This window comes from Prosthecomicrobium sp. N25 (assembly GCF_037203705.1).
Classification (GTDB): domain Bacteria; phylum Pseudomonadota; class Alphaproteobacteria; order Rhizobiales; family Ancalomicrobiaceae; genus Prosthecodimorpha.
In genome coordinates, this window is sequence record NZ_JBBCAT010000001.1 from 1 (window position 1) to 57,671 (window position 57,671).

Below are 57,671 nucleotides of genomic sequence, written 5' to 3' on the forward strand. Positions count from 1 at the left end.
GAGCCGGATCGACGAACTGCTGCCGTGGGCATTCGGCAGGACGGCCGCCGAGGCCGTGGCCTGAGAACAGCGCTTACGAAGCTGGCACCGGCGAGTTGGGCCGACTGCTCGAGGCCTATCGCGGCTTGGAGTCGGCCAATCTCGATGACAGTCTCAGCCCCCAAATGCGCCTGGCGGACCAGGTCTATCGGCTGGCCTCACGTCAATGCGTCGACGGATGCCGCGCCTGTCTGCACCTCGAAAGCGACCTAATGACCGAGTCGCTGCTGGCGAGTTCGGTCAGTCGGCGTCTACTGACACGCTTTATGACGGCGCCGGATGCCTAATCGAGAGGCTGGACGATGAACTGATCGAGCGCCGACTTATCCCCCAGCCAGTCGAGCACCTTCCTCGTGACAAGCGACAGCTTGACGTTACCCTTCGTAGCAAAGCCTGTAAGGAAGGCGTCAACCTCGGGGTCGCTCGCGAGACGGGTGAGGTCGCTCGTCAGCGCCAGACGCGCATCTTGAAGCGCCTTCAACTTCTCGGGTAAAGCCCGACCCGCGGTTGGCAGACTGGATGCTATCGTGCGCAACTGACCGATACTGTTCGCGTCCTGGTCGCGGCCGAGTCGCCGAAGTAGCCTTTCGAGCGCGCCGAGAGGCGCGACGTGATCCCGCGCATATGCGTCGGTCAGCATCTGTGCCGAGCGATGGAGCGTGTTTAGGGAAGCATCAAGCCGTTTAATGTCGCGTACGATCGCGTCGAGATCCTCGGGCTGTGTGGCGCTTTCCATCCGCTCACCAAGATCAAGAATCGTCTCGGTTGCGTCTTTGATATCGGCGCCGCGCAGTCCAAGGTAGTCGGGTAGCAGAGCATATGTATCGGCCAGAGATTTAAGCCGATCGAGCCGTTGCGGCACGTCGGCGCAGGCAGTGACCGCCGCGCTCAACGCCTTCCCAAGGTGCTGCTGGTTTACCGCACCCTTAAGGTGCGGCAGCGCGGCTTCCAGGCGCAGTAATGGATCCGTTGTCGCGCTCATCCCGCCCTCGATGCGCTAAGCAGGTCTATGATTTCCTTGGCACCCGCAATCAAGGCAGTACCTTGCGCTTGAATGGTCTCCAGCCCGGCGATCGGACCCGATTCCGCCACTGTCGCGGCCGCGTGGTCGCCGAGAAGCGAGACGGCCGTCTCACCGGCGGTAAACGCGGCCAGAACGCTCTCGAGTAGCGCCGCCGGTGCGCTGACCAGCGCCGCAAGCATTGCTCCCGGGGAATCTTCTTCCTCATCGCCTGGCTCGCTGAACGGGTCTTCCTCATCCCGCATACTGGCAAAATTCCGTAGCGTCGTCTGAAGCGCATTGGCGTTCTCGACAAGCGACGAGATCACTGCCGTATAGGCGTTCTTCCACTCGCGTACCTTGTCGGCGGCAATGCCGGGTAGCGCCTTGCTTCCCGCCCCCAGTGCGGTTTCGAGCCGCTCACCATGAGCGCGCAGCGATTGGCCCCTTAGAAGACCGAGCAATCGCGTGGAGCGTTCGGTGAGACGTCGCTGTTCCTCGCTCATCATTACCGGCACCACATCGCGCGCCTTGACCAGTTGCTCGGCTGCCGTTTCGATGATCTTGCGGGCTTCGGTCTGCGCCAGGATCTCCGCTGGCACATCGCTGAATTCCATTGTCCTGATCAAGGTCAAGATCGCCGCGACCCCGACTCCAGACGCCAGGCCGAAGTCCTTCGATTGGCCCTGGGGCAGGCTCAGACTCTCACGCAGCAAAGTGCGCAGAGCGGCATGCTGCTGATTTGTCCCAGTGAGGAGACTTCCCCACTTTGCCGTGCGTGCGGCGGGCGCGCTTTCAGCTGGGCCTTCATCCCGAAGTAGCACCAACCATTGTTCGACCGGCGCCGCGGTCGGTAACACCGCGCCGCGCAACCATGCGCGGACAAGGAGGATCTGGGCCGCCGCAACTGCGGGATTCCATCTCGATCCCTGCTCGGTCTCGCCGAGCGTTCGATCGATATAGTTTGAGATTTCGCGTTTAAGGTGTCGGAGCAGTCGGGCAAGCCGGCTCTGGCGATATTCGACAATGTCCGGGAGCGCTGCCGGATTGGCCTCCATCTCCGCAAAGGCCTCAAGACCCTCCTGAAGCCAGGTGACCGCCGGCAAAATCAGCAGATCCTTACGCGCGGTTGCGGTGCCCTCGATCTTAAGCGTCGAAGGCTGGATTAAGCGGTTCCAAATCCATCCGTCATAGCCAAGCGTGCGTGGATCAATCTGGCCGGCGATCAAATAAAGAGCCTCATTCCACTCATTGGGGTTTTGGAGCTTGCCGCCGTCTTTGCGCCATTTGGTAATATTCGTTGGATCGAGCCGAAGCTTGGACCGATGCGGCGGCTTTTGCGTCGGCGACTGCCTGGTCGAGGCAGGAGGCGTTGGCGTCAGCAGGGGTTTCGGAACCGTTGGCGCAGGCGGACTTATGAACTGTTCGCGCGGAGCGCCATTCTCGCGCCCTGATGTCGGTGACGGCGTCTGCAGTTCTGGAACTTCGAATGGTGCGGCGGCTGGAATGGCGATCGCATCGCCAGGCTCTCCTCCCAGCCAAGGCAAGCGAAACGCCTCGAATACGGCGCGAGGCACTCCGTGGAACGCGATCTGACCATTGCGTTCGATCGTCGTTTGCATTTCGCCGGAGGCGCCCCAAAAGGTAATGGTCCGCCTCAGGCGATCGCGTTCCGTTTGGTCCGCACTATGTGCCTGAAGCAATCGCTCAAGTGGAAGTGGCGCGTAGCGGGTGCGCGAGTCAAATGCTTTCACCTCGATGTTCGGACCTGGATAAGCGCCCTCGTCCAGCAATTCGGGCTGCCGCAAGCTGGGGCTGAGTATGGACTGGATCACGCCGCGCGGTGTCTTCCACGTGCGCCGCTGATCCTGCTCATTCAGCGCCTCGAAGAAACCGTCGAGCGCGCGCGCTGTAAATGGGAAAAATCCGATCCCGTCTATTTGACCAAACGCTGCATGACAGCCCTCTGCCATCGGACATTCTAGGCAAGGGTTGGGCGGCGGATAGTCCGATCCGCTCCTTTGCTCTTCGCGCCACGCGTTGAGCGCCAGTGGACCGGCGCGGGTCGCTGAGAGGTAGCGACTGACGAAACGCTGGCGATCGATGGGATCTCGCATCGTGGCGACGTCTTGGATGCCGTGTTCACCCTCGCCGAGGCTGATCTTATGGGTAATCCGGTCCTGATAGTTGGTCCGAAGAGTGGTGTCGTAGTAATCGGGGGTCAGCCCGACAACCGACACTAGGTCGCACTGGTCACGCTCCTCCTCGTCATCGCTTCGCGTGTCGGAGTTGGTGGTGAGGACGTCGATCAGGCTGTCGTCTAGCCCTTCCCAACTGGTAATGTCCTCGAGCAGAAGCACGAGGCGCGCACCGCGGGTCCGCAGCGCCCGCCGGACTTCTCTGAATAGCTTCTTGAGACTGTCGGAGGTGACCCCAACGACATGCTGGATTGCGTCATTCTTTCGACGATTGAGAGCGTCGGCAAACGCGATGTGCTGAGGAATTTTGGGCCCAAGTTCACGTACAACTCGATCCGTATCCCATCCCGCCTCCCGCGCCTCTTCAATCTCGACCGACTCCCCTATCAAAGCCGCACGCAGGTTCAGCGCCTTCGACGCCTTGACGTCGTCGCGGCTAACCAATTCGTGCAGATCAAAGACATCGAATACATTGAACCGCGCAGATTCTGAATTTCGATCTCCTTCTTTGCCCGAAATCAGCCGAAGGATCCGCCGCGGTGCATCCCACAACTCTTCGACAGCATCCGGTTTGAGCAGTTGCGAGGGCTGCCAGCGTTCGCACCAGTCATTATCCACCGGAGGCTTCTCGTAATGATCGCCCTTGAGCGCTTGCAGCAGATTGTTGTGAAAGGTGCGAGCACGCCCCGCTTCCGCGATTTTTTGCTTGTTCCCTAAGCCATCGAACAACTCCCTGAACTCGCTAGGAAGTTTCTCACGCAATTGGGCGAGCGCGCCCTCGAGGCTTCCGTCCGAGCGCTGAAGGAGCAGCGGGGTATCTTTCCCGTTTCTTGGCCAATTGACATAGAGCCAGCGGATCAGGTGCGACTTGCCCGAACCGGGCTCCCCTTCGATTACGCAAAAGGCGTGATGGACATGGGGGGGCGAAATCGCAGCCAGCACACCGCGTTCGTCGAAAGTCCTGATCTCGTCCGCACGGCCACCACTGACAGTGAAGCCGCGAATTGGTGAGTGGGTGGCAAGAAAGATCGCCTCATTGCCTTCGAGCGCTTCGACTCGAAACATCGCTTTTGCAGCGTCGGCGGTCCAACATGCCTTGTTCGGAACGGCGTCAATCATCGAGCGTGCTCCCGTTCAACGTGACAGCGTTGAACGCCTTTACTTCGGCGAGAGAATCAGCTGCCAACCTCGCAGCAACTTGCGCGTCACCGCGAGGAACAATCAGCCGGATCACTTCGTCTTCGTGTAAGTCGCGAAGCGCCGCGCTTAGCAGGCGCGACACTGCGTTGCCGGGCACATAGTTCATGCGTTTCGCGGCCGCGAGGAACAGCGTGCCCTTATCGAGATAGGGCAAAGTGGCGGCCACCCATCCAAGAAACGCTACCGGCGAGATCGCCTGTTCTCGCGGCAAGTTGCTTGCGCGAAGCGCACGCCGGAGTCTGCCAGTGACCGACAGCAGCGTCGTCCGCGAGGAGAGCGTCTCATTGAGGCCAATAAATTCTACCCAGCGCAGCCAGGCTGGATGCCGGGTGGAGTTGTAGCGCTGGGCACTGGTCTCAACCGCTCGAGGTGTCAGCGAGCGTGTCAGCAAATCGGCAATCTGCGCCGCCGTCCACTCGCTCAGCCACTGCCGACTTCCCTGCTTCTCCGTCTCCACGACCACACACGCATAGGCATCGAGAATATCGGCATCCGCGGATTGGTGGGCCTGCGCCAGCAGCAGGTCGTGAACCAGATCGGAAAAGCCGCCAATGTCGGAAGGGAGTGCGGTGGTTAGCAAGCGGACGCTGTCACGACTGCTTTCGATCAGCCCCAAACCAGACGCCGCCTGCAGAGCCTGACTAACCAGACCACGGTCATTCTCATCGTGCGCTGTATCAGAGACGCCATCCCAACGCGGCCGCAACCATTGCTGCAGTTCGCTCCTAGGCGCGCTCCCCCCACACGCGGCTATGACCCTTGCGATCGCCCAGAGACGCTCCGGGGTACCCTGAGTTGCCGAAAGCAAGGCCATTATTACCCTCTCTCCTCAAGTGCGTCGCGAGCAAAGGTGGCGAGCACGGCGAGATCATAAGCGCCCGCCGGCGACGCGATGTCCGCGAGTGGACGGCCATCAAATTGCAAATCGGGCGCACCGATTATCACCAATGTCTGTGTAGGATAGCGGCTCAAGAAGCGACGGCTACGCTGCCACAAGCCTACACCGACTTGATCGTCGCGCGACAGGAACAGCGCAGTAGGTAAATTAAGCGCGTCGAACGCTGCATAGCCAAACCACTCGCGGTGCTCGGTTACCAGCCCTAGTCCGGTACCGCCGCACAGCGATGCAGCACATGCGCTGCCGTAGCCGTCTGGCACAAAGAACTGCTCGATGCCGAGGCGTTGGAGAATTGAGATCGCGATATCAAAATCCGCCGCGATGTCGTCGCTTGCAACGAAGGTAGTGCCTGCGGGAAGCATAGGCGTCGTGCGCAACGCGCTTGGCCAAATATCCTGGCCGCCTGCGCAATGCATCTCATGCGGTGGTTGCCGACCTTTGCGCCGACAAGGCGGGCATCGCCCGCACTCGGGTGCCAAGCCCAGTGGGTCAACGAGACGATAGACACCTGCCAGCACACATTCAGTGCTGTTCGGGGCGCCCCGCATCACGCCGAGAAAAGACCGGAATTCCGCTAAGGCTTCGGCCTGTTCATCGTCGCGAAGCTTTTCGACACGTGCCCAAATCGCATCCTGTGAAGCTTCGTCCTCGAACAGTGCGTCATCGAGAATTTCAGCTTCCCAAAGCAGGGGCCCCGAGCCATTCGTTGCAACCTGTGTGACCCGGAGCAGGTCTGCGCGCTGCATCAGGTTGAGCAAGCTCATGTTCCAGCGCCGATTGTAATCGCTGCTCTCACCCTCGATTTCCTCATGGACCGCGTCAATGTCAAACCGCGCAAGTCGCCGATTGCCCGACCATTCAACCGCCAAGTCCCGCTCCGCGGAAATGCGCATCTTGCGCCAGCGCAACCGCGCCTTTTTCACCGACAACCATGAGCCCGCCGCCATAGCCGCGGCCTGGCTTTCGTCGTCCCGCGCTTTCTCCCCTTGTCGGAAGGGATCGGCACCCGGAGGCGGCTGGGTCCAGACGCTTAGAGCAATGCCTTGATGGCCATCGCGTCCCGAGCGCCCGATCTCCTGGTAATAGCGTGCGGGACTTTCCGGGATGCCTACATGAAGGATCGTTCGCACGTCGGCCTTGTCGATCCCCATCCCGAAGGCCGAGGTGGCGACAATCAAATCAAGCTTGTCCTCGGCCCAATCCGAAATAACCGACTGACGAAGCCCTGTATCGCTGAGCGCCCCCGTGAAGACGGCAAGCCGCGAATAGTGTCGCTTGCGCAGTGTCAGAGCCAACGCCTCCGCGTGCTCGACCTGGTTGGTGTAGACAATTGTCGGACGCGGCGCATGGTCGATCAGACGCAAGAGCATCTCATCGCGCTCCTCGAGTGAGGAAACATAGGTCGCGGCCAGATCAAACTCGAATCGCGGGACGCCGGCATGCACCTCGAGCCAGAGACCCCCTCGATAGGCCTGGCGCAGCACCGTCCGGGCGGCCGGACCCAGCGTCGCGGACAAGAGCATGGTGCGCAAAGCAGGATTACGTTCGCGCAATTGATCGACCAGCGCCGGCAAGCGCTGGAAGTCGGGGCGAAAGCTCCGTCCCCAGGATTCTATGATATGCGCCTCATCGACAACGAAACCGCTAAGATGTGCCTCGACCCCTGGAGCCTTTCTGCCCGGCGCCATCGCCGCATCGAGTAATGCCTCTCGCGCGGTGGAGAACGCGAGTTCTGGAGAAAGAATGAGTACCGGAATTTCGCCTCGCCGGAACGCGTCAAGTAAATCGCGGCGGGCGTCGCTATTCAATTGCCCCGTCAGCGCACGACTATTTTCTAGCCCTGCTATCCCTTTCAGCGTGCGTTCGTGATCGAGCGCAAGCGCAACGGTGGGGGTGATCAGCGCGATGCAGGAGCGACCTTCCGAGGGCCAGAGATACGGGGCAGTCTGAAAAAGGAGGCTTTTGCCCGTTCCGGTCGGCATCGACACCATCAGGGTTGCGCCTACGGGCATGGTCGCGACAGCGCGAAGCCCGGCCTTCTGGGTCTCGCATCTATAGAATCGATGCTGCGACAAGCGCAGCAGCACCGCGTCTGGCGGCGATGTTCGGTATGGGCGACGCGGCGCGCTATCGAGCAGCATCGCCTCGGCAAAATCCTGGGGAACTCCGGCGGGACGTCCATCCAGCCGCACAGTCGTACCGACAAGCGACAGTCCGAATCGTCCCAACATCGCCCGCTCATCGTCTTTCAGAACAATGTCGTGACCAGCCAGATTGAGCACATTGTCAGAAAGGCGCACCCAATCCCGAAGCAGTGCTAGCCGGTCACCGGCTGTCCGCGCAACTGCGAACGCTGTAGCCGCACGCTTAATGCTACGCGAGCGCCAGGCCTCTCTCACGTTATTCTCCGTGAGAACCCCTCCCATCAGGAGCACCTTCCACCCAGGTCGTAAGAACTTAAATCCGGGGTAGCCATTTCTTATCCTATTTCGACACGACTCGCCGAGAACAACCTAGAGCGCCGCCCTGCTTCCGTAGATCTATGAAGCGACTGTCTGGGCCTTCGTGCCCGTCGCAGAAACCACCAGCCCAATAACCAGCGCTGGGGAAAGCGTGATTTGGGTAGGGATGGAGGATATTCCTCACTTTTCTAACATTCTCATTACAACTTGCAAGTGCTGAATCATGCTAGTGTTCGTACCATCGCTGGACCGCCCGTGGACTGCGTCGAAATGCTTAGATTGTGCTCGACGAGAGCAGTGGGGGACTCTTGCGCTACGCCGAACGTCCCCGTGCGCGGCGAGCATCAGACCTAGCGGATCGACCTCAATCCCGTTTTGTGCACCTTTCGCATCTAGGAGTTGAGGTTGCAGAATATTTCTTCTCCGTTACCCCCTACCTGGGGAGATACCGACGAAGTTGGCGCGCCTCTTCAATCTCCGCCGTTGAGTCGCTCAACATGCCGCTCGCCAGTCGTTGTTGGGCAGTGACATGATATCCGGCTCCAGACGAGAATGGTGCTGGCCAACGGCCACGTTAGGGATTGGTTGCGGCTCTTGCCGAACGAGCCTGGTAGTCTGCCTCTTCCAGCCATTCCTCGCTTAAGATAGGTCCCTCTCGGCCGACCTTCTCGCAGTGTTCGACGCGAGCTTGCACCTCCCGCTGGCCCTTGACCGAGAGCTCCACCGTGGACCTTAAGTTCGGGCCCAATTCCTCCAGTTCCTCAGCACCCCAACCAACCCCGGAAAGCAGTCGCTCGTAAAGGCCCCGGTAACAGGACGCTAGGTATCGCGCCGCGCCCTCGATTGACGATGACGTGACCTCTTCCAAGAGTTCCTTGCACTCTATACAACAAGGGATCGGCACCAGAGCGGAAGCATCTACGTGCTCTGTGGATTTCTCTGGACTGCGAGGCAGGAAGTCGTACGGAACCCGGTAGGTCGATGTCGTGCGATCGCCACAATACAGGCAGGTCGCCATTTTGCTACTCCCAAGCAAATATTCAGCGGACGTGCCGCGGGAGGGTTGGATGCCCGTTAGCAGATCAGCCTTGGCTCGGACTGACAAGAGATTCCTGCCCGGGCGGCGCTAGCGCCAACGGAGGAGCGGGCTTCCAGTCTTCCTAACGATCGGCTATGCAAAGGCGGCAGACCGCGATGCCAATGCCGGGGGGTGAAGACCCTGCCCAAGCCTTATCGGATCGACGATCTGGCAGTTGCTGTACACGAAGCTGTGGTTGCGGGGGCCAGCAATACTTAAAGCGCACAACGAGGACGTGTGGCACAACGGCTGCATGCCGGGCCCAAGCTAGCAGTAGAAGAATCAAACCCAACCGAGGCTATTGGGGAAGGCACTCGTTAGTGGGACCATGCGCGCCGTTTGCAAAGTGAGGGCGGGGTGCGCGTGTCTGGTGGGACGGTCGGGTGGCCTCTGCTCTCCTGGGGCACAGCAGGGGGCCAAGGCCTTGCATCGGAGTGGGTCCACATAGCGAGACATGCCCCATAAGCCTCTCCCCCACCCCGGGGGAGGGCATACCACCTGCCTTATACGCGTGTATTCGTGGTAGAGCGGACGGCCGGCGCGCGCGCGTGGGATCTGGGAGGCCCGATACCACACATGTCGATCTCGTCTGCACCGACTTGTCTCGAAGCCGGGGACGGCCCGGCGCACTCGTCAGCGAAGGGTTCGCGCCCGGATTCACACCGGGCTGCAATGCGAGAGCCATCAGAGGCCGAAGACGCGCTCTGCCCCTGAGATCCCGCGCAGACTATGGACCCCGAGAGGATCGAGAGAGCCTTCGACGTTCCGGGCCATTGCATGGGAGAGCACGACCCGGTGGCCGAGTTTCTTGGCGAGGTCCTGCAGCCGAGTCGCGCGGTTGACGGCCGGCCTAACGACCGTGAAGTCCAGCCGTCGCGGCGCGCCGACATTGCCGAACGCAACGTAGCCGACGTGAAGCCCCAGGGCGAAATCGAAGCTACCTCCAGCCTCCAACCTGTTGACCAATGCTCCGAGGTCGCGGGCGGCGTGGATCGCACTGCGCAGGCACGCTCGGTCGGCCGCGTAGGTGTCACGGGAAAGATTGCCAGAACGGCGTCCCCGATGAACATCAGAACTTCGCCGTCATGGGCCGAAATGGCCGTTACGGTGAGTTAGAACTAACGGCCCAGCGCGTCGATGACTTTGTCGATCGGGCGCGCCTCGGCGAGAGCCGTAAAGCGGCGCAGGTCCGCGAACCAGATTGCAGCCGTGTTCGTCTCCACGCTGCCGCGTTCGATCCGGCCGCCGATGATGCGCACGCCGAGGTATGTGTCGAGCAGATCCGATGTCAGCCGCTGCCGAACGAAGCGCTCGATCCAGGGGGTTTACGGCCGTAATCAGGCTCTGTACTTGGTCGAGATCCGCGGTCGTAAAGCCTGCGGCGGCGCATCACGGCGGTGCGCGTCCGGTCCAGAAACGGCAGCGGCACCATGAAGTAGTCGGTCATCCCAACGCGCCGAAGGTCGTCGAGCAACGGCATGTCGGGAGTCGGCGCGTCGAGCCGACGTGAACGCGGCCCCGGTCTCGTCGACCACCCGCGTCGGGCTCAGGAGATATGCCGGGTTTCATCGCGGACCGTTTCGGAACGCTCGACGGGGGCGTGATCGGTCCAGACGAGCATCCGCCCGCTGATTTCGGGATGGAGGAACTCCGATCCCCAGGGACAGGCGCGACAGGCCTGCGTCCTCGGTGCGCAATTGCTCGCAAAGGCCGACAAAAAGCGCGTCGAGGGTCTCGAATCCGGCGGCATTCGTCGCCAGCCAAAGCGCCAGTTGGTCGGCTCGCATGGGGGCCCTCCGGGCACAGGGTGCACCGGACACAACTGGACCCGCAAGGCCGAGACGCCAAAGAGACGCCGCGCGCGACCGGGAGTGCGAGGCACACGACTACGTAGCAGCATTGGACCGGGTGCCCGCGTCGGCCGACCCGGTTACGGTTGCCGGATCAGTCAATCAGCGACTGCGCGAAGGGCAGCGTATGTGTTCGTATCTTCCACCAGCAGCGTTGGCGACCGTCGGACGGACCGAACGAACGTCAGGTTCGCCGACGGAGACCTGGGCCGTGCCGAGGTGCTCGCCTCCGATCTCTGGCGCCAAGCCGACGACCGGCTGAAGCGCGGCGAGATCGTCGGGTCTCCGCAATCCGCACCGACCTGGCGGCCAGCGCGGACACCGACGATCTCCGACTCGCGCCCTTCGTGGGGTGGGCTGCCTCCGGGGTGATCGAGCCCGACGGCTCCATCAACCGCGGGGCCCAGAAACTGCCCGGCAACTGGTCGAGCACCAGCCTTAACCTGTCTCACGAGATCGCCGCTTGCATCGGCCGCATTGTCGGCGCGGAGCCCGCGATCATGCTCCACAACGCCGCCGTCCTAAAGGCCCGGTCCGAGATCCCGGTTTTGAAGGATGTGGACTCGTGGGCCGTGCTGACCATCGGGACCGGTCTCGGCAACGCAAGCTTCAGGAATCGGCAGGACGACGCGCGGCCTAAACAAGCGGGCTGGGGCCCGAATTCTCAAGCCTAGGTGCCGGACGATGCCTCAGTCGCCTTCTCGCCCAAACGCGAGTTTTTGTGGAACACCCGGACTGGGCGGCTAACACGTTTACTGAAGACGCCCCCTGGAGCCTCTCCCGACCGGGGGGGGGGGGCTGGGACTGGACCCCTTAGTAAGACTAGGTAAGTAGACGGTTTTGTGGGCACACATCAAGCGAGCTCCAAATAGCCTTGTATACGCAGCCACGTGACCCCGGAACGGGGCGGACTGTTACTCCGCCCTACGGCTCCGAGGAGCCATGCTCAATGAGTTGCTGAGCCGATTGGAACGGGACAGCACTGGCCTGTTGCGCCGCCCTTAGGCGGTCCTGTGATTTTGCCGTTTCATTCGCCTTTTTCAGAGCCGTGAGGAAGGCCTCATGGATTGATGGCTGAGACACTTCAACTGAGGCGGACTGGTGTGGGCGCCCCAACGTACGATTGAGAATCTCAACAGCAGCAATCACCTGGAGTCGGGGATCGTTCCCGCACAACGCGGCCTCGAGCGCTTTGACCGCCTTCGGCGTGAGCGCCTGAAGCATCTCCTTGACTTCCTCAGGCGTTTTCGGCCGTCCACCTGGGTTGCCAGAACTGCCAGGTAAAAATCTGCCCGCTGAGTTCCGCAACGTAAAGAACCCCCTGCAACAAACCAGATCTCAGGCGGTATTTAGATACCACAAAGGCGACGCGACGCCAAGTAGTCGCAGAGCCTAGAATGCCTTGTACCGTCCTTTGGTCAGGATGGTCGCAAAACGTGTGGCGGGCGTGGCAGCGTGGCGTGGCAACCCTAAGGGTGGGGTTGCCACGCCACGCTGCCACGCACCCCCAGCAACACCTAGCGTGGCACCGCCACGCTCCGCCACGCCACGCCACGCCACGCGCCTACGAACAGTCCGGATCGGTAAAATCCACCGCTGGGTCGGACCGCTGCTCGGACACTTTCCAGATGTACTGCGCGCCATTGACCTTTCCCTGTCGCAAGCCGAGACGATGGAGTTGATCTCTCGCTTTACGCCATCCGTCTCGACGCGCGTTCCCGGCCTTTTCGGGGTCGCCATGATGAGAGCGAAAACACTCATCGAAATTCGATCGCACCACATCGAGGGGAGCCATTCTAACCCGATCGCCAGTTCCCGGAATTCGCTGGACCATGCCGTGGTCGGCCAACGCTGCGGTAACCGCCTCTTGGAAGGGGGCCTCCCACCTCGCCAACGTCCGTTGTTTCTCTGGAACAAGGATGGCCATGTCGGCCTCCGACACCGGCTGCACTACGCAAGAGGTGACCTGCTCGCCATCCGCGTCCAGGCCCAGGACCACCTTCTTGAGGGTGAAGCCAAACTCCCCTTCGGTATCGCCCTCCTTCAGCTTCGTCAGCCGAGCGACGCGGACACGGTCTTTCAGGGCGACTTCCATCTCGAAATCGGCCGCCCCGAGCAAGCTCGAGTGGCCGCGAGATCCGCGGGTGCTGTCTTTCCCGCTATGGTGCACAACAAGTACGAGACAGCCGAGCCGCCGCTCGATCTCCTGACAACCCGCGATGAAGTCGGTCATATCCACCGAGGAATTCTCGTCGCGGCCGGACATGGCCCTGGAGAGCGTGTCGATCACGACCAACTCGGCACCACCTTGCTCATTCCGTATAGCATCACAGAGGAGGCTGACATCCTTCTTCATGTTCTCATGTGAAATCTCGATTGAATCGGGGTACATGGCGAAGTTGTCTCCGATCAGACCGTGTTCCTCACGCCATGCGCAGACGCGGTTCTGGGCCATGATACCGCCCTCAGCGAAGACATATGCCACTCGGACCGTGTGAAGCTTTTTGCCCCGCCATGTAGTCCGTCCCGACGCGATATATAGGGCAAGATCAAGGGCAAAGAAGGACTTACCAGAACCAGGTGCCCCGTACAGAATGCCCAATCCGCGAGCTGGTAGGACCTCTTTGACGAGCCACGATCCATCGAGAACCGGCCGGGCTTGGTCGCCGAAGATGGCCTGAAACCGGCGGCGGCCGAAGGGTTCGTCGTGGAACACTTGACGAAGCCGAGCCTCAATTGACTTGGTATGTAGGCCCGCCTCAGTCATCTTGGCGACAGCGTCGTCGACCGCCTTGATGACTTGCCTTCCGCGGATCTCGACCAGCTCATCAGCAAGCCGGGAATCAAGCTTTCCGGATCCGATTGCTTCATCGGCGATCTGACCGGCGCGAGCCCGGTCGTAGAGGACGAAGTCTCGCGCCCACACGTCCGCAACCGTCAAGCCCACGGATCCTAGTGTCGATTTCACGTTGACGTCGGGCGCCCGAAATCGCAGGAGACGCTCAGCTGTACCAACCAGGCGTTCGTCTTGATGAAGAGCGATGTCAGTGAGCATGGCTGGCCCTCTCGAGACCGCGCCGAATCTGCTCGTCCGACAACTGGATCCTGTACAGCCGGCCACCGTGGGCGTGGCTGTAAATTGAAACTCCTGCCTCGCCGGCGCGAATGATGGCCTTGTTACGACCACCCCCGTATTCGGGTTCGAGGACGTCAGCACAGGTGGCCCCGTTGTAGGCGGCTGGCTCGAGGACCACATCCAAGGCCTGAATGCGGCGCCCGTCATCCAAGCGGATTTCGGTGTCCCCATCGATGAGGACGGAATCAAAATCGCCGAGCAGGACAGCAACGCGCTTCGAACCGCTTTCAGCAGTGAATTGGGTCCGTCCTGACGCGAGGCGGCGCTGGTTGATCTCAGGCATTGCACACTCAGTCCAAAGCTCACTCATGACCCGGACGGAGTTCTCCTCGTCAGGCGTGAGATCTTGCAGCTGACTTGTGTCAATGGCCAGCCCGTGATTCACGCGCAAAGGGCGCCCGCCATCCCCGTGCACAAGGTGGGCATGGTTGAGCACGGCGTCTGCTTCGAAGACCAGCCGTTCACCGGCACCCGACGCAACGCGATCAATGATTGTGCGGATTTGAGGGCTTCCGTCCTTTGCGACGAAACAGAATCCATAGGTCCGACAAACCAGCCCCTTATGCAGGACATCAACAAAACGACGGACGTCAGCTCCATCCCGTACGAAGAACCAGATGTGCCAGCCGGAGATGCCGGTTTCAGAACCGGTTGCCTCATTTTTGATGCCCGCTGAGGCGGATGCCCTGGCCACCCAGCCGGCGCACCTAAACCCCGGATATACCTCCGATATTGCGGCGATGATGGCGTCGAGGTCGGGCAGGCGTTCCTGAAGCTCCTTCGGCCAGCCTTTCACATCGAGATCCAAAACGGCGACGGCAGGTGTCCCGGGCTTATAACCGAAGTCCCGACGCGTTCTGGTGACGAGCCTCGGGTCTCGTGCAGCCGCCCTTTTCGTGCCAAGCGGCAGATGGTCACCATCCCGGAGCAGTTGGCCAGGGATGAAGACGTCATTTGCTTCAGCGCTCATCAGGGCGGTCGCAAGCTCGTTGGCGTCATGGACCGACACACGGTCCACAACTCCATGGACTAGCTTTGGGGCCGGGTCGGATAGCAAGCGCCCGGCTCCGTCGAGGGTGTAAGCTTTGGTTGCGCGGTCTCGCGAACGAACGCGGGCAAACTCGAAGGGCGGCATGTCTCTGGTCGCCATTTTTCAGCACATTGCATCTTGAGGGCGCGATCCGGCCGGGCGCATGCGGCTTTCACCGCCGCCCGCTTCCTAAATTCAGTGACGAAGTGCTATCGAGCCCGCGGCGTAAGTGCCGGGAGTTGAGCTAGGTAACGCTCGAGAGAGGCCATCTCGACCAGGGTGGTACGGCCGGCTTTCAAGAGAGTGATCATGCCGTCGGCAGCAAGCCGATAGAGAGTGCTTCGGCTAAGGCCGATCACAGCGGATGCCTTGGACAAAGGGACGGCGACTGCTTCTGAACGCATCTCGATCTCCTTGAATGAGTCGACGGGGTGCATTCAGGTCTACACGGGGACGAGATGCGGCCATTTCAAATATGGGCCAAAATCAATCCGCATCGGGCTTAGGCCTGGGGAGCAGGCGGAGGTACTCTTCCCAGCACCGCTCGACCATTCGGGTTGAAATCTGCATCCCATATCGTTGGCTCGCGCTAGCGGCCACTTCTGCGAAAATGGACAGTCGTACACCGTAGATTCGTTTCAAAGATCGCCTCTGAATAAAAGGCTTATCGGTCTCATATTCTGTCTGAATCACGTGTCGAGCCTCGTCGAGAGCCTCGTTGAAATTGCTTAAGCTCATTTCCCCGGTACTGAGCTTACGCCGGCTCAATTTGATTATTTTGCGATTTTTTCGGACCTCCGATAGATCCACTCCTTCTCTCTCAAGCTGCGCATCCATTTCTGAGTAAGCCTGTTTCCTCACATGCTTTTGCATGGCGGCTTCCGCCTGAGCCCCGACATCGATCCTGGCAATCGGCGAAAGCTTTGGCTTTCGCCCAGCGCCTTCGCGTTTTCCGCCCAACGCCACGTCAACCTCCTATCGCGATGCTGACGAGCAGAAGCGTGCCCACGCCTCCATCAACTCCGCCCGCTTCTTGAACAGATCCCCACGCCGATAGGCCGCCTCGGCCTTATTGCCAATCGTATGTGCGAGCGCGGCTTCGGAGACAGCATGCGGGGTGCTGGTCTCCTCCTCAGCCCAGTCCCGAAACGTACTGCGGAAACCGTGAACCGTCAGGTGCCCCCGCCCCATCCGGCGCAAGAGCATCAGCATGGACATGGACGAAAGGGGACTGGTACGCCGTTGGCCGGGAAACACGTAGCTGTCGCCGGTGTCAGGCCGGAGGGGGAGCATGCCCTTAAGAAGGGCAACAGCCGGCTCCGATAGTGGCACCCTGTGCTCCCGTCCCGCCTTCATTCGAGCCGCAGGCACAGTCCATACGCGGCCATTGAGATCAATCTCGGACCACCTCGCGCCGAGCGCCTCATTGGTGCGCGCTGCGGCGAGGATGGTGAACTCGAGCGCCCGAGCGGCCGTCGACGCCCGGGATCTCAACTCGGACATAAAGGATGGCAGGTCCTGCCAGGGGAGCGCCGCGTGATGCTCGACCCGAGCGATTTTCGATCGTTTCGGAAGTATGTGGTCGAGGTGACCCTTCCAGCGGGCGGGATTCTCGCCGCTGCGCCAACCCCGCACGGAGGCGTAGGACAGCACCGCTTCGATGCGGCCACGGACGCGGCTTGCCGTCTCGGGCTTCGACGTCCAGATCGGCTGGAGGACCGCCAGCACGCTTTCTGTGTCGATGCGGATGATCGACGTGCCCCCGAGCACGGGATAGGCATAGGTGCGAAGGGTCGATCGCCACTGGGCTCGGTGCTTCTCGTTACGCCATCCCGACTCCTGGCTCGATACGAGCATCTCGGCGACCGCCTCAAAGGTCTGCTCGGCCGCCCGACCCACGCCCTTCGCCGCCGCGTCCGAGCGCCGCTGCTCGATGGGGTCGACTCCCTTCTTCAGCAACTTGCGAGCGTCAGCCGCTGCATCGCGCGCCTCCGCTAACGTGAGCCCGTCGACGCCTGCAGCGTCATACGCGCCTAGACCCATCTCCCGAGCTCTACCGTCGCGCATGAACCGGAACGTCCACTTTGCTGCGCCTTTGCCGGTCACCTTCAGATACAGATTCCCGCCGTCGGCATGGGCCTTCACCTCACCTTTGCGGACCAACCCCGCCGCGCCGGTTGCCGTGAGCTTCGACATTTTTGTGGGCTCCCCGTCTACAGATCCGTCCACAATATTTTGTGGGCTGTCGGGGCGCAATGAGGAACAGTGTGGGATGATGCCTTGTTGATAAGACCCAGAAATGGAGGAGTTATGCATCGTCGAGAGATGGCAAGGGACATTTGTTCGGAGGACTCTCTCTCCGCCACGACTTCAGAAAAATTGTAGAGCCGACTGTGGTGGATTGGGGCTGCTGGCGAATAGCCAGACGCCTCAAACGGTTCTCCGTCACGGGCGTCATCGAGAGATGCGCATTTGCGACGGTCGCCGCGCTCCGATTCTGCGAAATCTCCAGCTCGCATTTCCTTAGGTCCGGGCGGCTCCGCGACCGCGTGCTCGGTCGTGCGGCCGGTTGAAGTCTCGTCCGTCCATCTACCCTCCCGTCGACGAACCGCGGAGCAAATCTGACGGACGCGTTGTTTCAGCAAACGACGCTTGGGGTCGGCGGCCATGGGTGCCAGGTCAGCGCTATCGTCCTTGGATCGATTGGGAACGGCAGAGCAAGATGGCCGTGCCGTGCCGCAGGCGCTGGGGACTGCCGAAGTGGTCACCCCCTCTTCCATCCAAGCCGCTCAAAGAACGGCAGCAGGCCGGGGGATCGTCACTCGTCCAAACGAGTACGGAAACCTGGAATACCGATTGTCGGAGGCGGGCGAGGAACTCCGATCGCTCTTCCTCGGCCTCGGGGAATGGGCCCAGCGCTGGATGAGTCGAGGCTCGTGGGGTCCGCGACGAGATCTCGCCCGGGCCAGGTCGGCCGCAACGCCGTCCCGGCTGCCAAGCACCCCGACGGCTACCAGCCTGCCCGGCCTTCCGGTGTCACATCCCCCACGCTCGCCAGTCCTGTCTTGAGCAACATCGGAAACCGTATGGTGACGGTGGTTCCGGCCCCGGGTTTTCCCGACCTCACGAGGGTGCCCCGGAGCTGACGCGCGAAGATCGCCACATAGTCGGAGCCATGCCGCCCAGGCGTGCCGTCCTGTCCCCGGTTGGGCACGCCGATTCCGTTGTCCGCGACCGTCAGCTCCATGTCGTCCCCGATCCGGTGCAGCGAGAGCGTGACCAGCCCGGTACCTCCCGGAAAGGCGTGTTTGACCGCGTTGGTGGTCAACTCGTTGACGAGCAGGCCGAACGGCACGGCGCGATCGGGATCGAGCCTGAGGCGTTCTGCTTCGACGACGATACGGACGCCGGAGGTCTCGCCGAGCAGGCTCGCCGACAACGTCCTGGCGATCTCCCTGAGATATTGGTCGAGCGCGACGGTGTCGCTATGACTGGATTGCGAAATCAGGTCGTAAAGCCCGGCGATCGCCATGATGCGGTCCTGCATGGCCAGGTACCCTGCAACGCAGGGTTCAGACGTGCGTCTGATTTCGTTGGCAATCAGCGCGGCCACGACGGTCAGGTTGTTTTTGATACGGTGGGCAACCTCCATCGTCAGCATCTTGGCGTCGGTCTCGCGCTGACGCCCTGCGCGGACCTCGGCCCGCAGTTGCCGGTTGGCTTTCTCGACCGCCTCGATCAGCTCGTCCTGCCGGAGGGCCCCGAGGAGAAGGGCCTGGCTGATGGCCTGCCTGGCCTGGTGAAGGGGGCCCGATTCATTCACCTGCAGCATGAGACCGACCGTCCGGCCGTTCGCCCTCACGGGCCAAAGACTGTAGGAGAACAGGAGAGGACAGGGCGTCACCTGCTCGTCGGCCGTGTAGCTCGCCGGTGCGCCGGTGCGAATCACGCGATCCATCTGATCCAGGCACTCGCCCACTGGCGACAACAGGTGATCGAACGGTGTTCCGATCACCTCCTCAGCCGACTTGGCGACCATTTTGCAGAAGGCGGCGTTGGCGTATTGGACGACATGCGTGTCTCCGGAAAGCTCGATGACCGCCCACGGCGCATGGTCGAAGGAAGTCGACAGGTCGGCGAGCACCGACGTCGCATTCGGGTCCGTGACGGGAGGGGTCGACATCATCCGCGAGCCTTCGGCTCCGGTGGGCTTTCGTCTTCCTGTGGCCTGCGTGGACCGGTTCGCTCCGGGATCCCGGTGCTCAGGCCGGAATAGTCGGTGTTCCGCGGATCGATGACGACCACTCCCTGTTCGTTGATGACGTATTCCCGGATGTCCTTGCTGTGGTTTCCGCCGCGCATCTTGATGACCAGGATCGTCTTCCGAAGCTGACCGTCGATCTCGACGTAGCGCAGCCGGATAATGTCGTCGGTGAGGAACGAGACAGCATAGCGGCTGAACTGGAGCGAGGTGAAGTTGTCCTCCACCTCGACCGTGCTGAGGATCGTGATGCCCGCCGCGGTCAGGGCGCCGATCATGCGGTAGAGCGACTCGCGGAAGTCGGCCCGGAAGCTCGGGGCCAGGGCCATCTCGAAGCCCACCAGGGAATCGATGACGACGCGCTTCGCGTCGACTCTCCTGATCGCCTCCAGGATCGCCAGGACGGTCTCGTCGACCGACAGGTCCAGCGGACGAAGGTACAGGATCTCGAGGGCTCCGGCGTCCTGCGCGGCCTTCAGCTCGAGGCCGAACGCATCGGCACGACGCACGTAGGCCTCCGGACGCTCCTCGAAGATGGCCATGACGCCCGGCTCCTTGCGGCGGAGCCCCTCGCCGATGAACTGCGTCGCCAGCGCCGACTTGCCCGTGCCCGAGGGCCCAGCCACCAGGATGCTGTCGCCCTCCAGGACGCCGCCCCCGAGCATCGCGTCCAGTTCGGGGATCCCCATGGAGAGCCGACCGCGCCGCTCCGGCCTCGCCCTGACGGTCTCCAGTCCGAGCGTGCGCGAAAAGGCCTGGAGCCCCTCTTGAGTGATCCGGATCGTGTGCAGTCCCGGCACGGAAGCCTGGCCGCGCAACTTCAGCACCTGCAACTTCCGCACGACGGAATTGCGCTCGGTAACTTGGGAAAACCACAAAATGCTGTCGACCATGGTGAAGAGCGGATTGTCGCGGATCTCGTCCTGACCGTACTCCCCGACCAGGAAGGTCGTGACCTCCGAGTTCACCAGGAACTGGGAGAGGCGATGGACGAACGCCTGCACCTCCATGATGCCCGTGTCGCCGGGCGTCCTTCGCGCGAGGCTGCGGAAGGAATCGATCACGACCACGACCGGGTTGGCCGCCGTGACCTGATCGACGATCTCCTGCAACACCACGCCCAGGTCGTTCTGCAGGGCGGCCTCGGACAGGCTGATGAACCGGACAGCGCTTCCGACCTTGGAATCGTCGTAGAATGAGAACTGCTGCTGGTAGCGCAGCATCTTGATGCTGGGCTCGCCGAGTACCGTGAAATAGAGCACCGGCCTATCCGGAGTCCCGTTGGCGAACGCGATCTGGTGGACCAGCGTGGTCTTGCCGCAGCCCGGCGAGCCGCCGATCAGGTTGACGGAGAACTCCGGGATGCCACCCCCGATGATGTCGTCGAGACCGCGCACCCCGGTCGGAAGCTTGTTGATCGTAACCTTCGGTGGCCTGGGCGGACGCGACGTCCCGTGGGCTGACTTGGCCATCTTACTGAGCGTCCTCGTTGTTCGCCGTGCTGCCGAAATCCGCGTCGTTGAACGATAGCTGCGGCCAATTCTGTCTGATCAGGCGTGAGGTCAAGGCCGGGCCGATGAAGGCCACCAGTAGCCTGAGGAGTTGGGCCAGCAGCACGACTTCCCCTTCTGAGACCTCGGCGGCGTCGACGGCCGGGGCCGCCGGCAGGCCGTCCAGCCCTCCCCCGGAAACCACCCGCATCGACCCGAGCCAGGGAACCTCGACAGTGGCCAGCGACAGGGCGCGCGCAAGAAGCGCCTGACAGCCCCCCCGTCCCATCAGCATGGAAAGATGTGCAGTCAGCTTGTCGGTGGCGCGGAAGGCAAGGCTGACCGGCTCGGCAGGCCCACTTCCCGGCGTCTCGAACACCACCAGCTGCTTGGCAACGGTCTTCAGCTGCGGAGAAGCTCGGTTCATCGCCCCTCCTTCAGCTCGGCCGTATCGTGACGAACGCTTGGACGACCGGCACTCTAACATGCCAGGGATGATTTCCCCTATCGGGCTCACCACGCATCGCAGATCACGTCCCTGGCATTCTGAAGAGCCCGGCCGACTAGGAGTTTTCCGGCGCTGGAGCCCGCTGGACGTCAGCAAGGCCCGCCAAAGGTCGCTGGAGGCTGGCATGCCGTTAACGGTTTAAAAATAGTACTGGGATGTTACATGTCGCGTCTTGGTATGTAAGTTGGTGCTCTTGGCAAATCGATCTGCTCATCAATGAGCGACTTGACTTTATCGTTCGGCCCGTCTCTGAACCATAAGCTCGTCCGTATTTGTCCGGAGCTATTGGCATCGAGTGCGCGCAGGTCGTCACGTTCGGCATTGCGCGACGCATGGCTGTGACCGACGTGACGCAGAGCGGCAGCGCCTTGGTCGCAGTCAGCGACGTCCGCTCCCTGTTCAGGACACCGCTGCGAGAAGCGCGGCGAGTCTTTGGCTGCTTGCGTCGTCCACAGGCTGGTAGATCGTGACCCGGAATTCCTGGTCCGGACCCTCGGGCCGGTAGGTCGAATAGGCGAGCATCATCTCGCCGCCGGTCGGGTGACGAAATCTCTTGCTCCAGACCGGTGGATCGGAGACATCGCGGCGGTTCCAGAGGGCGGCGAACTCCCGGCTCGCGCCGAGCAGGTCCTCAAGGAGGCTCGCGACTTCGGGGGTCGAGGCGCGCCCTGCGGTCGCCGCCCGGAACTGCGCCACCGCCGAGTGAACGATCGCCTCCCACTCGGGAAACAGCACTCTCCAACCCGGGTCTAGGAACAACCTCGCGAGCATGTTCGAGGTGCGGTCGTCACCTGGATCGAAGCCCCCAAAGAGAATTTCGGCGGGGCGGTTCCACAGGACGAAGTCCCATCGCGCATCGAGAACATAGACCGGCTGGGACATTGAGGCGACCAGCGCGCCGAGGAGCGGTCCCGGAGACGCCGGGCGGCGGCGCGAAGATGTGGGTTTGAGGTCAGGTCGCGCGAGACCGAACATGTAATCGCGTTTGGCCGGATCTAGCTTCAAGGCCCTCGCGATACCCTCGAGAGCCCGCGCCGAGACCTTCACGGGGCGCGCCTGCTCGAGCCAGACATACCAAGTGGTGCTGATTCCCGCCGAGAGCGCCACCTCCTCGCGAAGGAGCCCGGTCGTTCGCCTTCGTCTCGCACCGCCGGCCGGCGGGACGGAGGAAGGATGCTGTTCGCGCATCGCACGGAGAAACGCGGCGAGCTCCTTCCGGCGCGCCTCATCCTGTCCTTCGTCGAGAGTGGTAGCGCTCATACCAGTACAATTTCGGTCCTGTGTCGCGCCTCGCGCCCGCGCTATCCCCAAGCGCCAACCAGGAGGCCCGACCATGATCGTCAATCGACGCGAGATCTTGAGCACGTTTGGCGTTGCGGCGGCAACCGGCATCCAGTCCGGGGCGGTGGCTTCCGGATCAGAAAGGATCAACGAGATGACTGTTCTCAGCCGTATCCGCAACCTCGATGTCGTCGCCCTTTTCGCGCGCGATATGCCGGCGATGCGCCGGTTCTATGAGGACGTGATGGAATTCCCGCTCGAGCGTGAGCTCTATCCCGAATGGGTCGAATACCGCGTCGGATCATCGCTCGTCGTGATGACCAGGCTGGGCCTCATGTTCCATGATGCGCCGACGCCGCCTGGCTCGCTCTCCGTCATGCTTGCCTTTAAGGTAGCTCCGAAACAGGTGGACGAGTGCGCCGCGGCCCTGGTCGCGAAGGGCATCAAGCTGGAGTCGCCGCCCACCGATCAACCGTGGCAACATCGCACGCTGTTCTTTCGCGATCCGGACGGGAACGTGCTCGAGATATACGCAGACATCTAAGGATCGCGCAGAGGGCTCCTCGGCTGAATTCCTAGGTGTAGTCGTAAGAACAGTGTATCGAGATGGTCTCGACGATGGAGTAGATCACGTCTGTCGAACGCCGGCCCGGATGAGGCCGGTGGGAGGCGGCCGGTCCTTGGCTCCAGATCGGCGCCATGGCGGTCGCATCCGATGATCCGGCCGGGCCATTGGACGTATTGGACGTCAGGGTCTGGCCTCGTCGCAGGCCTGTTTCGGCTCCGGAAGGTCGCCATGGCGGGCTTCAGCACGGCTGGAACGGCGAGGCAATCGACGGTTGGTGGCGAGGTGAGACGAGATCCTGAGGCCATCGGTTCCGGGGGTCGGCCGCGTTGCCGGACACTCAGCCTCGCGTGCCCACTTCGTCCCCACCGCCCGGGCGAGCCGGCCTGATGGCGCACAGGGGTTGGCGGCTCGTCCAGATCATGATCGGCCTCGTCGCGCTGGCGGCCATCGCGGCGGCACTTTCGCAGTTGCGGGCCGCCAACGCAGGTGTCACGGAAGCGTCCCTCACGATCGGCGCGACCCCGGCAACCGTTTTCCGGCCCGAAGGCGCTCGCCCCGGACCGGTCGTCCTGATCGCGCACGGCTTTGCCGGATCGCAAACGCTGATGCGGTCCTTCGCGCTTACCTTCGCGCGCAATGGCTACGCTGCAGTCACCTTCGACTTCGCCGGACATGGCCGTAACCCGGAGCCACTGACCGGCAGCATCACGGACTCGGACGGCGCGACGCGCGCTCTCTTGGCGGAAACCTCGCGCGTTGCCGATTACGCGCGCATCCTTGGCGACGGCAGGCTCGCCATCCTGGGCCATTCCATGGCGTCCGACATCGTCGTCCGCTTCGCCCAGGTCGCGCCCGACGTGCAGGCGACCATCGCCGTCTCGATGTTTTCACCGGCGGTGACCGCCACGTCCCCGCGCAATCTCCTGGTGATCGTAGGCGATTGGGAGGGCGGCCTGAAGCAGGAGGCCCTGCGCGTCCTCGGGCTCGCAACGGCTCCCGCTGCCGCCGAAGCCGGCAGGACCTACGGCGATCCCGCTGTAGGAACCGGGCGTCGTGTCGCCTTCAGCGCGCATGTCGAACATGCCAGCGTCCTGTACAGCCAGGAGAGCATGCGCGAGGCGGTCGCCTGGCTCGACCAGACCTTCGCCATCAGCCGTGCGCAGCCGCCGATCGTGGTTGGGCGCGGCCTCTGGATCCTGCTGTATCTGTTCGGCGCCGTCCTGCTCGCGAGGCAGCTGTCGTTACTGCTGCCCCGCCTCATCGCGTCCGAGGCGGGCGCGGGATTGCACTGGCGGCAGCTCTGGCTCCCGCTGCTACTGCCGATGATTGCGACGCCGTTGCTGCTTCGCGTCTTTCCCACCCACTTCCTGCCGGTTCTGGTGGCCGACTATCTCGCGAGCCATTTCGCCGTCTACGGACTCCTGACCGCCCTGTGCCTCCGCCTGACGCGGTGTCCTCGCCCTGTCGCATCGTCCGGGTCCGTGAGCCTCCCCCGATTTGTGGCAGCCTCGGCCGCGGTCGCCGGCTATGGCTTCATAGCCCTTGTCTGGCCAATCGACGTCTTCGTTACCTCCTTTTTCCCCGTCCCTGAACGGATCGTCCTGATCCTGGCGATGCTCGCGGGCACAATCCCCTATTTCCTTGCCGACGAATGGCTGACGCGCGGGGAGGGTGCAGCGGCCGGCGGTTACGCAGCGTCTAAGCTGGCCTTTGTCGCATCTCTGGGTATTGCGATCAGCCTGGACTTACAGCGGCTCTTCTTTCTCGTTATTATCATTCCTGTGATTATCGTGTTCTTCCTGGTTTACGGGCTATTCAGTCGGTGGACTCGCCACAGCACCGGACATCCCTTTGTCGCCGGCCTCGCCAACGCGGTCGCATTTGCCTGGGCCATTGGCGTGACTTTCCCCCTGCTATCGAGGTAGAGCACAGATCATTTCAATCACCATGACCGGAGCTGCCACATTGGGCGGCAGTTGAGCACGATCGTCCGGGATTTATGCCAAATAACCAAGATTGACACCTCTCGCCGTCGATGCAAAGTTTTCACCAAGCTGAAGGAGAGGTTCGGTGGAACTCTATTCAAATGCCACCGGCCAGATGAGCGATGGCGAGCGCTTTGATCAAAACGGTCAAGGGTCGTACGTTTCGAGAGAAGAGATCGGTGCCGGGTTCAAGATATCTCTAGACGATTACATTTTGTTGTCTCGTACGATTCAGAGTGAAATCATTCCTCGGTTGCTTCTGACGACACGCTCTGGGCCGAAAGCGTTACCGTTCCATCGTGTTTCTCCCGAGTCGACGGTGCATGCGCCGTTCAGCGGCGATGAAGTTGCCCATTTCTCCCATCTCCTGCTGGCCGACGACCCGTCGGCCGCCAGTGACCATGTGGACGCGCTGCGCCGGGCCGGCCGCGAACCCGGTGCAATCTTCCTTGAACTCTTCGCACCGACCGCGCGGTATTTCGGCACGTTGTGGGATGCCGACGAGTGCAGCTTCTTCGATGTCACCAGGGCGCTCGGTCAACTCCACATTCACCTGCGGCGCCTTGGCTGCGAACTCGGGATCAAAGTCGATCCGGCAACGCTCGGGCTTCGCGTCTTGCTCGCCACCCTGCCCGGCGACCAGCACACCTTCGGCATCGCGATGGTGGAGGAACTGTTCCGCAATGCCGGGTGGGAAACCGTCGGCCTGACGGCGCCGTCGACGGCCGAACTGTGCAACGCTGTGTCATCGGAGTGGCATGCCATCGTTGGGCTGTCGGTCAGCCGCGATCAGGTGGACGACGACTTGCAGCTTCTGATCGCGGAACTGCGCCGCATCGCCCCCAATCCCAGAACCTATATCCTGGTGGGGGGACGCTACTTCAACGATCATCCCGAAGAGGTGGCCCGGGTCGGCGCCGACGGATCGGCGGTCGATGGCAAACAGGCCATCCTGCAGATGCAAGCCCTACTCGGGCTCTGACGCAATCGAGCGTACCTGCGCGGTATCTGGGCCTCGCCGGCCCCGCCGGAGTGGCAGGTCTCCACGGCATCTGCCTCGGACATGTCTCATGACCCGACACATGGTATCGTCAGCTGCGCTTTGGCGATTTCCTAGAATGTCAACACCGAGCGGGGATCATCGGGAGGACGTCAATGTTGTTCAGGCAGCTCTTTGACGGTGCTTCAGGGACATACAGTTACCTCATCGCGAGCCGGAAGGGTGCGGAAGCGCTCATCATCGACCCCGTTCTGGAAAAGGTGGACCGGTACATCCAGCTCATGGAGGAACTCGATCTGCGCCTCGTCAAGGCGGTCGATACTCACCTCCATGCTGATCACGTCACCGGGCTCGGAGCTCTGAGGGATCGCACCCGTTGCATCACGGTCATGGGTGAGAACAGCAAGGCCGATGTGGTCTCGATGCGATTGGCCGATGGCGACAAACTCGACATCGACGGTGTGAGCCTGGATGTCATCTTCACACCGGGCCACACGGACGATTCGTATTCCTTCGTTTTGGAGGACAGAGTTTTCACCGGGGACACCCTCTTGATCCGAGGAACCGGCAGAACCGACTTCCAGAATGGTGATGCCCGGGCCCAGTACGACTCGATCTTCAATCGATTGCTGAAGTTGCCCGACGACATGCTGGTCTACCCCGCTCACGACTACAAGGGCGACACCGTCAGCACGATCGGTGAGGAACGGCGCTGCAATCCCCGCCTCCAGGTAAAATCCGTGAACGAGTATGTCGAGTTGATGGCCAATCTGAAGCTGCCCAATCCCAAAATGATGGATGTGGCGGTGCCGGCGAACATGCGGATCGGGCTGGCCCAGGAATTGGTCGCTCAGAAGGGCTGGGCGGTTTCGGCCGTGGAGGCGATCCGTTTGGTCGGGCAACGGGATGTCGCGCTGATCGACCTTCGCGAGCCCTCGGAGCGCGAGCGGCATGGGGCTATCCCGGGCGCAATACACGAACCCTATCCCAAGCTGAAGGACAATCTCTCGAGCGGGGGGGTCCTCAGGGCGCTCGGAGCGGAGAGACGGCTCCTGTTCTTTTGTGCTTACGGCGAGCGCTCTGCCATGGCGGTGCAGGCCGCCCAGGAGGCGGGCGTAAAGTCCGCCTGCCACATCCAAGGCGGTATTGCTGCCTGGAACGCGGCCGGCGGCCCTATCGAGCGGTGAAATCGCCTGCCGGCTACTTCAAGCTCCACAATCTCGCGCAATGGGGCCGCCCGGCGATCCACGGCAGTTGCATGATCCCGCTGACGAACCGGCGCCACGCGGGGTTGTCCCACATGTCGGATGCCTTGACGGGCATCAACCTACTCCAGGACGATGCCTTCACCGAGCCTGCTGACCGGCCGCCTGTCGCAGTCACACGACCGTGGTGGCAGGCGATTGGTGGGTGACAAAGGCGTCATTTGGGTGTTCCCTGCTCCGGCTGGTTGGGGCTCGCCACACAGGAGGCCAGAGATGAGGCAGTTCTATCTGACGTCGCTCTTCACCGTGTTGGGCACCGTAGCCGCGCTCGCTCAGGAGGGCCCTCCAAGCCCGCCGGTCGTGACCGTGCCGGGGCCGATCGCCGGCGTCGGACTGCCCCTGGCGGCCCTCGCGCTCGGAGTCATTGCCTGGCGGCGGATGCATCGCCGATCTTGACTGTCGTAGACGGCAATCGGGACTGGCCGGCGCCGTGCGCCGGCCCGATACCGCCCCACGAAGGTCCGACCTTCCGTCATGGCCGTGGGAAAGTGCGCTGCGGATGGAAGCGGCGCGGCGGTCGGAGAAGGCATGGCACTTTATCGGCAGTTTACGACGCAAGAAGAGATCGACCTCGAGTATCGCCCGGAGCTGACGGCTGCCGACCCTCTGGCCTTCGAGCGGATCGTCGCCTGGCGGCGGGAGCGGTCCGAGGCCGCACGGCGCGACCTGACCCTTGTCGCCGGGCTGCGCTACGGGCCGACGCGGACTGAAACGCTCGACCTCTACCCGGCGTCCGAGCCGAACGCGCCGATCCTCTTGTTCCTGCACGGCGGCTATTGGTCGAACCGCGCGCTGTTCAAGGAACTCTACGGCTGGGTGGCGGCCGGCTTCGTGCCTGCCGGCGTGACCACGGCCGTGATCGACTACGGCTGCTGCCCGGACGTGACCATCGACGAGATCACGCGGCAGTGCCGCGCCGCGGTTGCATGGCTCCATGCCAACGGATCCGGCTTCGGCGCCGATCCGGGGCGCATCTACGTCGCCGGCAATTCCGCCGGCGGTCATCTCGCGGCCATGCTGGCTGTGACCGACTGGGTCGGCCTCTATGGGCTTCCGAAACGCACGGTCGCCGGCGCTTGTCCAATCAGTGGCCTTTTTGACCTCGAGCCCTTCCCCTACAGCTGGCTGCAGCCGAAGCTGCAGCTCACCGCCGCCGAGGTGCGGCGAAACAGTCCCATCCTGCGCGTGCCGGAGGACGGCCCCTCGCTGCTCGTGACCTGGGGCGCGCTCGAGAGTTGCGAGTTCCATCGCCAGTCAACGGATTTCGTGGCGGCGTGGCGCTCGGCCGGCAACACGGCGGAGACGCTCGTCCAGCCGGGAAGAGATCATTTCGATGCCAATGTCGGGCTCGGAGAGCCGGAGAGCATGCTCTTTCACCGAGTGCGCGAGCACATGAGGGCCTGCTTCGCCGGCTGCTGACTGGCCGCTGCCGCGATCTGGCCAGCAATGCAGCCAGCTGCCCATCAATCACGCGGCTCTGTCAATTGCCCCTGCCGTCAGCTTGTAACACAATCAGACGATCCGGGGCCGCAACGCGGCCGCTTAGCTCCACCCGCGCTTGCGTCCGCCGGTCCCAGCGCCGGAGCCGCCGAGGATCACGGCCATGACACCCTTCAATTTTCCCGACTTCGCCGGATATCTGGTCAATGGCTTCCTGCTCGGGGGAGTCGTGGTGACGATCTGGCTGACGGCGATCCCGATCGTCGCCGGCCTGATGCTCGGCATGGTGCTCGCACTACTACAGACCTCCGGACGAATGTTCCTGGTACAGGCGGCGCGATTTTACATCTGGATCTTTCGTGGTACGCCTCTCCTCATCCAACTGATCATCATCTACACCGGGCTGCCGCAATTCGGCATCCGGCTCGATGTGGTCACCTCCGCACTCCTGGCGCTCGCGCTGAACGAGGCGGCCTATCTTGCCGAGATCATCCGCTCCGGATTTCTCGGCGTGCCGGCCGGGCAGCGCGAAGGTGCCCTGGCGCTTGGCCTCCCGAGGTGGGTCGTCTTGTGGAAAGTGCTGCTTCCGCAGGCCTTCCGCTTGATGATCCCGCCGCTTGGCAATTCAGTCAACAGTCTCCTGAAGGCCACGTCGATCACCTCGGTCATCTCTATGGAAGAACTTATGCGGCGTAGCCAAATGTTGATGCAGGAAAAATTCGATGTTTTGGAGGTATTTGCTGCAGCTGCGATTTACTATCTTTTATTGACAACTGCCTGGGGCTATTGCCAGAAGTGGCTGGAGGCGCGCTTCAACGTCTCCTATGCCATGCCGCGAAAGACTGTAGCCTTTCCTATGCGCCGGGAACTCGCAGGATCCTGAGTGCGTGCCGGCGGACGCGGAGATCGTCAATGAGTGACTCGACCGCTGGGCGTCACAGTGAGCCGCTGCCGTCGCTCGGCGCCCGGCGGGTCCTTCTGACCCAAACGATTGCCGACACGATCGCCGAGGCCATCGCGGCGAAGCGTTTGGGGCCAGGGGCGCGGATCGTGGAGTCCGTAGCGGCGGGCGAACTCGGCGTCAGCAGGGTCCCGCTGCGCGAGGCGCTGAAGGTGCTGCATGCGCAGGGCATCCTGACCGGCGAGGGTCATAAGGGTTATCGCGTCGCGGTGTTCGACAGGAGGCACGCCAGGCACGTTTTTGAAACCCGACTGGCGCTCGAGACGTTGCTGCTGCGCGGCGCTCTGGCTCGCTGGCGGGAGGGGTCGGCGACGATGGAGGGGCTCGACGAGGCGATCCGCCGGATGGAGGGCGCTGCCGCGGCCGGCAATGCTTCCGCATCGCTGAGAGCCGATCTGGACTTCCATCGTTGGATCTGTCGATCGGCCGACAACGCCTTTGTGGCCACCCTGTGGAATGCCATCGAGCGCCACATCCTCATCATCTTCTCCGATGAGCGCTATCGCGACGGCGATCTTGCCGCAGTCGCACAGCATCACGCCCAGTTCCGAGATCGTATCGTCGCAATGGTCCGTGGGGCACCGGCGAGCGAGACGTCGATCCGAAACGCGCTGGCAGGTCATCTTTTCCTTGCTGCCGGTGATGCGAGCAACTCGGAGTAAAGACATCGGCCGATCCGTCAGCGGCGACTGTCGGTCGGCCCCGCCAGGTCCTTGGCAGAAGGGCGGTGGCTCGAGTCCCCGCTGACCATATCGCTCCAGCGCGGTCGACCCAAGTATCCTGCTCGGGCCGTTCGCATCTCCCGCCGCATTTATCGGCGCGTCGCATCTGGAAGAGACATTGTGTTACAATTCTACAGGTATACAGTTAGATTTCCGGTCACCTAACGTCGCGGAGATTCCATGACCAGACCTGCAGCCCGTGCCCTGCGCCTGTTTCTGCTCCTGGCGGCGGTTGCCGCACCGGCACTGCCGGCCGCGGCCCAGTCCTGCCAGCCCGCGCTGCAACCGCCGGCCATCCTCGTGGCCGGTGAGCTGTCGATGGCCATCAATCCGACGCTGCCGCCGCAGCAGTTCATCGACGAAAAGGGCCAGCTGCAGGGCCTGAATTTTGAACTCGGCAGCGAGGTGGCGCGCAAGCTGTGCCTGACGCCGAAGTTCATTCGCATGGACTTCCCGGCGATGATCCCCGGCCTGGGTGCCGGCCGTTTCGACATCATCAACACCGGTCTGTTCTGGACGGAGGAGCGCTCGAAGACGATGTTCCTCGTGCCCTACGCCCTCCAGGCAATCAGCATCGTCGTCATGGAAAAGAACCCGCTCGGTCTGAAGTCGATCGATGACCTGGCCGGCCGGTCGGTTTCGGTCGAGACCAACACGTATACAGAGCGCAAGACGAAGGAACTCAGCGATGCGCTGGTCGCCAAGGGTCTGAAGCCGATCACCATCCGGGGCTTCAACACCGCCACCGAATCCTTTTCGGCGCTGAAGGCCGGGCAGGTCGACGCCGGCATGAACCTGGACGAGACGGCGATCGATCTGGTGCGCCGCGGCGGCGTCGTCCGGATCGCGAATGGTCTCGGCGGCTCGCAGATCACCTTCGCCTTCAAGAGCAAGCCGCTCGCCGAAGCCTTCGCCAAGGCGCTGGGCGAGACCAAGGCCGACGGCTTCTACGACAAGGTGTTCGACAAGTTCGGCATGACGCGCCTGACCGAGGCGACCTTCGCCATCCGCGGGCCCGGTCCGGCCCAGTGAGTTCGGGCGCCGACCCACTCGAATCGATGGCGAACGACCGATGGCCATAGCGCCCAGAGGGACGCCCCGGCGGGGAAAAACCATTGAGTTGTAAGGGCCGTCCGGACGGGCGGCCTGTGAACCCGAGCTCGAAAAACTCGGCTCCCGCGCTCCGAGCGGGCGCCACCGCAACGGGGCGGAGACAGGGCTCCCGGATAGGAGGCGCGCCGCAGCCATGGCGAATATCTTCGCTCAACAGATCACCTGGATCTACACCTACGACCTTCCGTCGACCGCCCGCTTCTATGCGGAAGGGCTCGGCCTGGAACAGGTGCTCGACCAGGGTATGTGCCGGGTCTTCCGCGCGACGCCGCACAGCTTCATCGGCGTCTGCCAGCGACCGGATCGCCACGTCGAGCCGAAAGGCGTGATCCTGACGCTGCTGACCAAGGACGTCGACGGCTGGCGTCGGCGAATGGGCGACTACGGCGCGCACATCGAGACGGAGCCGAGCTATTCGGAGCGTGCGCAGGCCTACGCCTTCTTCTGCCGCGATCCCGAGGGCTATCGCATCGAGTTCCAGGAATTCCGCGACCCGCGCTGGATCTGGCCGGATCCGTCGGGGGCGACCCCGTGAGCGCCGCGCGGATCGAAACGATCCCGCTCGCCGGGAGCTTTCTCGGCGGGCGCCGCGAAGTGGCCGTCTTTCGCTACGGCACCCCAGGCTCACGGCCGAAGATCTATCTTCAGGCGGCGCTGCACGCCGGCGAGATGACCGGCACGATGGCACTGCACCATCTGCGCCGGCGGCTCGAGAGCGCCGAGCTCGCCGGCCGGATCCGCGGCGAGATCGTGGTCGTCCCGGTGGCCAATCCGATCGGCATGGGACAGTTCCTGGCCGGCGACCATTTCGGCCGCTTCGAGACCGGCAGCCTGTGCAACTTCAACCGCGAGCATTTCGACGTCAGCGAGGCCGTCGCGGCGCGGCTCGAGGGCCTGCTGGGCGATGACCCCGAGGCCAATGTTGCGACGATCCGGAGCGTCGCGTCGGCCGTGATCGATGAGATCGAAGAGACCGACGAGTGGCGCAGCCTGCGCAAGCACCTGCTGCGCCTGTCCATCGACGCCGACGTCTGCCTCGATCTCCATTCCGACATGAGCGCCGTGATGTTCATGTACATCAACGGCTTCGACTGGCCCGGCCTCGCCGATCTCGCCGCGGACATCGGCTGCGAAGCCGTTGTCCATTTGACGCCCTATGTGCCCTCGAAGACCTTCGCGGGGGTTGTCGGGGCCCTATGGCCACGCCTCGCCGAACGGTTTCCCGTCCGGCCCGTTCCGAATGCCTGCGCCACGGCGATGATCGAGATGCGCGGCCGTCACGCCTGCAGCGACGGCCTCGGCGCGGCCGACGCCGACGGCTTCGTCGCCTTCCTGACCCGTCGCGGCGCCATCGCGGGCGAACCGCCCCCGTTGCCGCCCCTGAAGACGCAGAGCATCGATGTCGAAGGCATGGACGTCGGCTATGCCCCGTCCCCGGGCTTCGTCACCTACGAGCGCGCCGCGGGCGACCGCGTGTCGCCGGGCGACGTCGTCTGTCACGTCATCGATCCGACCACGCCCGAGGCCGACGGCGGGCGAGTCGCGGTGTGCGCCCGGCAGGAGGGCGTCATCTACGCACGATCGCTCGACGGATTCGTCGTGACGCCGGGCAAGGTGCTGTTCCGAATCGCCGGCGCAGAGCCGCTCGCGCATCGGCGCGGCCGCTCCTGGCTCGACGATTGAGGCCGCGATGGAGAGGGCCGACGTGATGCGACTGGCGGAGATGCTCGGGTTGGGTCTCGACGAGGCCTGGGCGGACGAGGTGCTCGCTGCGCTCACGCCGCTGCTCGCCCAGGGCGAGCAGGTCGTGCGAAGCGTCGCCGAACTCGACGCTCCGATCCCCGCACCCGTCTTCCGCGCCGATGGCTGAAACCGCTCGGGCGATGGCCGACGCCGTCCGCGCCGGCCGCAGCACGGCGACCGGTCTCGTCGACGCCGCCCTGGCGCGGATCGCGGCGACCGATCCGACCATCAACGCCTTCACGGCCGTCCTCGCCGAGCGGGCGCTCGCCGAGGCTGCTGGGATCGACGCGGCCCGGGCGGCCGGCGCTCCGCTCGGTCCGCTTGCCGGCGTCCCCTTCGCGGTGAAGAACCTGTTCGATCTCTCCGGCTCGACGACACTCGCCGGATCGCGGGTGCGCGCCGGGCGACCGGCGGCGACGCAGGACGCCTTTGCGGTCGCGGCGCTGCGCCGGGCCGGGGCGATCGTCGTGGGCGCCCTCAATATGGATGAGTTCGCCTGCGGCATCACCACGGAGAACACCCACTACGGTCCGACCCGCAACCCGCGCGATCCCAGCCGGATCGCTGGCGGCTCCTCGGGCGGCTCGGCCGCGGCGGTTGCCGCCGGCATGGTGCCGTTGTCGCTCGGAACGGACACCGGCGGCTCGATCCGGGCGCCAGCGGCGATGTGCGGGATCTGGGGACTGAAGCCGACCTTCGGCCGCCTGTCGCGCAGCGGCGTGGTTCCCTTCGCCTGGAGCTTCGACCATGTCGGGCCGCTCGCCGCCGACCTGCCGGACCTGGCGATCGCCTACGACGCCCTGCAGGGTCGCGACGCGGCGGATCCGGGGCAGGTCGACCGGCCTGTCGAGCCCGTAACGCCGTATCTCGGCCGCGGCATCGGCGACCTGCGCGTCGCCATGCTCGGCGGCTGGTTCGCGGCCAACGCTTCGGCCGAGGCACGCGCCGTCCTCGCGACCGCCGCCACACGCATCGGCGCGCGACGCACCGTCGAACTGCCCCGCACCGAGGACGCCCGCGCGGCGATGAATGTCGTGGTGATGAGCGAAGCCGCAGCCGCGCTCCTGCCGGACTTGCGCGAACGCCCCCGCGATTTCGACCCGATGACGCGCCCGCGGCTGATGGCCGGCGCCCTCCTTCCTGCGGTGCACGTCGCAGCGGCCCAGCGTTTCCGAGCCTGGTATCGCCGCCGGGTTGCCGAGGTCCTGCAGGATGTCGACGTCCTGCTCGCGCCGGCGCTTCCCTATCCCGCCATTCCGATCGGGGCGACGGCGATCGACTTCGAGGGCCGGTCGATCCCGCCGCGGCCGATGTATTCGGCCCTGACGGCGCCGCTGAGCTTCATCGGCCTGCCGGTGATCGCCATGCCGGTCGAACGGCCAGGCAGGCTGCCGCTCGGCATCCAGATCGCGGCGCGGCCCTTCGCCGAGGCCGACGCCTTCCGGGTTGCCGCCGCCTTGCAGGAGGGCGCATGAGGCTCTTGGTCCCTGATCTCGTCATTCGCGACGCCGACGATCCCACGCCGCGCGCCGAGGCGGTCCTGGTCGATGGCCGCGACATCGTCGCCGTCGGGCCGGAGAGCGAACTGCCGCCGGGAGCGGAGCGGATCCGGTTGCCGGGCCAACTCCTGATGCCGGGCTTCGTCAACGCCCATCAGCACGGCCGCGGAATCAGCAACACCCAGCTCGGCTATGCCGACGACATCCTGGAGCGCTGGTCGGTCGCCAAGCGTCGGCGGCGCCCGATGGACCCCTACGCCAATACGCTGCTCGCCGCCGCCTCGATGATCGCCGCCGGCGTCACATCGACCATACAGGCCAATTCACCCTATGGCAGCGGCGACTATGGCGCCGAGATCCGCGGCTCGATAGCCGCCTACGACCACGCCGGCATGCGGGCCATGATCGGCGTGGCGGCGATGGACCGGGCGCATTTCCTCTACCCGGCCGAGGCCGACGCGGTGCTCGCCGGTCAAGGCGGACCGGCCGGCGCCGCGGCACAAGCGCCCGTCCCGCCGATCTATGCCGGCGATACGGCGGCCACCATGTCCCTCATGCGGGAACTCCTGACCGAACTCGGCGACCACCCGCGCCTTTCGCTCGCCTATGCCCCGGCCGGCCCGCAGTGGGTCAGCGACGACATGATGCGAGAACTGGCGTCGGACGCCCGCCGTCTCGGACTGGCGCTTCACATGCACGGGCTCGAGTCCTGGTCGCAGGTCCGCACGCTCCAGGTGATCTATCCCGAGGGCTTTCTCGCTCATCTGGAAACCCTCGGGGCGCTCGGTCCGCTGACCTCGATCGGCCACGCCGTCTGGCTTTCCGAAGCTGATCTCGCGCTCGCCGCACGTCACGGCGTGACGCTGGTGCGCAATCCGGGGTCCAACCTGCGGCTCAGGGCCGGGATCGCGCCGCTCGCCGACTATCTCTCCGCCGGTGTTCGCGTCGCCATCGGCACGGACAACACGGCGCTCGCCGACGACGAGGATCTGCTCGGGGAACTCCGCCTCGCCTGGCGCCTCGCCGGCGACCCCGATTGGCGCGGCCCGGCGCCGCCCGGCCCGGCAGCCTTGCTGCGGATGGCGACCCGAAGCGGTGCCGCCGCCATGGGCCTCGACGGCGTCGTCGGCGCCATTCGGGCAGGGTTCAGGGCCGATCTCGTCGCGCTCGATCTCGACGGGATCCGCGGGGCCTATACGGATCCGGAACTGCCGCTCCTGGCCGTGGTGATGGCCCGCGCCGGCGCCCGCCACGTTCGCATGACGATGTGCGACGGCGAGATCCTCTATCGCGACGGCGCCTTTGTTCGCCTCGACGTCGAAGCCGTCCGTGCCGCGGCCGCCGCATCGGCGCGCGCGTCCGAGGTGCCCCTCACCGGGCCGGTTCTCGAAACGCTGTCTGCACTGACCGCCGTCGCCGATCGTCATTATGCGGCTCTGGCGGAGCCCGATGCGAGCGCCGGCTGGACGCCGCTCGCCCGGAACTGGCATCCGATGCTCCGTCCGAAATCGGTGACGGAAGTGAAGTAAAGCACATGGTCGGCTTGTGGATACTCGCTACCCTACAAAACAGTGGCCGGGAATGGATGGGGTATCGTCTCGCGAGCTGATGGTTACATTTTGGATCCGTCACGACACATTCAAATGCGGACGGGTGGGTCACGTTTCTCGATCACGACTTGGACAAGATGCTGGACAGGCTGGAGTGGTCTGGACCCAGGGCCCCGGCGCCGAATGACACTCCATCGCGCCCAGCAAGCCAACCCGGAATGCCCCCGAGCCGAACCGGACCTGAGAGCGCGACGGCTGCGGGGCCGAGCGTCAGTCGAAGAACCCTGCATCCTCCTCCCGCAGATACGGCTTGGCGGCCTTGGCATCGATATCGAGTCCGAGGCCCGGGCCGGGGAGCAGGTCGACCATCGAATCCGTGACGATGGGGCCCGACGGCAGTCCCACGATGATCTCGGGCCACCAGGGGTCGGACGCCGTGGGATACTCGAAGGCGATGTAGTTGGCGGGAAGCGTGGCGCACACGTTGATGAGCGCACCCAGCCCCAGGAGGCCGTTGGCGGTGCCGTGGGGCGCCATCAGGATCGAATGCATGTAGGCGTGCTCGGCGACCCACTTCAGTTCCGCGATTCCGCCGATGTCGGCCGGATCCGGCCCGACGATGCGCACGGCTTGGGTCTCGATCAGCTCCTTGAAGTTGTGCCTGAGATAGATCTGCTCGCCCGTATGGATCGGTGTCGTCGTGGAGACCGTCAGTTCGCGATAGGCCTGTGGATTGACCCAAGGCACGTAGTCGCCGGTCAGCATGTCCTCGAGCCACGCGATGTTGTATTTCTCGACCGCGCGGGCGAACCGGATCGCGTCGGGCAGCATCCAGCCGGGGCCGCAATCGAGCGCCAGGCTGACCTTGTCGCCGAGCACCTCCTTCATCGCGATGACGCAGTCGAGCATATGGTTGAACCCATGCTCGCTGATGACGCCCTGGTCCATGGCGCCGTGATAGCCGGAGCGTGTCTGACGGACACCGTAGTGGAAGTCCTCCACGGTGTCTTTCATGTTCGAGTGGAAGCTGATGCCCTGCTTGACCATGAAGAACTTCTCGGGCAACTCGCTCATCCACTTCACGTCGGCGGCGTAGTCCTCGGGGCGGTCGCCCGTCCGCTTCCGGCGCCTGTTGCCGTTGTAGCAGCGAACCTTGTCGCGCACCTTGCCACCGAGCAGCTTGTAGGCCGGGACGTTCGCCGCCTTGCCGGCGATGTCCCAGAGCGCATGCTCGATGGCGCTCACCGCCGCACCGTAGGGCTTGAAGGAGCCGCGCTGGCGGATCTTCAGCATCACGCGCTCGACGTCGGTCGGATCCTCCCCGACGAGCGCCTCGCGGAAGTGCATGACCCAGGGCTTGAGGTAACCCTTGGTGTATTCGACTTCGCCGAGCCCGTGGATGCCTTCGTCCGTGACGACGCGGACGATCGGGTGCTTGCCGATGACGGCGCAGCGCAGGTCTGTGATCTTCATGGTCGATGCCTGTTCGAGAGGAGGTGGCGGAGAGGTTTGAGCGGATACTGCCCGCAAGACGGCTGCCGGGTGTCCGGCGGAAGCGTCAGCTCCAGGTGCGGTCCCAGGAATACTCGTCGTCCCAGTGATCGGTCGGCTGCCAGATGTCGCCGACGCCCGGCTGCAGATGCTGGCTGATGACCTCGTCGACGACATCGTCGATGCCGAGGCCCGGCTTGTCGGGGACTTCGATGAAGCCGTTCTTCACCAGAGGCTTGGGCAGCCCCGTGACGATGTCGTCCCACCAGGGGACGTCGACCGAGTGATACTCGAGCGCCATGAAGTTTTCGGTCGCGACCGCCACATGGGCCGCGGCCATCGCGGCGATCGGGCTTTCCGCCATGTGGATCGCCATGGCGACGCCGTGGTCCTGCGCCATGTCGCCGATCTTCTTGGTCTCCAGGATGCCGCCCGTGGTGAGCAGGTCCGGATGGATCACCGAGATGCCGGCCTTCAGCAGCGGCTCGAAATTCTCTTTCAGGTAGATGTCCTCGCCGGTGCAGATCGGAACCGAGGTCGCCTCCTGCAGCTGCCGATAGTGCTCCGTGTATTGCCAGGGGATCACGTCCTCCAGCCAGGCCGGAACGTACTTCTCGATGCGCCGGGCGAGGCGGATCCCGTTCTGCAGCGAGATGTGGCCGACGTGGTCGATGGCGAGCGGGATCTCCGGCCCGATCACGTCCCGCACCTCGGCGATGTACTGCTCCAGGTAGTCGAGCCCCTTTTCGGTGAAGTGCAGGCCCGTGAAGGGATGGCGCACGTTCTGGGCGTCGTAGGCGGCGTTCCGACGTTGCCGCTCCTCCATCGTGCGGGCCCGCGCCTGGGCGTCTCGCGACCGAAGGCCTTCGAGCGTCCCGGCGGGCGCCACGACAGCGCCGGGCAGATGGGCAATCTGCATCAGGCCCAGGTCCATCTTGAGGAAGGTGAAGCCGAGGTCCATGCGCGCCTTGAGGCGCTTGCCGGTCTCCGTGCCGCTCGGCTTCTCCGCGTCCGTGTCGCAGTAGATGCGCACCTTGTCCCGGAACCGGCCGCCGAGCATCTGATAGATCGGCACGCCATAGGCCTTGCCGGCAAGGTCCCACAGGGCGATCTCGACGGCCGACACGCCGCCGCCCTGGCGTCCATGCCCGCCGAACTGCTTGATGCGGCGGAACAGGCGGTCGATGTCGCAGGGGTTCTCGCCCAGAAGCCGGCTCTTGAGCATCAACGCGTATGTGGCACTCGCGCCGTCACGCACCTCGCCGAGCCCGACGAGGCCCTGGTTGGTGTAGATCTTGACCAGCGCCGACCTGAACGGTGCCCCCTCGATCTCGGCCACCCGCATGTCGGTGATCCGAAGCTGTGAGGGGCGGGAGGATGTGTTGACCCGACCGAGCGCCTCCTCGGCGCCTGCGATTCCCGTCATGCCGGCAGTCCTCCCTGTGGCGGGTCTGGCGCCCGCATATTCTGATGGGTGCTAGAATAGGCTGCGTAACCGCTACCAGTTGGCAATCCGTCCGTCCCACAGGACGGATGCGGTGGCGGGGATCTCCTCCTGCTGGAAGGGATGCTTGGCCGCGGCGACCTCGTCGATCTCGATGCCGAGGCCCGGCGCCTCCGGGACCGCCCAGCACCGGTCCTCGAGCCGCATCGGGTTGACCGCGCAGATCTCCTCGAACCACGGCACGATCCCGACCGCTTCCTCCTGGATGACGAAGTTGGTCGTGGCCACGTCGAAGTTCAGGGCCACGGCGCCGGCCACCGGGCCCATGGGGTTGTGAGGGCAGACGCCCATATGCGCGGCCTCGGCGATGGCGGCGATCTTGCGTCCGCCCGAGATGCCGCCGCAATGCGCGAGGTCCGGCTGTATGTAGGCGACGGCACGGGCCTCGGCGATGTCGGCGAATTCCCGCGGGGTGAACAGCCGTTCGCCCGTCGCCAGCGGGCAGTCGACCCGGCGCGCGATGTCCGCCATGGCCCGCGCGTCACCGGGCTGGATGACCTCTTCGCAGAAGAGCGGCTTGATCGGCGCGATGGCGTTCACATAGGCGATCGCCGCGTCGAGCGAGTCGGGGCGGCCGTGAAAGTCCACCATGATGTCGACGGCCTCGCCCACGCGCTCGCGCACCGCCAGGGCTAGATTTTCCGTATGCCGCACCGCCTTGATGGGAGCGTCGTAGCCGTTATAGGGCACGAAGCCGAGCTTGATGGCGTCGTAGCCCATCTCGACCGTCCGCTGCACGGCGTCGCAATAGGCGGAGATGTCGGCGTTGGGCACCTGGAAGCCCACCGCCCCGCGCCCCAGGTGGGTGTAGACGCGCACCTTGTCGCGAACCTTGCCGCCGAGCAGTTGCCAGACCGGAACGCCCAGGTCCTTGCCCTTGATGTCCCACAGGGCCTGCTCGATGCCGGACAAGGCGGTCATGCCGATCGAGCCGAGGGGCCAGAAGCTGAAGCGGGCCATCCGGTTGGACAGATGCTCGATCCGCAGGGGATCCTCGCCGACCACGAAAGGCGCGAGATCCTCGATGGCGCCCTTCACGGCCCGGGTTTTCCACTCGAGCGTGGCCTCCCCCCAGCCGTGCAGGCCGGGTTGGTCGGTCAGCACCTTCACGAAGATCCAGTTGCGATGGATCGCGTTCACGACGACCGTCTCTATGCCGGTGATCTTCACGGGAGGCTCCAGGATTTCGGTTGCGTGCAGGCTGGGTTCGACAGGCGCCTCCAGCGGCCACGCATCGCGCGGCCGCCGGATCACTCACTCGACGACGTGGGCCTCGAGATACGCACGGTTCATCGTGATGCCGAGGCCCGGAGCAGGATTGAGCTTGAGACTGCCGTTGGAATTGTCCAACGGGACGTCGATCAGGTGATCGTATTTCGACAGGTTCCATTCCGAAGTCTCGAGCTTGTAGAAGTTCGGAACAGTCATCATCACCTGCGCCCCGGCGACGACGTTGATCGGCCCGGCCGCGTCATGGGGCGAGACGGGGATGTAATAGGCCTCGCAGAGCGCCGAAATCTTCTTCAACTCGGTGATCCCGCCGGTCCAGGTGACGTCCGGCATGATGTAGTCGGCCAGCTTGTTTTCGAGGACAGGGACGAAGTCCCACTTCGTGTGGCCGCGCTCGCCCCACGAGATCGGAGCGCTGATCTTTTCGCGCACCTGCTTGAGCGCGTTGATGCTTTCGGGCGGGCAGGGCTCCTCGAACCAGTCGATATCCCCGGCCTCCTCCAGGGTGCGGCAGAGCCGGATGGCCGTGGGCACGTCGAAGCGGCCATGGGCGTCGATCAGCACCTCGATGTCGGGCCCGGCCGTCTCCCGGATCAGCGCGGTCAGCTCCGCCGCCTCCCGCTCGTCCTTGCGGGTCATGCTGCCGTCCAGGTAGCCTTCGCGCTGCTCGCGCGCCCTGCCGTCGATGTAGGGCCCCTGCTGCGGGAAGGGGTCGAACTTCAGGGCCGTGTGCCCCGACGCGACGATGTCCCGAATCTCGGCGACGACGGCCTCCTTGCTCGTGAACTTGCGCTGGTCCGGATGGGTGTAGAGCGCGATCTCGTCGCGCACCGGCCCGCCCAGGAGCTCGTAGATCGGCTTGCCGAGCGCTTTCCCGCGAATGTCCCACAGCGCGATGTCGATGGCGCTCAGGCATTCCACGGCCGCTCCCCGGCTGCCCATGTAGGTGAAGCTGCGGAAGAGCTTGTGCCAGAGCCGCTCGATCTGCGCGGGATCCTCGCCGACCATCATGGGGCCGATCTGGCGCAGCATCGCCGTGAGGCCGCGGTTGGCAATGTCGGTCGTGGTCGTGATCTCTCCCCAGCCCGTGATGCCCTCGTCCGTGCTGACTTCGACGAACAGAAACTCGCCCCAATAGGAGGCCTTGGACTTGATGAGCCAGGGCGTGATGCCGGTGATCTTCATGACTCTTGCTTTCTATGGGGGTGGGGGAAATCTGGGCGGCGAGACGGCGGCCTACCCGGCCCGGGCGGCCGCCACGGCCCGCATGTGCTCGAGGATATGGAGGCCGGATCCTTCGACGTGACGCGCCACGAGGTCGGCGGCCTTGTCGGCCTCGCCCGCCTTGATGTGGGCGATGAGCTCGCGATGGTCGCTTATGATCTGCGCGCGGCGGGCGAGTGTGAAGCTGAAGCGGCGGCTTACGGCGCGCAGGACCTCGCGGTGCTTCCACCACAGTTCGGCGGCATGCCGGTTGTAGTGCCGCTCGTAGATGAGCGTGTGGAACTTCGTGTCGAGGTCGCTGTGCAGGATCTGGTCGGCGAAGTTGTTTTCCTCGATCTGCGCCTGGATCTTCTCGAGCGCCGCGATGTCGACTTCCGTCGCCATGCCCACGAACCAGCGCGTGAGGGCCGGTTCGATCAGAACGCCGATTTCGTAGATGTCGCGAATGAAGTCTCGGTCGATGGGCCGCACGCGCGCGCCGCGGTTGCGGGTGAAGATCACGAACCCTTCGCCGCGCAGGAGCTGCAGGACCTCGCGGACTGGCGTCGTCGACGTGCCATGACGTTGGGCGAGCTCGGCGACGACGAGGCGCTGGTTGGGCCTCAGCTGCCCTGAGACGATGTCTTCCCGGATCACCTTGTAGAGCAGCGCGGTGGAATCGGTGGAGGCGCCGATCGGGTCGATGCCCCGGGGCGGGGCAGCCTTGTAGTCACTCGCGTCGTCCACCCATCCCTCCCAGAGCCGAAGCGTGCACGGCTTCACACAAACAATATACGATCCTCATCAATTGACATGCAAGTTGGGTTCTGTAAGCTTCGATCGATCGACGCCCAAAAAAGAAAAGCTACAGCTCAGGGTAGAAGAATCAGCGCCGAAGAAATCGGTGCTGGCGAAACGGGAGGAAATGTATGTCGGCACCTGCGCTCGGCCGCGCCCTATGTCGCGGTGTATCCACGGCCACGGCGGTGGCGCTCTTCATGTCGTCGGCTGCCCTAGCGGCGCCTCCGGTCGACATCAGCAAGTGGTCCCCTGAATATGTGCGATCGATCGCCGGGACCCAGGAATTCGATACCGCGGCCGCCTGCAACAAGGTCACGCCGCTCGACTACAAGGGACGCCTGACGTTCTGGTACCAGGGCGTCTTCGAGGGCGACCCTGACCTGCTGCGCCAGTACTACAAGGATTTCTTCGCGGCCTTCCGGAAGACCTATCCCAACATCGAGCTGGTGGAGCAGGCGCTCACCTACAACGATCTTCTGGACAAGTTCCGCACGGCCCTTCTCGGTAACGCCGCCCCCATGCTGGTGCGGCTGCAGATCCTCGGCGGCGTCGAATTCGCGGCCAAGGGCTATCTGCAGGAGCTGAAGCCCGAGGATGTCGGCTATTCCACCGAGGACTTCTGGCCCGGCGCCATGAAGTCGAACATGTGGAAGGGCAAGACCTACGGCATTCCCACCAACAACGAGACCATGGCGTTCATCTGGAACGCCGACATCTTCAAGCGCGCCGGTCTGGATCCGGAAAAGCCGCCGGCGACCTGGGACGATGTGGTCAAGTATTCCAAGCAGATCCACGACAAGCTCGGGATCGCAGGCTATGGGCTCGTCGCCCGCAAGAACGCCGGCAACACGCCCTACCGCTTCCTGCCGCAGCTCTGGGGCTACGGCGGCGGCGTCTTCGACGAGGCCTCGCCGAAGCCGGCCTATTCGGACATCAGGATCAACGACGCCGCGAGCAAGAAGGCCCTGCAGGCGTCCTACGACATGTATGTGCGCGACAAGTCCGTGCCCGTCTCCGCGCTGACCAATCAGCAGGCCGACAACCAGCCCCTGTTCCTCGCCGGACAGCTCGGGATGATGATCTCGCACCCGTCCGACTACGACGTGATGCAGGACCTGAAGAAGAAGGCGACCGGCGCCGACGCGGAGACGGCCCAGACCGTCATCAACAACATGCGCTACGGCCTGATCCCGACCGGTCCGGACGGCAAGCGCGCCGTCGTGTTCGGCGGGTCGAACATGCACATCCTGAAGCCGGAATACGTCGATGGCGGCAAGGTGGACCTGCCGGCCGCCAAGGCGCTGACCTGCTTCTGGACCAGCCCCGAATGGTCGCTGAAGATGGCCTATGCCGGATCGAACCCCGGCAACCTCAACGGCTTCAAGACCAAGTGGATGAAGGAGCGTCTGGAGAAGATCAGGTTCCTCGACGTGACCACGTCGATGCTGCCCTACGGGATCCCCTTCCCGACGATCCCGGAAACGCCGGAGATCATGAACATCGTGGTTCCCGACATGCTCCAGAACGCGCTGACCGGAGCGATGTCGGTCGACAAGGCGGCCGATGACGCGGCCCAGAAGATCAAGAACATCATGAGCGGCGGCAAGCTCTAGTCCGGCCGCTTCTCTGTTCACCGGCGGCGACGGCGCCGCCGGTGCTTCGTCTTCCATCGAAGGGCGCCCCTATGACCACGGCGACGAGCCTGGCTGACGCTCCCGTGTCCAAGCGCACGCATGATTCCAGTCTCGTCCAGCGGATCTGGGCGAGCCGCGCCGACTACCTGTATGTGATGCCGGCGTTCATCGTGATGCTGATCGTCATCGCATACCCCATCTACTATACGATCGACCTGTCCTTCTACAACACGCCGCCCAGCCTCCAGCTGCGCGACAAGAACTTCATCGGTCTCGAAAACTACTCGATCATCCTGAGCAGCGAGGTGTTCTGGCGCGTCACGGCCAACACATTCATCTGGACGATCGCCTCCACGATCGCCGCCTTCGTCCTGGGCCTGGGAACCGCGCTCGCGCTGAACCGCGACTTCATCGGCCGTGGGGTGCTGCGCGCGATCTTCATCATTCCCTGGGTCATCAGCGCCGTCGCCGGGTCGTACATCTGGAAGTGGATCTACCACTCGGACTTCGGTGTCATCGGGGCCGTGCTGATGCAGCTCGGCCTGGTCAACCGGCCGCCCAACTTCATCGACAGCGTCGGCACCGTACTGCCCTCGCTGATCGTCGTGAACGTCTGGCGCGAGTTTCCATTTGCGATGATCATGCTGACCGCCGGCCTGCAGACCGTTCCCGAGCAGTTGCTGCGGGCGGCGAAGGTCGATGGCGCCAATGCCTGGCAGCGCTTCTGGCACGTCACCTTCCCGCATCTGCAGAACGTCTCGACCGTGACGATCCTGCTGCTTGCCGTCGCGAACTTCAATTCATTCATCATCCCCTGGATCATGACCGGCGGCGGCCCGTCCAACGCGTCGCATATCTGGATCACCCACATCTACGAGCTCGCCTTCGGGCGGCAGCGCTGGGGCATCGCCGCGGCCTACTCGGTGCTGCTGTTCCTCATCCTCATGGTGCTCGGCTACTTCTACGTCCGTGCTCTCAGCGGTGGCGAGCGGAAGGAGGGCGGCGCATGACCTCGACGACGGTCCCCGTGCCTCGGCGGACGAAGACGATCGACGGCTGGCGCTGGACGGGGCGCATCTTCCTGGCAGTCATGCTGTTCTTCACAGCGATGCCCATGGTCTGGATGCTCGTGACCTCGATCAAATCCGGCTTCGCGGCCATGCAGATCCCGCCGCAATGGTGGCCGAAGGAGCCGACGCTCGCGAGCTACCAGAAGCTTCTGGATCCGAACAACAGCGTCGGCCAAGACTTCCTGCGCTTCTTCTGGAACAGCCTCTACGTCTCCACGATGACCACTATCCTGGCCGTCATCGTCGCCGTCCCGGCCGCCTATGCGTTCTCGCGCTTCGATTTCCCGGGGCGGAAGCCGCTCTTCTTTGCCGTGCTCCTGCGCAACATGTTCCCAGCCGTCATCTTCCTCGTGCCGCTCTTCATCCTCATGCGGGCGCTCGGCCTCGTGAATACGCACGGCTCCCTGATCCTGACCTACCTGACCTTCGGCCTGCCGCTCGCCATCTGGCTCCTCAAGGGGTTCTACGACAACATCCCCCACCAGCTCGAGCAGGCGGCGCGCATCGACGGCGCGACCCGGTTCCAGGCCTTCTTCCTGATCGTCATGCCCCTGTCCGCGCCGGGCATCATCGCCACAGCCATCTACTCCTTCATCGGCGCCTGGAACGAGTACATCTTCGCCTACACGTTCCTGAACAGGAACGATCAGCTGACCCTGCCGATCGGGGTTCAAAGGTTCTTCTCGGAAAACACCACGGACTTTCCCGGCCTCATGGCGGCGAGCTTCATGATGAGCCTGCCGGTCGTCGTGCTCTTCCTCCTGCTGCAGCGCTATTTCGTCCGTGCCCTCACCGAAGGCGCTGTCAAACACTGAAGGTCCGCTTCATGGCCCATGTGGTTCTTCGTAATCTCGTCAAGACTTACGGCTCCTTCAGGGCGGTGAACGACGTGTCCCTCACCGTGGAGGACGGCGAGTTCGTCGCGCTCGTCGGTCCGTCGGGATGCGGCAAGACGACGACGCTCAACCTGGTGGCCGGCCTCATCCCCATCACCTCCGGCGACATCGTGATCGGCGACCGCGTCGTCAACGACATGGACCCGAAGGACCGTGACATCGCCATGGTCTTCCAGAACTACGCGCTCTATCCGCAGAAGACCGTCTACAAGAATCTCGCGTTCCCCCTGCAGATGCGCAAACTTCCCCGCGAGGAGATCGACCGCAAGGTCCGCGCGGCGGCGAAGGTTCTCGACATGACCAATCTGCTCGAACGCAAGCCGAGGGAGTTGTCAGGCGGGCAGCAGCAGCGGGTCGCGCTCGGCCGGGCGCTTGTGCGCGACCCCGCCGTCTTCCTGATGGACGAGCCGCTCTCCAACCTCGACGCCAAGCTGCGCGTGCAGATGCGCTCGGAAATCAAGCGCTTCCACCAGGACCTCGACGCCACCATCATCTATGTGACGCACGATCAGCTGGAAGCCGTCACGATGGCCGACAAGATGGCGGTCATGAACGGAGGCTTCCTCCAGCAATATGCCGCGCCGGCCGAAGTCTTCGCCCATCCCGTCAACATGTTCGTGGCGAGCTTCATCGGCAGTCCGGCGATGAGCCTCATCCCGCTGGAAGCGTCGACCGTGAACGGCAGCACCGTGCTGACCAGCCCCGAGGGCTGGACGATGACGCTCTCGCCCGCCAATGCCCGCAAGGTCGAGCAGTCGACCAGCAAGAAGATCGTGCTCGGCGCCCGGCATTCCGCCATCAAGCTCACGACGAGCGCGACGCCGGGTGCGATTCCCTCGAAGGCCTATACGGTCGAGCCCACGGGAGACGTGACCTTCGTGCAGGCCCTGCTGTCCGGATCCGTCGTCAACATCAGCGTGCCACCGAGCGTCGCCGTGGCCCCCGACCAGCCGATCTGGCTCGAGTTCGACCAGGAGCGCATGCACCTGTTCGACGGCGCGACCGAGATGGCTTTGAAGGCCTCCTGAGCCGACAGCCAGGTGCGACGTCCGGGGGCAGGCATGGCCGAAAAGCTGAAGATCACCGCCATCATTCCCTATCCGGTCCGGGTCGGGATCCGGAACCAGATGCTGGTAAAGGTCGAGACCGACCAGGGCATCAGCGGCTGGGGCGAGAGCGGGCTCAGCGGCCGCGAAAAGGCCGTCGCCGGCGCGATCGAGCACTACCGCGAATTCCTGATCGGCCAGAATCCCATGCAGATCGGACGGATCTGGCAGGAAGCCTATCGCAGCCAGTATTTCGAAGGCGGACGGGTGCTCCAGGCCGCCATATCGGCCATCGACATCGCCCTGCACGACATCAAGGGCAAGGCGCTCGGCGTGCCGGTCTACGAGCTCCTCGGCGGCAAGCAGCGCGACAGGATCCCGACCTTCGCCTCCACGGGCGACGAGGCGGAGGGTGACGCCGCCATCGAGCGGGCCCGCGAACTGGCCGCCCAGGGCTGGACGGCGATCCGGTTCTTCCCCGCCGGACAGAGCAGCACCGATATCTTCGAGCCGCGGGAATCGATCGCCCCAACGGCCCGGATGCTCAACAAGGCGCGCGAAGCCCTCGGCGACGACCTCGTCCTCGGCATCGACTACCACCATCGCCTCAATGTCGCGGAAGCCGCGAGCTTCTGCGCCAGGCTCGGCCGGGGTGTCCTGGACTTCCTCGAGGAGCCGATCCGCGACGAGACTCCGGAGGCCTACGAGTCCCTGCGGACGCTGACGGACGTGCCCTTCGCCATCGGCGAGGAGTTCGCGAGCAAGTGGCAGTTCCTGCCCTACATCGAACGCGGCATCCATCAGTTCAACCGGCTCGACATCTGCAATGTCGGCGGTCTGACCGAGGCGATGAAGGTCGCGGGCTGGAGCGAGGCCCATTATGTCGACCTGATGCCGCACAATCCGCTCGGTCCAGTCTGCACTGCCGCGACCGTGCACTTCGCCGCCGCCGTACCGAACTTCTCATGGCTCGAAACGCGGGCGCCCGAAGTCAAGCTGGGCTTCGACAACGCCGAATACTTCCCCGTCCAGCCGCGGCTCGACGGCGTCTCCTATCCGGTCGGCGACCTGCCCGGGCTCGGCGTCGAGGTGAACGAAGACGCCATCCGCAAGGAAAGCCTACGCTTCTGGGAAGCCCCGCATCTCAGGCGCCGCGATGGATCCGTCACGAACTGGTAGTCCAACCCGAGGTCCTCATGACGCATACACCTGGCATCGTCCGCCCGCCCAAGGACATCATCGACGCGCTGAAGGACATCGGCGCCGCAACCGTCGCCGGCACGCTCGGGCACATGGGCTACCGCAACCCGCACATGGTGGGCCCGGTCCCGCAGAGCGAGGGAAAGTCCATCGTCGGACCGGCCCTGACCCTTCAGTTCCTGCCCCAGCGGCCCGACCTCTTCAACGAAGGCGAGTATGCCGATCCGGAGACGCAGCTGCACCGGCACGTGCTCTACCACGTCCAGGAAGGCGACGTGGTCGTCGTCGACGCGCGCGGCGACATGAGCTCGGGCGTCTTCGGCGACATGATGTGCACCTACTTCAAGGGACGCGGCGGCGCCGGGATCGTCATCGACGGCTGCATGCGCGACCGGCCGAACGTGAAGAAGCTCGACCTCGCCTGCTGGCTGCGCGGCTGGACTCCCAACTACCATGTCCAGACCACCCTCTTCCCGAATGCCGTCAACGTCCCCATCGCCTGCGGCGGCGTCACGGTCATGCCGGGCGACATCATCGTGGCCGACGACGACGGCGCCGTGGTCCTGCCGGTCTCCATGGCACCGGCGGTGATCGAGGCGGCGCAGAAGCATCACGAATGGGAGGAATATTCGCGCATGATGCTGATGAAGGGCGCCCCCATGCAGCGCTACTACCCGCTGCATCCCGACGCCAATGACGAATACCAGGCCTGGCGCGCGCTGAACCCGAAGACCTGAAACGGCGCGCCCCTCGCGCCCTGCCATCGCCCACGGCGGCATCGCTCGGATGCCGCCGGAGTCTCCGCACATTCCAGCAGGACCAGCGATGAAGATCACCGACATCAAGACGGCCGTGGTGGCCTACCACGGCAAGGCCACGCTCGTTCGGATCGACACCGATGCCGGCGTGACCGGCTTCGGCGAGGCCAATCCGGACGCCGGGGCTGCCGCCATCGTCGGCCTGATCTCCGAACTGAAATCGGAGCTGATCGGCGAGGATCCGCGCAACGTCGAGTATCTCTGGGAGAAGCTTCGGCGGAAGCACGTCTTCTCCGGCGCCCAGTCGGGGATCTTCCTGATCGCGCTGAGCGGCATCGAGATGGCGTTGTGGGACCTGGCCGCCAAGGCGGCCGGCCAGCCCCTTTACCGCATGTTCGGCGGGAAGTTTCGCGACCGCATCCGGCTCTACGCCGATTGCGGCGACGGCGACGGCCCGGCAGGCTCCCCGGAGGGATGCGCAGCCCGCGCCCGGCGCATGGTCGCCGAGGGCTTCACGGCCCTCAAGTTCGACATCGACGACCTCGAACATCCGGCGAAGTTCGATGCCGTCAATCACACGATCAACGGCGCGGAGCTGCGCTCCATGGTGGAGCGCGTGGCCGCCGTCCGCGATGCGGTCGGACCCGACATCGATCTCTGCATCGACCTTCACGCCCGCTACGACGTGCCGAGCGCCTGCCGCATCGCCAGCGAGATGGAGCGCTTCGACCTGCTCTGGCTGGAAGAGCCCATCCCCGCCGAGAACGTCGAGGCGCTGAAGCAGATCCGCATGCGCAGCAAGACGCCGCTCTGCGTCGGCGAGAACCTCTACCTGCGCTGGGGCTTTCGCGAACTCTTCCAGAGCCAGGGCGTCGACGTGGTGATGCCGGACGTCCCCAAATGCGGGGGTCTTTCGGAGAGCCGCAAGATCGCTCACCTCGCCGAAATCTACTACATTCCCTTCGCGCCCCATCTCGTCTCCACCCCGCTGGGCACCATGGCCACCTGCCATGTCTGCGGGACCGTGCCGAACTTTCTCCTTCTCGAATGGCACGCCCTCGAGGAGCGCGACGTGTGGGACAGCTACGTCCACGTTCCCGGCGGCGGACCATCCATCGTCGAGGACGGGCACATCACCCTACCCGATGCCCCGGGCATCGGAGTCGAGTTGAACCTCGACGGTGTGCGCAAGAACGCGGTGCCGGGCTACGGCGTTTTCGAGTAAGGCCCTGTTCATCCGGGCCGCGCCAGCGGAAGGCGCTGCGCTCCGCCGTCCCCCGGCCGAGGCGAGCGGCCCCGGGAGACCTGTGCCCAGGCCGCGGCCTTCGGCGCGGTGTCGATGGGGCGGGTGGCGGTCCACGCCCGCGATTGACGTCGCGGTTCGGACGGGCAATGCTTGCATAAACTTGCATACGGGAGATGGGCGGTGGGTGAGGTCGGACTCGATGCGCTGCCCGACCTGGACCGGCTGGCGCACATCTTCTCGAACGCCGCGGCGCCGGCCTTCTTCCTGGGCGCTGTCGCCGCCTTCGTATCCCTGATGAACTCACGGCTGTCGGCGCTGAGCCAGAGGCTCGAGGCGGTGCGCGCGGAAACGGTCGAGAACAAATGGGCCGCGGAGCGCGCCGACCGGCTCCGCTCGCTGGAGGTGCGCGCCGTCATTCTCGGCAAGGGCATCCTGTTCGCGCTCGCGAGCGGAATTTGCGCGACCCTGCTTCTCGCCGTCCTTTTTGGAGCCCAGTTCCTGGGTCTCCACCATGGCTACGGTGCCGCACTTCTGTTCCTGATCGCGACCGTTCTCCTCGGCGCGGGCCTTTACCGCTTCGGCGAGGAGGCTTGGCTCGCCTATACGGAGATCGCCGCCGAGGTCGCGAAAAGCCGCAGCGTCATGCGCGAGTCCCCGGCCGCGCGCGGGTCGAAGCCCGCCGCCATGGCCGGGCCGGACGAACCGGACCCTCTCTAGGAAACGTACGGCCGTCCTTCGAGGGCGGCGGCGAGGAGAATCCTCGGCGAACGGCATGCTGCAGCCTTCGCTCAGCCGAGTAAAAGATCCGCCGTCCGCCACGCCGGCGGGATCGACCTCGCGATGCCGGCGCGCGCTTGACCGAAGGCAAGGCCCGGGGCCCGCGGCCGGCTACCATCCCGCTGCAGACGAGCGGGACGGCCTGTCGGGCCCGCCGCGCCCCGGAGGCCCTCGATGACGCACGACCCGCCCAAGCTCGCCGCCCTCGCGTATGCCGGGCGCGGCACCGGGGACGCGACCCTGGCAGGCTTGGCGCAGCGGCTCGCCCGGGACGGCGTCCGTCTCGCCGGCATGGTCCAGACCAGCGCGTGCCGTGCCGTCGCGGGTCGCGCCGAGATGACGCTCGAGGATCTCGCCCGCGGGACCAGGCTGGCGATCTCGCAGGATCTCGGACGCCACGGGCGCGGGTGCCGCCTCGACGCCGGCGCGCTGGAGACGGCCGCCGCGCAGGCGCTCGGGGGCCTGCGGGACGGCGCCGATCTGGTGATCCTCTCCAAGTTCGGCCGGCGCGAGGCGGAGGGCGGCGGCTTCAGGCAAGTGATCGAAGCCGCGGTCGCGGCCGACATCCCGGTGCTGATCGGCGTCTCCTCCGAGCACAGGGCGGCGTGGCTCGCCTTCGCGGAGCACCTGGCCGTGACCCTGCACGGCGCGACCGAAGCCGAGGCCTGGGTTCGCCGGGCCGTCCGCCCGCGGGTGCGGGAAGACGCCTGACCCGGATCTGACCGTACGTAATCCCTCGGAAGCCTGGACTTGACGATTGTCAAGCCGAGGCGGAGCCCGCGCGGGCAGGGTTGCCCCGAACGGACCCGCCGATGACAAACCTCCTCGACCGACGTGCCCTTCTGTTCGGACGCAGCCGCCCCGCTGCGGACCCGGTACGGCCGCCCGGCGCCCTGCCCGAGGCGGCGTTCCGGTCCGCCTGCGACGGCTGCGCCGCCTGCGCGACGGCCTGTCCGGCCGGCATCGTCCGGCTCGACGGCGGGCGCCGCCCGATCCTCGACTTCTCGCAAGGCGAATGCACCTTCTGCGCGGCCTGCACGGAAGCCTGCCCGACCGGCGCCCTCGCGGCCGCGGGCGCCCGGCCCTGGACGGTGCGCGCGGCGATCGGGCCGGCGTGCCTGGCGGTCGGCGGCGTCGCCTGCCGCTCCTGCGGCGACGCCTGCGGGTCCGGCGCGATCCGCTTCTCGCCCTGCCCCGACGGCCGGTTCCTGCCCGTGCTGCGGGAGGAGGCCTGCACGGGCTGCGGCGCCTGCGTCTCCGTCTGTCCGGCCGGCGCCGTCGCGGTGCGGCCGACCCCCGCCGTCCTGCCCCTCGGGAGAGCGTCATGAACGTCATCGGCGTGCTGGTCCACGTCCAGCCCTTCGACGAGATCGCCATCACGGAAATGCTCAGGCGGCTGCCCGGCGTCGACGTCCATGCGGCCACGCGGGACGGCCGGCTCGTCGTCACCGCGACGGACGCGGATGGCCGCTATGCCTCCGACAGCCTGATGGCCATGAACCAGATCCCCGGCGTGCTCGATACCGCGCTCGTCTACCACGCCTTCGAGCCGGAGGCGGCCGAGCCGGCGCCCTGCGGCTGCGGTGGCGCCTGCGCGCAAGCCTGACCAGCCTCGTTTTCCGTCCCTCCCGATCCGAGGTCGACCGACCATGACCGTTCACCAGAACCGCCGTGACATCCTCAAGGCAACGGCCGCGGCCGCCACCGCGTCGGTCGCCGGCATCGCGCTGCCGGCCTCCGCGGCGACGGTCGCGGACGCGGGCATCCGCTGGGACAAGGCACCCTGCCGCTTCTGCGGCACCGGCTGCTCGGTGCTCGTCGGCACCAAGTCGGGCCGGGTGGTCGCCACCCAGGGCGACCCGGAGGCGCCGGTCAACCGGGGCCTCAACTGCATCAAGGGCTACTTCCTCTCCAAGATCATGTACGGCGAGGACCGGCTGACCCGCCCGCTCCTGCGCATGAGGAACGGCAAGTTCGACAAGGCCGGCGAGTTCACGCCGGTCACCTGGGACCAGGCCTTCGACGTGATGGCCGAGAAGTGGAAGGCCGCCCTGAAGGCGAAGGGGCCGACCTCGGTCGGCATGTTCGGCTCGGGACAGTGGACCATCTGGGAGGGCTATGCGGCGGCCAAGCTGATGAAGGCCGGCTTCCGCTCCAACAACCTCGACCCCAATGCCCGCCACTGCATGGCCTCGGCGGTGGTCGGCTTCATGCGCGCCTTCGGCATCGACGAGCCGATGGGCTGCTACGACGACCTGGAAGCCGCCGACGCCTTCGTGCTCTGGGGCTCGAACATGGCCGAGATGCACCCGATCCTGTGGTCGCGGCTCACCAACACGCGGCTGACCAAGCCGGGCGCCGAGGTGCACGTGCTCTCCACCTTCGAGCACCGCTCCTTCGAGCTCGCCGACAACGGCATGGTGTTCAAGCCGCAGACCGACCTGGCGATCCTCAACTACATCGCCAACCACATCATCAAGACCGGGCGGGTCAACAAGGCCTTCGTCGAGAAGCACGTCGTCTTCACCAAGACGGCGACCGACATCGGCTACGGGCTCCGGCCCAACAACCCGCTCGAGGACAGGGCCGTCAACGCGTCCCACAAGGTGGATGCGGGCAAGCTCGATCCGATCTCCTTCGAGGACTACGCCAAGGCGGTCGAGCCCTACACGCTCGAATACGTCGCCGACCTGTCGGGCGTGCCGGCCGAGAAGCTGAAGCGCCTCGCCGAGGTCTATGCCGACCCGAACCGGAAAGTCATGAGCCTCTGGACCATGGGGTTCAACCAGCACACCCGGGGCACCTGGGTTAACAACCTGATGTACAATGTGCATCTTCTGGTGGGCAAGATCTCGGAACCCGGCAACTCGCCCTTCTCGCTGACCGGCCAGCCCTCAGCCTGCGGCACGGCGCGGGAGGTCGGCACCTTCGCGCATCGCCTGCCGGCCGACATGGTGGTCACCAACCCGGACCACCGGAAGGTCGCCGAGGCCAAGTGGAACCTGCCGGAGGGCACGATCCCGGACAAGGTCGGCTTCCACGCCGTCCAGCAGCACCGGATGCTCAAGGACGGCGTGCTCAACGTCTACTGGGTCCAGTGCACCAACAACATGCAGGCCGCCCCGAACATGAACGAGGAGGGCCTGCCCGGATACCGGAACCCGGCCAACTTCGTGGTGGTGTCGGACCCCTATCCGACCGTGACGGCGCTCGCCGCCGACCTGATCCTGCCGACCGCCATGTGGGTCGAGAAGGAGGGGGCCTACGGCAATGCCGAGCGGCGCACCCAGTTCTGGCGCCAGCAGGTCTCCGCGCCCGGCGAGGCGCGCTCGGACCTCTGGCAGGTCGTCGAGTTCTCCAAGCGGTTCAAGGTCGAGGAGGTCTGGCCGGCGGACCTGATCGCAAGGAAGCCCGAGCTCGCGGGCAAGACCCTCTACGAGGTCCTGTTCGCCAACGGGACGGTCAACAAGTACCCGGTCTCGGAGATCGCGGACGGTTTCGAGAACCAGGAGTCCCGCGACTTCGGCTTCTACCTGCAGAAGGGGCTCTTCGAGGAATACGCCGCCTTCGGCCGCGGCAAGGCGCACGACCTCGCGCCGTTCGACACCTACCACAAGGCCCGCGGCCTCAAGTGGCCCGTGGTCGACGGCAAGGAGACGGCCTGGCGCTTCCGCGAAGGCTACGACCCCTACGTGAAGGCCGGCGAGGGTGTGTCCTTCTACGGCAACAAGGACGGCAAGGCGAAGATCATCTTCGCCCCCTACGAGCCGGCGGCGGAAGAGCCCGACCCGACGTTCCCGCTCTGGCTGGTCACCGGCCGGGTGCTCGAGCATTGGCACTCCGGATCGATGACCCGGCGCGTGCCGGAGCTGCACCGGTCCTACCCGGCGGCGCAGATCTTCATGAACCCGGACGACGCCCAGGCGCTCGGCCTGCGCCGCGGCCAGGAGGTGAAGGTGTCGACCCGGCGCGGCGAGGTGACCACCCGGGTGGAGACGCGCGGGCGCAACAAGCCGCCGAAGGGCGTGGTGTTCTTCCCGTGGTTCGACGAGGGCCAGCTCGTCAACAAGCTGACGCTCGACGCGACCTGCCCGCTCTCCAAGGAAACCGATTTCAAGAAGTGCGCCTGCAAGGTCGAGCGCGCCTGAACCCCGTCCGGCGCGGCAGGGCCGCGCCGGACGTTCCGTTCCGTCCCGAGCCCCGGAGTGCCCCACCGATGCCGGCCGAACGCGCCCCGGCACCGCTCCTGTCGCCCGAGCGCCGCCGCTTCCTGGAAGCCGCAGCGCGCGGCGGCGCGGGCGTGGCCGTCGCGGGCCTCCTGCTCGCTCTCCACGGCCGGCGCGCCGCGGCGCTGCCGGCCGACGCGATCCGGCCGCCGGGGGCCTCGGCCGAGGCCGACTTCCTGGCCGCCTGCGTGCGCTGCGGCCTGTGCGTGCGCGCCTGCCCGTATGACACCCTGAAGCTCGCCGAGCTCGGCATCGACGATCCGGCGACCGGCACGCCCTTCTTCACGGCGCGCAGGATCCCTTGCGAGATGTGCGAGGACATCCCCTGCGTGAAGGCCTGCCCCACGGGGGCGCTCGACCCTGCGCTGACGGATATCGGCAAGGCCGCGATGGGCACTGCCGTCCTGGTCGACGAGGAGCACTGCCTGAACTTCCTCGGCCTGCGCTGCGACGTCTGCTACCGGGTCTGCCCGGCGATCGACGAGGCGATCACGCTCGAGACGGAATCGAACAGCCGGACCGGCAAGCACGCCGTGTTCCGTCCGACCGTCCATGCCGAGAAGTGCACAGGCTGCGGCAAGTGCGAGAAGTCCTGCGTGCTGGAGGAGGCGGCCATCAAGGTCCTGCCGCGCCGGCTCGCGCGCGGGCGCCCGGGCGAGCACTACCGGCTCGGCTGGAAGGAGTTCGAGAAGAACCAGGGTCCGCTCGTGCCGGGCATCCAGGGATTGCCGGTGCGGCGGCCGGAGGGCGGCCTGTGAGCGACCGCTCCTTCTTCGCCCGCCACCGCTGGCTGCTCGCCCGCCGCCTCTCGCAGGCCGGCGTGCTCGGCCTGTTCCTGGCCGGCCCGCTGCTCGGGATCTCCATCGCCAAGGGCTCGCTCGCCTCCTCGATGACCCTCGGCCTGCTGCCGCTGACCGACCCGCTCGTGCTCCTCCAGTCGATCGCGGCGGGGCATGGGCCGGCCGCGACGGCGCTCGCCGGGGCCGCCATCGTGGCGGCCTTCTACGCGCTCGTCTCGGGGCGGGCCTATTGCGCCTGGGTCTGCCCGGTCAACCCGGTGACGGACGCGGCGCATTGGCTGCGCGAGCGGCTCGGGATCCAGTCCAAGGGCTGGCAGCCGCGCCCGGCGACGCGGCTCTGGATGCTCGCCATGGTGGTCGCCGGGTCGGCCCTGTCCGGGATGGTCCTGTGGGAGCTGGTCAACCCGGTCACGATGCTGTTCCGCGGCCTCGTCTTCGGGCTCGGCTTCGCCTGGACGCTGGTGCTCGCGGTGTTCGTGCTCGACCTCCTGGTCGCGCGGCGCGGCTGGTGCTCGCATCTCTGCCCGGTCGGTGCCGCCTACGGCCTCCTCGGTGCGCGTTCGCTGGTGAGGGTCTCCGCCACCGACCGCGCCGCTTGCGACGACTGCATGGACTGTTTCGCGGTCTGCCCCGAGCCGCAGGTGATCGTGCCGGCCCTGAAGGGCGCGGGCCGCGGCCACGGACCGGTGATCCTCGACCGCGACTGCACCACATGCGGCCGCTGCATAGACGTCTGCAACAAGTCCGTCTTCCGCTTCACCCATCGCTTCGACGACCGCGAAGGCCCCGCCGGCGCGGCACCCACCCGCGAGGTAACCCCATGAACAAGTTCGTGACGATCGCGACGCTCGCCGCCGCGCTGGCGGTCCTGGGCACCGGGATCGGCGTCTCGCAGCAGACCGGCCAGGAGCTCAAGGGGCTGCGCGGGGGTGTGGCGCCGGAGGTCGACCTGGCGCCCGGCGACGTGCCGAAGCAGGACACCGCCGGCCGCTTCTCGCGCGCCTACCGCCAGCAGCCGCCGCTGATCCCGCACCAGATCGACCGCTACCAGATCGACTGGCGCACCAACCAGTGCCTCGGCTGTCACGACTGGTCGGTCGCCGCCAAGCAGGGCGCGCCGACCCTGTCGATGACCCACTACCTGGACCGCGACGGCCGGCAGCTCGACTCCATCCCGGGGACCCGCTGGTTCTGCAACCAGTGCCACGTGCCGCAGGCCGACACGAAGGAGCTGGTCACCAACACCTTCAAGCCGTCCACCGACGTGAAGTGACGGGGCAGGCCACATGACCGAGATCAGCACGCCCTCGCCGGCCCCGCGGGCCGGCCTCCTCCGCCGGACCTGGGATTTCGTCCGCCGGCCCGCCGCCACGATCGCGCTCGGGACCCTCCTGGTCGTCGGCTTCGGCGCCGGCATCCTGTTCTGGGGCGGGTTCCACTGGGCGCTGGAGATGACCAACACCGAAAAGTTCTGCATCGGCTGCCACGAAATGGAGGAGAACGTCTTCGCCG

Annotated in this window: 52 protein-coding genes (1 of these 52 running past the window's edge); 32 read left to right on the forward strand and 20 right to left on the reverse strand. The window is 64.8% G+C overall.

Going from position 1 to position 57,671, the window contains the following annotated elements; genetic code table 11:
- Positions 1–326 (forward strand): hypothetical protein (locus WBG79_RS00005; RefSeq protein WP_337355053.1); only part of this gene is annotated, 326 nt, incomplete at its 5' end.
- Here the strand turns inward: WBG79_RS00005 and WBG79_RS00010 are convergent.
- From WBG79_RS00010 to WBG79_RS00035, 6 genes are all read right to left on the reverse strand, one after another.
- Positions 323–1,021: a hypothetical protein gene (locus WBG79_RS00010; protein WP_337355054.1), complete on the reverse strand. Its 699-nt coding sequence runs from the start codon at positions 1,019–1,021 to the stop codon at positions 323–325. The two genes, WBG79_RS00005 and WBG79_RS00010, sit on opposite strands and share 4 nt — an antisense overlap.
- A complete protein-coding gene (locus WBG79_RS00015) occupies positions 1,018–4,356 on the reverse strand; it encodes a hypothetical protein (protein WP_337355055.1) in 3,339 nt (1,112 codons plus the stop codon). The genes WBG79_RS00010 and WBG79_RS00015 overlap by 4 nt, the downstream gene beginning before the upstream one ends.
- Complete coding sequence (locus WBG79_RS00020; protein WP_337355056.1) at positions 4,349–5,251, reverse strand: hypothetical protein; 903 nt, start codon at positions 5,249–5,251, stop codon at positions 4,349–4,351. Before WBG79_RS00020 ends, WBG79_RS00015 begins: the two co-directional genes overlap by 8 nt.
- Positions 5,252–5,253: 2 nt before the next feature.
- On the reverse strand, positions 5,254–7,734 hold the full coding sequence (locus WBG79_RS00025) for a helicase-related protein (protein ID WP_337355057.1): 2,481 nt from the start codon (positions 7,732–7,734) through the stop codon (positions 5,254–5,256).
- Between the two features lie 2,259 nt (positions 7,735–9,993).
- On the reverse strand, positions 9,994–10,134 hold the full coding sequence (locus WBG79_RS00030) for a hypothetical protein (RefSeq protein WP_337355058.1): 141 nt from the start codon (positions 10,132–10,134) through the stop codon (positions 9,994–9,996).
- A 29-nt stretch (positions 10,135–10,163) separates the two neighbouring features.
- Positions 10,164–10,355 carry a hypothetical protein gene (locus WBG79_RS00035; protein ID WP_337355059.1) on the reverse strand — a complete coding sequence of 64 codons (192 nt, stop codon included), beginning with the start codon at positions 10,353–10,355 and terminating at the stop codon, positions 10,164–10,166.
- A gap of 738 nt (positions 10,356–11,093) precedes the next feature.
- On the opposite strand from WBG79_RS00035, the gene WBG79_RS00040 reads away from it, so the two are divergent.
- Positions 11,094–11,399: a hypothetical protein gene (locus WBG79_RS00040; RefSeq protein WP_337355060.1), complete on the forward strand. Its 306-nt coding sequence runs from the start codon at positions 11,094–11,096 to the stop codon at positions 11,397–11,399.
- A gap of 250 nt (positions 11,400–11,649) precedes the next feature.
- Here WBG79_RS00040 and WBG79_RS00045 read toward each other — a convergent pair whose 3' ends face one another.
- From WBG79_RS00045 to WBG79_RS00085, 9 genes are all read right to left on the reverse strand, one after another.
- Positions 11,650–12,033: a DUF5681 domain-containing protein gene (locus tag WBG79_RS00045; RefSeq protein WP_337355061.1), complete on the reverse strand. Its 384-nt coding sequence runs from the start codon at positions 12,031–12,033 to the stop codon at positions 11,650–11,652.
- 256 nt (positions 12,034–12,289) lie between these two features.
- The gene (locus WBG79_RS00050; protein ID WP_337355062.1) at positions 12,290–13,780 is read right to left on the reverse strand and encodes an AAA family ATPase; all 1,491 of its coding nucleotides are present in this window, start codon (positions 13,778–13,780) and stop codon (positions 12,290–12,292) included.
- The gene (locus WBG79_RS00055; protein WP_337355063.1) at positions 13,770–14,831 is read right to left on the reverse strand and encodes a hypothetical protein; all 1,062 of its coding nucleotides are present in this window, start codon (positions 14,829–14,831) and stop codon (positions 13,770–13,772) included. Before WBG79_RS00055 ends, WBG79_RS00050 begins: the two co-directional genes overlap by 11 nt.
- 546 nt (positions 14,832–15,377) lie before the next feature.
- Entirely contained in the window at positions 15,378–15,857 is a 480-nt protein-coding gene (locus tag WBG79_RS00060) for a hypothetical protein (RefSeq protein ID WP_337355064.1), read from the reverse strand.
- Between the two features lie 9 nt (positions 15,858–15,866).
- The gene (locus tag WBG79_RS00065; protein WP_337355065.1) at positions 15,867–17,087 is read right to left on the reverse strand and encodes a tyrosine-type recombinase/integrase; all 1,221 of its coding nucleotides are present in this window, start codon (positions 17,085–17,087) and stop codon (positions 15,867–15,869) included.
- Between the two features lie 814 nt (positions 17,088–17,901).
- Positions 17,902–19,077 (reverse strand): PAS domain-containing sensor histidine kinase, encoded by a 1,176-nt coding sequence (locus tag WBG79_RS00070; RefSeq protein WP_337355066.1) that lies wholly within the window; start codon positions 19,075–19,077, stop codon positions 17,902–17,904.
- Positions 19,074–20,624, reverse strand: a complete 1,551-nt coding sequence (locus WBG79_RS00075) for an ATPase domain-containing protein (protein ID WP_337355067.1) — start codon at positions 20,622–20,624, stop codon at positions 19,074–19,076. Before WBG79_RS00075 ends, WBG79_RS00070 begins: the two co-directional genes overlap by 4 nt.
- Position 20,625: 1 nt before the next feature.
- Positions 20,626–21,069: a hypothetical protein gene (locus WBG79_RS00080; RefSeq protein WP_337355068.1), complete on the reverse strand. Its 444-nt coding sequence runs from the start codon at positions 21,067–21,069 to the stop codon at positions 20,626–20,628.
- A 480-nt stretch (positions 21,070–21,549) separates the two neighbouring features.
- Positions 21,550–22,410 carry a helix-turn-helix transcriptional regulator gene (locus WBG79_RS00085; RefSeq protein WP_337355069.1) on the reverse strand — a complete coding sequence of 287 codons (861 nt, stop codon included), beginning with the start codon at positions 22,408–22,410 and terminating at the stop codon, positions 21,550–21,552.
- Positions 22,411–22,483: 73 nt separating this feature from the next.
- On the opposite strand from WBG79_RS00085, the gene WBG79_RS00090 reads away from it, so the two are divergent.
- From WBG79_RS00090 to WBG79_RS00155, 14 genes are all read left to right on the forward strand, one after another.
- Positions 22,484–22,975 carry a VOC family protein gene (locus WBG79_RS00090; RefSeq protein WP_337355070.1) on the forward strand — a complete coding sequence of 164 codons (492 nt, stop codon included), beginning with the start codon at positions 22,484–22,486 and terminating at the stop codon, positions 22,973–22,975.
- A 410-nt stretch (positions 22,976–23,385) separates the two neighbouring features.
- Positions 23,386–24,924, forward strand: a complete 1,539-nt coding sequence (locus WBG79_RS00095) for an alpha/beta hydrolase (protein ID WP_337355071.1) — start codon at positions 23,386–23,388, stop codon at positions 24,922–24,924.
- 145 nt (positions 24,925–25,069) lie between these two features.
- A complete protein-coding gene (locus WBG79_RS00100) occupies positions 25,070–25,966 on the forward strand; it encodes a cobalamin B12-binding domain-containing protein (protein ID WP_337355072.1) in 897 nt (298 codons plus the stop codon).
- Positions 25,967–26,139: 173 nt separating this feature from the next.
- Positions 26,140–27,171 carry an MBL fold metallo-hydrolase gene (locus tag WBG79_RS00105; RefSeq protein WP_337355073.1) on the forward strand — a complete coding sequence of 344 codons (1,032 nt, stop codon included), beginning with the start codon at positions 26,140–26,142 and terminating at the stop codon, positions 27,169–27,171.
- Positions 27,172–27,462: 291 nt separating this feature from the next.
- Complete coding sequence (locus tag WBG79_RS00110; RefSeq protein WP_337355074.1) at positions 27,463–27,645, forward strand: hypothetical protein; 183 nt, start codon at positions 27,463–27,465, stop codon at positions 27,643–27,645.
- A gap of 78 nt (positions 27,646–27,723) precedes the next feature.
- Positions 27,724–28,668 (forward strand): alpha/beta hydrolase, encoded by a 945-nt coding sequence (locus tag WBG79_RS00115; protein WP_337355075.1) that lies wholly within the window; start codon positions 27,724–27,726, stop codon positions 28,666–28,668.
- A gap of 184 nt (positions 28,669–28,852) precedes the next feature.
- The gene (locus WBG79_RS00120; RefSeq protein ID WP_337355076.1) at positions 28,853–29,572 is read left to right on the forward strand and encodes an amino acid ABC transporter permease; all 720 of its coding nucleotides are present in this window, start codon (positions 28,853–28,855) and stop codon (positions 29,570–29,572) included.
- 29 nt (positions 29,573–29,601) lie between these two features.
- Positions 29,602–30,312, forward strand: coding sequence for a GntR family transcriptional regulator (locus WBG79_RS00125; RefSeq protein WP_337355077.1), 711 nt, complete (start codon positions 29,602–29,604; stop codon positions 30,310–30,312).
- A gap of 240 nt (positions 30,313–30,552) precedes the next feature.
- Complete coding sequence (locus WBG79_RS00130; protein WP_337355078.1) at positions 30,553–31,404, forward strand: ABC transporter substrate-binding protein; 852 nt, start codon at positions 30,553–30,555, stop codon at positions 31,402–31,404.
- A 214-nt stretch (positions 31,405–31,618) separates the two neighbouring features.
- Positions 31,619–32,020: a VOC family protein gene (locus WBG79_RS00135; protein WP_337355079.1), complete on the forward strand. Its 402-nt coding sequence runs from the start codon at positions 31,619–31,621 to the stop codon at positions 32,018–32,020.
- The gene (locus WBG79_RS00140; RefSeq protein ID WP_337355080.1) at positions 32,017–33,168 is read left to right on the forward strand and encodes a succinylglutamate desuccinylase/aspartoacylase family protein; all 1,152 of its coding nucleotides are present in this window, start codon (positions 32,017–32,019) and stop codon (positions 33,166–33,168) included. Before WBG79_RS00135 ends, WBG79_RS00140 begins: the two co-directional genes overlap by 4 nt.
- 22 nt (positions 33,169–33,190) lie before the next feature.
- Positions 33,191–33,355 carry a hypothetical protein gene (locus WBG79_RS00145; RefSeq protein WP_337355081.1) on the forward strand — a complete coding sequence of 55 codons (165 nt, stop codon included), beginning with the start codon at positions 33,191–33,193 and terminating at the stop codon, positions 33,353–33,355.
- Positions 33,348–34,703, forward strand: coding sequence for an AtzE family amidohydrolase (locus WBG79_RS00150; protein WP_337355082.1), 1,356 nt, complete (start codon positions 33,348–33,350; stop codon positions 34,701–34,703). Before WBG79_RS00145 ends, WBG79_RS00150 begins: the two co-directional genes overlap by 8 nt.
- Complete coding sequence (locus WBG79_RS00155) at positions 34,700–36,256, forward strand: amidohydrolase family protein (protein ID WP_337355083.1); 1,557 nt, start codon at positions 34,700–34,702, stop codon at positions 36,254–36,256. The genes WBG79_RS00150 and WBG79_RS00155 overlap by 4 nt, the downstream gene beginning before the upstream one ends.
- A gap of 291 nt (positions 36,257–36,547) precedes the next feature.
- Here the strand turns inward: WBG79_RS00155 and WBG79_RS00160 are convergent, their stop codons facing one another.
- From WBG79_RS00160 to WBG79_RS00180, 5 genes are all read right to left on the reverse strand, one after another.
- The gene (locus WBG79_RS00160) at positions 36,548–37,750 is read right to left on the reverse strand and encodes a mandelate racemase/muconate lactonizing enzyme family protein (protein ID WP_337355084.1); all 1,203 of its coding nucleotides are present in this window, start codon (positions 37,748–37,750) and stop codon (positions 36,548–36,550) included.
- Between the two features lie 85 nt (positions 37,751–37,835).
- Positions 37,836–39,194, reverse strand: a complete 1,359-nt coding sequence (locus tag WBG79_RS00165; RefSeq protein WP_337355085.1) for a mandelate racemase/muconate lactonizing enzyme family protein — start codon at positions 39,192–39,194, stop codon at positions 37,836–37,838.
- Positions 39,195–39,266: 72 nt separating this feature from the next.
- Complete coding sequence (gene dgoD, locus WBG79_RS00170; RefSeq protein WP_337355086.1) at positions 39,267–40,526, reverse strand: galactonate dehydratase; 1,260 nt, start codon at positions 40,524–40,526, stop codon at positions 39,267–39,269.
- The gene (locus WBG79_RS00175; protein ID WP_337355087.1) at positions 40,527–41,687 is read right to left on the reverse strand and encodes a mandelate racemase/muconate lactonizing enzyme family protein; all 1,161 of its coding nucleotides are present in this window, start codon (positions 41,685–41,687) and stop codon (positions 40,527–40,529) included.
- A 51-nt stretch (positions 41,688–41,738) separates the two neighbouring features.
- A complete protein-coding gene (locus WBG79_RS00180; RefSeq protein ID WP_337355088.1) occupies positions 41,739–42,452 on the reverse strand; it encodes a GntR family transcriptional regulator in 714 nt (237 codons plus the stop codon).
- A gap of 182 nt (positions 42,453–42,634) precedes the next feature.
- Between WBG79_RS00180 and WBG79_RS00185 the strand changes: the two genes are divergently transcribed.
- The 16 genes from WBG79_RS00185 to WBG79_RS00260 all read left to right on the forward strand — a co-directional run.
- Positions 42,635–44,119 (forward strand): ABC transporter substrate-binding protein, encoded by a 1,485-nt coding sequence (locus WBG79_RS00185; protein ID WP_337355089.1) that lies wholly within the window; start codon positions 42,635–42,637, stop codon positions 44,117–44,119.
- Between the two features lie 176 nt (positions 44,120–44,295).
- Positions 44,296–45,150 (forward strand): carbohydrate ABC transporter permease, encoded by an 855-nt coding sequence (locus tag WBG79_RS00190; RefSeq protein ID WP_443147437.1) that lies wholly within the window; start codon positions 44,296–44,298, stop codon positions 45,148–45,150.
- Positions 45,147–46,025, forward strand: coding sequence for a carbohydrate ABC transporter permease (locus tag WBG79_RS00195; RefSeq protein WP_337355091.1), 879 nt, complete (start codon positions 45,147–45,149; stop codon positions 46,023–46,025). Before WBG79_RS00190 ends, WBG79_RS00195 begins: the two co-directional genes overlap by 4 nt.
- A gap of 11 nt (positions 46,026–46,036) precedes the next feature.
- Positions 46,037–47,134 carry an ABC transporter ATP-binding protein gene (locus tag WBG79_RS00200; RefSeq protein WP_337355092.1) on the forward strand — a complete coding sequence of 366 codons (1,098 nt, stop codon included), beginning with the start codon at positions 46,037–46,039 and terminating at the stop codon, positions 47,132–47,134.
- A gap of 33 nt (positions 47,135–47,167) precedes the next feature.
- Entirely contained in the window at positions 47,168–48,331 is a 1,164-nt protein-coding gene (locus WBG79_RS00205) for a mandelate racemase/muconate lactonizing enzyme family protein (RefSeq protein WP_337355093.1), read from the forward strand.
- 17 nt (positions 48,332–48,348) lie between these two features.
- Positions 48,349–49,089: a ribonuclease activity regulator RraA gene (locus tag WBG79_RS00210; RefSeq protein ID WP_337355094.1), complete on the forward strand. Its 741-nt coding sequence runs from the start codon at positions 48,349–48,351 to the stop codon at positions 49,087–49,089.
- Between the two features lie 88 nt (positions 49,090–49,177).
- A complete protein-coding gene (locus tag WBG79_RS00215) occupies positions 49,178–50,335 on the forward strand; it encodes a mandelate racemase/muconate lactonizing enzyme family protein (RefSeq protein ID WP_337355095.1) in 1,158 nt (385 codons plus the stop codon).
- Positions 50,336–50,536: 201 nt separating this feature from the next.
- Entirely contained in the window at positions 50,537–51,073 is a 537-nt protein-coding gene (locus tag WBG79_RS00220) for a DUF2721 domain-containing protein (RefSeq protein WP_337355096.1), read from the forward strand.
- Positions 51,074–51,307: 234 nt separating this feature from the next.
- Complete coding sequence (locus tag WBG79_RS00225) at positions 51,308–51,844, forward strand: DUF2478 domain-containing protein (RefSeq protein ID WP_337355097.1); 537 nt, start codon at positions 51,308–51,310, stop codon at positions 51,842–51,844.
- Between the two features lie 101 nt (positions 51,845–51,945).
- Positions 51,946–52,461 carry a ferredoxin-type protein NapF gene (locus tag WBG79_RS00230; RefSeq protein WP_337355098.1) on the forward strand — a complete coding sequence of 172 codons (516 nt, stop codon included), beginning with the start codon at positions 51,946–51,948 and terminating at the stop codon, positions 52,459–52,461.
- Complete coding sequence (locus tag WBG79_RS00235) at positions 52,458–52,739, forward strand: chaperone NapD (RefSeq protein WP_337355099.1); 282 nt, start codon at positions 52,458–52,460, stop codon at positions 52,737–52,739. The genes WBG79_RS00230 and WBG79_RS00235 overlap by 4 nt, the downstream gene beginning before the upstream one ends.
- Positions 52,740–52,782: 43 nt before the next feature.
- Complete coding sequence (gene napA / locus WBG79_RS00240; RefSeq protein WP_337355100.1) at positions 52,783–55,281, forward strand: nitrate reductase catalytic subunit NapA; 2,499 nt, start codon at positions 52,783–52,785, stop codon at positions 55,279–55,281.
- A 68-nt stretch (positions 55,282–55,349) separates the two neighbouring features.
- Positions 55,350–56,117 (forward strand): ferredoxin-type protein NapG, encoded by a 768-nt coding sequence (gene napG / locus WBG79_RS00245; RefSeq protein ID WP_337355101.1) that lies wholly within the window; start codon positions 55,350–55,352, stop codon positions 56,115–56,117.
- The gene (gene napH, locus WBG79_RS00250; RefSeq protein ID WP_337355102.1) at positions 56,114–56,983 is read left to right on the forward strand and encodes a quinol dehydrogenase ferredoxin subunit NapH; all 870 of its coding nucleotides are present in this window, start codon (positions 56,114–56,116) and stop codon (positions 56,981–56,983) included. Before napG ends, napH begins: the two co-directional genes overlap by 4 nt.
- Positions 56,980–57,432: a nitrate reductase cytochrome c-type subunit gene (locus tag WBG79_RS00255; RefSeq protein ID WP_337355103.1), complete on the forward strand. Its 453-nt coding sequence runs from the start codon at positions 56,980–56,982 to the stop codon at positions 57,430–57,432. Before napH ends, WBG79_RS00255 begins: the two co-directional genes overlap by 4 nt.
- A 13-nt stretch (positions 57,433–57,445) precedes the next feature.
- A protein-coding gene (locus WBG79_RS00260) for a NapC/NirT family cytochrome c (RefSeq protein ID WP_337355104.1) crosses the window boundary here: on the forward strand, positions 57,446–57,671 show its beginning. The gene runs 467 nt beyond the window's last position; only the first 226 of its 693 coding nucleotides appear in the window; its start codon is at positions 57,446–57,448; the stop codon falls past the right edge of the window.

Coding starts and splice junctions, on each gene's coding strand:
- WBG79_RS00035 (WP_337355059.1), bottom strand. CDS start 10,355: ATGCCGTTGCTCGACGACCTTCGGCGCGTTGGGATGACCGACTACTTC.
- WBG79_RS00090 (WP_337355070.1), top strand. CDS start 22,484: ATGATCGTCAATCGACGCGAGATCTTGAGCACGTTTGGCGTTGCGGCG.
- WBG79_RS00115 (WP_337355075.1), top strand. CDS start 27,724: ATGGCCGTGGGAAAGTGCGCTGCGGATGGAAGCGGCGCGGCGGTCGGA.
- WBG79_RS00190 (WP_443147437.1), top strand. CDS start 44,296: ATGCCGGCGTTCATCGTGATGCTGATCGTCATCGCATACCCCATCTAC.
- WBG79_RS00065 (WP_337355065.1), bottom strand. CDS start 17,087: ATGTCGAAGCTCACGGCAACCGGCGCGGCGGGGTTGGTCCGCAAAGGT.
- WBG79_RS00130 (WP_337355078.1), top strand. CDS start 30,553: ATGACCAGACCTGCAGCCCGTGCCCTGCGCCTGTTTCTGCTCCTGGCG.
- WBG79_RS00195 (WP_337355091.1), top strand. CDS start 45,147: ATGACCTCGACGACGGTCCCCGTGCCTCGGCGGACGAAGACGATCGAC.
- WBG79_RS00055 (WP_337355063.1), bottom strand. CDS start 14,831: ATGAGCGCTGAAGCAAATGACGTCTTCATCCCTGGCCAACTGCTCCGG.
- WBG79_RS00155 (WP_337355083.1), top strand. CDS start 34,700: ATGAGGCTCTTGGTCCCTGATCTCGTCATTCGCGACGCCGACGATCCC.
- WBG79_RS00135 (WP_337355079.1), top strand. CDS start 31,619: ATGGCGAATATCTTCGCTCAACAGATCACCTGGATCTACACCTACGAC.
- WBG79_RS00085 (WP_337355069.1), bottom strand. CDS start 22,410: ATGAGCGCTACCACTCTCGACGAAGGACAGGATGAGGCGCGCCGGAAG.
- WBG79_RS00230 (WP_337355098.1), top strand. CDS start 51,946: ATGACAAACCTCCTCGACCGACGTGCCCTTCTGTTCGGACGCAGCCGC.
- WBG79_RS00120 (WP_337355076.1), top strand. CDS start 28,853: ATGACACCCTTCAATTTTCCCGACTTCGCCGGATATCTGGTCAATGGC.
- WBG79_RS00235 (WP_337355099.1), top strand. CDS start 52,458: ATGAACGTCATCGGCGTGCTGGTCCACGTCCAGCCCTTCGACGAGATC.
- WBG79_RS00020 (WP_337355056.1), bottom strand. CDS start 5,251: ATGGCCTTGCTTTCGGCAACTCAGGGTACCCCGGAGCGTCTCTGGGCG.
- WBG79_RS00015 (WP_337355055.1), bottom strand. CDS start 4,356: ATGATTGACGCCGTTCCGAACAAGGCATGTTGGACCGCCGACGCTGCA.
- WBG79_RS00050 (WP_337355062.1), bottom strand. CDS start 13,780: ATGCTCACTGACATCGCTCTTCATCAAGACGAACGCCTGGTTGGTACA.
- WBG79_RS00010 (WP_337355054.1), bottom strand. CDS start 1,021: ATGAGCGCGACAACGGATCCATTACTGCGCCTGGAAGCCGCGCTGCCG.
- WBG79_RS00215 (WP_337355095.1), top strand. CDS start 49,178: ATGAAGATCACCGACATCAAGACGGCCGTGGTGGCCTACCACGGCAAG.
- WBG79_RS00150 (WP_337355082.1), top strand. CDS start 33,348: ATGGCTGAAACCGCTCGGGCGATGGCCGACGCCGTCCGCGCCGGCCGC.
- WBG79_RS00095 (WP_337355071.1), top strand. CDS start 23,386: ATGGCGCACAGGGGTTGGCGGCTCGTCCAGATCATGATCGGCCTCGTC.
- WBG79_RS00105 (WP_337355073.1), top strand. CDS start 26,140: ATGTTGTTCAGGCAGCTCTTTGACGGTGCTTCAGGGACATACAGTTAC.
- napG (WP_337355101.1), top strand. CDS start 55,350: ATGCCGGCCGAACGCGCCCCGGCACCGCTCCTGTCGCCCGAGCGCCGC.
- WBG79_RS00070 (WP_337355066.1), bottom strand. CDS start 19,077: ATGATGTCGACCCCTCCCGTCACGGACCCGAATGCGACGTCGGTGCTC.
- WBG79_RS00110 (WP_337355074.1), top strand. CDS start 27,463: ATGAGGCAGTTCTATCTGACGTCGCTCTTCACCGTGTTGGGCACCGTA.
- WBG79_RS00185 (WP_337355089.1), top strand. CDS start 42,635: ATGTCGGCACCTGCGCTCGGCCGCGCCCTATGTCGCGGTGTATCCACG.
- napA (WP_337355100.1), top strand. CDS start 52,783: ATGACCGTTCACCAGAACCGCCGTGACATCCTCAAGGCAACGGCCGCG.
- WBG79_RS00225 (WP_337355097.1), top strand. CDS start 51,308: ATGACGCACGACCCGCCCAAGCTCGCCGCCCTCGCGTATGCCGGGCGC.
- WBG79_RS00075 (WP_337355067.1), bottom strand. CDS start 20,624: ATGGCCAAGTCAGCCCACGGGACGTCGCGTCCGCCCAGGCCACCGAAG.
- WBG79_RS00200 (WP_337355092.1), top strand. CDS start 46,037: ATGGCCCATGTGGTTCTTCGTAATCTCGTCAAGACTTACGGCTCCTTC.
- WBG79_RS00080 (WP_337355068.1), bottom strand. CDS start 21,069: ATGAACCGAGCTTCTCCGCAGCTGAAGACCGTTGCCAAGCAGCTGGTG.
- WBG79_RS00160 (WP_337355084.1), bottom strand. CDS start 37,750: ATGAAGATCACAGACCTGCGCTGCGCCGTCATCGGCAAGCACCCGATC.
- WBG79_RS00205 (WP_337355093.1), top strand. CDS start 47,168: ATGGCCGAAAAGCTGAAGATCACCGCCATCATTCCCTATCCGGTCCGG.
- WBG79_RS00255 (WP_337355103.1), top strand. CDS start 56,980: ATGAACAAGTTCGTGACGATCGCGACGCTCGCCGCCGCGCTGGCGGTC.
- WBG79_RS00210 (WP_337355094.1), top strand. CDS start 48,349: ATGACGCATACACCTGGCATCGTCCGCCCGCCCAAGGACATCATCGAC.
- WBG79_RS00165 (WP_337355085.1), bottom strand. CDS start 39,194: ATGACGGGAATCGCAGGCGCCGAGGAGGCGCTCGGTCGGGTCAACACA.
- WBG79_RS00175 (WP_337355087.1), bottom strand. CDS start 41,687: ATGAAGATCACCGGCATCACGCCCTGGCTCATCAAGTCCAAGGCCTCC.
- WBG79_RS00125 (WP_337355077.1), top strand. CDS start 29,602: ATGAGTGACTCGACCGCTGGGCGTCACAGTGAGCCGCTGCCGTCGCTC.